This window comes from Ruegeria sp. H7 (genome assembly GCF_056532945.1).
Genome location: NZ_JBQFNZ010000004.1, coordinates 230687 through 288357, shown reverse-complemented (window position 1 = coordinate 288357; position 57671 = coordinate 230687). Strand labels below are relative to the sequence as shown.

51 protein-coding genes (2 of these 51 running past the window's edge) are annotated in these 57671 nt (G+C 60.1%); 32 read left to right on the top strand and 19 right to left on the bottom strand.

Annotated elements, in window-relative coordinates:
* The 13 genes from ACR0AC_RS11830 to ACR0AC_RS11770 all read left to right on the top strand — a co-directional run.
* Positions 1 to 437, top strand: partial view of an aminopeptidase P family protein gene (locus ACR0AC_RS11830; RefSeq protein ID WP_480873553.1) — the end only. 784 nt of this gene lie to the left of the window's left edge; 437 of the gene's 1221 nt are visible here — the last part of the coding sequence; its start codon lies off the left edge, out of view; the stop codon is at positions 435 to 437.
* Between the two features lie 165 nt (positions 438 to 602).
* Complete coding sequence (locus ACR0AC_RS11825; RefSeq protein ID WP_480873551.1) at positions 603 to 2000, top strand: circularly permuted type 2 ATP-grasp protein; 1398 nt, start codon at positions 603 to 605, stop codon at positions 1998 to 2000.
* A 3-nt stretch (positions 2001 to 2003) separates the two neighbouring features.
* Complete coding sequence (locus ACR0AC_RS11820; RefSeq protein WP_170622435.1) at positions 2004 to 2945, top strand: alpha-E domain-containing protein; 942 nt, start codon at positions 2004 to 2006, stop codon at positions 2943 to 2945.
* Between the two features lie 3 nt (positions 2946 to 2948).
* Positions 2949 to 3746 (top strand): transglutaminase family protein, encoded by a 798-nt coding sequence (locus tag ACR0AC_RS11815; protein WP_480873549.1) that lies wholly within the window; start codon positions 2949 to 2951, stop codon positions 3744 to 3746.
* An 11-nt stretch (positions 3747 to 3757) separates the two neighbouring features.
* Positions 3758 to 4492, top strand: coding sequence for a proteasome-type protease (locus ACR0AC_RS11810; protein WP_170622437.1), 735 nt, complete (start codon positions 3758 to 3760; stop codon positions 4490 to 4492).
* Between the two features lie 257 nt (positions 4493 to 4749).
* On the top strand, positions 4750 to 5940 hold the full coding sequence (gene bhcA, locus ACR0AC_RS11805) for an L-aspartate--glyoxylate aminotransferase BhcA (protein WP_480873547.1): 1191 nt from the start codon (positions 4750 to 4752) through the stop codon (positions 5938 to 5940).
* A gap of 10 nt (positions 5941 to 5950) precedes the next feature.
* On the top strand, positions 5951 to 6925 hold the full coding sequence (bhcB, locus tag ACR0AC_RS11800) for a beta-hydroxyaspartate dehydratase BhcB (protein WP_480873545.1): 975 nt from the start codon (positions 5951 to 5953) through the stop codon (positions 6923 to 6925).
* Between the two features lie 10 nt (positions 6926 to 6935).
* On the top strand, positions 6936 to 8099 hold the full coding sequence (gene bhcC / locus ACR0AC_RS11795; protein WP_480873543.1) for a 3-hydroxy-D-aspartate aldolase BhcC: 1164 nt from the start codon (positions 6936 to 6938) through the stop codon (positions 8097 to 8099).
* Between the two features lie 24 nt (positions 8100 to 8123).
* Positions 8124 to 9104 carry an iminosuccinate reductase BhcD gene (bhcD, locus tag ACR0AC_RS11790; protein ID WP_480873618.1) on the top strand — a complete coding sequence of 327 codons (981 nt, stop codon included), beginning with the start codon at positions 8124 to 8126 and terminating at the stop codon, positions 9102 to 9104.
* Positions 9105 to 9255: 151 nt separating this feature from the next.
* Positions 9256 to 10098 (top strand): fumarylacetoacetate hydrolase family protein, encoded by an 843-nt coding sequence (locus ACR0AC_RS11785; protein WP_480873541.1) that lies wholly within the window; start codon positions 9256 to 9258, stop codon positions 10096 to 10098.
* A gap of 100 nt (positions 10099 to 10198) precedes the next feature.
* A complete protein-coding gene (locus tag ACR0AC_RS11780) occupies positions 10199 to 11095 on the top strand; it encodes a LysR family transcriptional regulator (protein ID WP_480873539.1) in 897 nt (298 codons plus the stop codon).
* A complete protein-coding gene (locus ACR0AC_RS11775) occupies positions 11085 to 11828 on the top strand; it encodes a sulfite exporter TauE/SafE family protein (protein ID WP_170622443.1) in 744 nt (247 codons plus the stop codon). Before ACR0AC_RS11780 ends, ACR0AC_RS11775 begins: the two co-directional genes overlap by 11 nt.
* Positions 11829 to 11863: 35 nt before the next feature.
* Positions 11864 to 12484, top strand: a complete 621-nt coding sequence (locus ACR0AC_RS11770; RefSeq protein ID WP_480873538.1) for a glutathione S-transferase family protein — start codon at positions 11864 to 11866, stop codon at positions 12482 to 12484.
* Positions 12485 to 12491: 7 nt separating this feature from the next.
* Here the strand turns inward: ACR0AC_RS11770 and ACR0AC_RS11765 are convergent, their stop codons facing one another.
* The 7 genes from ACR0AC_RS11765 to ACR0AC_RS11735 are packed head-to-tail and all read right to left on the bottom strand — an operon-like array spanning position 12492 to position 17891.
* The gene (locus tag ACR0AC_RS11765) at positions 12492 to 13157 is read right to left on the bottom strand and encodes a fumarate hydratase C-terminal domain-containing protein (protein WP_480873537.1); all 666 of its coding nucleotides are present in this window, start codon (positions 13155 to 13157) and stop codon (positions 12492 to 12494) included.
* The gene (locus tag ACR0AC_RS11760) at positions 13154 to 14110 is read right to left on the bottom strand and encodes a fumarate hydratase (RefSeq protein ID WP_480707827.1); all 957 of its coding nucleotides are present in this window, start codon (positions 14108 to 14110) and stop codon (positions 13154 to 13156) included. Before ACR0AC_RS11760 ends, ACR0AC_RS11765 begins: the two co-directional genes overlap by 4 nt.
* Positions 14111 to 14668, bottom strand: a complete 558-nt coding sequence (locus ACR0AC_RS11755) for a hypothetical protein (RefSeq protein ID WP_480707828.1) — start codon at positions 14666 to 14668, stop codon at positions 14111 to 14113.
* Between the two features lie 49 nt (positions 14669 to 14717).
* Positions 14718 to 16475: an L-aspartate oxidase gene (locus ACR0AC_RS11750; protein WP_480873535.1), complete on the bottom strand. Its 1758-nt coding sequence runs from the start codon at positions 16473 to 16475 to the stop codon at positions 14718 to 14720.
* 2 nt (positions 16476 to 16477) lie between these two features.
* Positions 16478 to 16831: a succinate dehydrogenase, cytochrome b556 subunit gene (sdhC, locus tag ACR0AC_RS11745; protein ID WP_480873533.1), complete on the bottom strand. Its 354-nt coding sequence runs from the start codon at positions 16829 to 16831 to the stop codon at positions 16478 to 16480.
* Entirely contained in the window at positions 16828 to 17175 is a 348-nt protein-coding gene (locus tag ACR0AC_RS11740) for a succinate dehydrogenase/fumarate reductase transmembrane subunit (RefSeq protein WP_170622450.1), read from the bottom strand. The genes sdhC and ACR0AC_RS11740 overlap by 4 nt, the downstream gene beginning before the upstream one ends.
* A complete protein-coding gene (locus ACR0AC_RS11735) occupies positions 17175 to 17891 on the bottom strand; it encodes a succinate dehydrogenase/fumarate reductase iron-sulfur subunit (RefSeq protein ID WP_170622451.1) in 717 nt (238 codons plus the stop codon). The genes ACR0AC_RS11740 and ACR0AC_RS11735 overlap by 1 nt, the downstream gene beginning before the upstream one ends.
* Positions 17892 to 18008: 117 nt before the next feature.
* Here ACR0AC_RS11735 and ACR0AC_RS11730 point away from each other — a divergent pair, with 117 nt between their 5' ends.
* Both ACR0AC_RS11730 and ACR0AC_RS11725 read left to right on the top strand, forming a co-directional pair.
* Positions 18009 to 18845: a nitroreductase family protein gene (locus ACR0AC_RS11730; RefSeq protein WP_480873530.1), complete on the top strand. Its 837-nt coding sequence runs from the start codon at positions 18009 to 18011 to the stop codon at positions 18843 to 18845.
* 130 nt (positions 18846 to 18975) lie between these two features.
* The gene (locus tag ACR0AC_RS11725; RefSeq protein WP_480873528.1) at positions 18976 to 21300 is read left to right on the top strand and encodes a fatty acid cis/trans isomerase; all 2325 of its coding nucleotides are present in this window, start codon (positions 18976 to 18978) and stop codon (positions 21298 to 21300) included.
* Positions 21301 to 21363: 63 nt separating this feature from the next.
* Here the strand turns inward: ACR0AC_RS11725 and ACR0AC_RS11720 are convergent, their stop codons facing one another.
* Positions 21364 to 24567, bottom strand: a complete 3204-nt coding sequence (locus ACR0AC_RS11720; protein ID WP_480873526.1) for a hypothetical protein — start codon at positions 24565 to 24567, stop codon at positions 21364 to 21366.
* Positions 24568 to 24608: 41 nt separating this feature from the next.
* The gene (locus ACR0AC_RS11715; RefSeq protein ID WP_170630761.1) at positions 24609 to 27275 is read right to left on the bottom strand and encodes a DUF2408 domain-containing protein; all 2667 of its coding nucleotides are present in this window, start codon (positions 27273 to 27275) and stop codon (positions 24609 to 24611) included.
* 576 nt (positions 27276 to 27851) lie between these two features.
* Here ACR0AC_RS11715 and ACR0AC_RS11710 point away from each other — a divergent pair.
* Entirely contained in the window at positions 27852 to 28871 is a 1020-nt protein-coding gene (locus ACR0AC_RS11710) for a hypothetical protein (protein WP_480873524.1), read from the top strand.
* 88 nt (positions 28872 to 28959) lie between these two features.
* Here ACR0AC_RS11710 and ACR0AC_RS11705 read toward each other — a convergent pair whose 3' ends face one another.
* Together ACR0AC_RS11705 and ACR0AC_RS11700 are read right to left on the bottom strand one after the other, a co-directional pair.
* Positions 28960 to 32586 carry a two-partner secretion domain-containing protein gene (locus tag ACR0AC_RS11705; RefSeq protein ID WP_480873523.1) on the bottom strand — a complete coding sequence of 1209 codons (3627 nt, stop codon included), beginning with the start codon at positions 32584 to 32586 and terminating at the stop codon, positions 28960 to 28962.
* Between the two features lie 7 nt (positions 32587 to 32593).
* On the bottom strand, positions 32594 to 34348 hold the full coding sequence (locus tag ACR0AC_RS11700) for a ShlB/FhaC/HecB family hemolysin secretion/activation protein (RefSeq protein ID WP_480873521.1): 1755 nt from the start codon (positions 34346 to 34348) through the stop codon (positions 32594 to 32596).
* Positions 34349 to 34576: 228 nt separating this feature from the next.
* Here ACR0AC_RS11700 and ACR0AC_RS11695 point away from each other — a divergent pair, with 228 nt between their 5' ends.
* Positions 34577 to 35404, top strand: coding sequence for an ion transporter (locus tag ACR0AC_RS11695; RefSeq protein ID WP_480873616.1), 828 nt, complete (start codon positions 34577 to 34579; stop codon positions 35402 to 35404).
* 47 nt (positions 35405 to 35451) lie between these two features.
* On the opposite strand, the gene ACR0AC_RS11690 is transcribed toward ACR0AC_RS11695, so the two are convergent.
* Positions 35452 to 36153: a Crp/Fnr family transcriptional regulator gene (locus tag ACR0AC_RS11690; protein ID WP_170622458.1), complete on the bottom strand. Its 702-nt coding sequence runs from the start codon at positions 36151 to 36153 to the stop codon at positions 35452 to 35454.
* A gap of 183 nt (positions 36154 to 36336) precedes the next feature.
* Between ACR0AC_RS11690 and hemA the strand changes: the two genes are divergently transcribed.
* Entirely contained in the window at positions 36337 to 37560 is a 1224-nt protein-coding gene (hemA, locus tag ACR0AC_RS11685; protein WP_480584356.1) for a 5-aminolevulinate synthase, read from the top strand.
* A gap of 53 nt (positions 37561 to 37613) precedes the next feature.
* On the opposite strand, the gene ACR0AC_RS11680 is transcribed toward hemA, so the two are convergent.
* The 7 genes from ACR0AC_RS11680 to ACR0AC_RS11650 form a co-directional block, all read right to left on the bottom strand.
* Positions 37614 to 37898: a cytochrome C oxidase subunit IV family protein gene (locus ACR0AC_RS11680; RefSeq protein ID WP_480873518.1), complete on the bottom strand. Its 285-nt coding sequence runs from the start codon at positions 37896 to 37898 to the stop codon at positions 37614 to 37616.
* 5 nt (positions 37899 to 37903) lie between these two features.
* The gene (locus tag ACR0AC_RS11675; RefSeq protein ID WP_170622461.1) at positions 37904 to 38452 is read right to left on the bottom strand and encodes a cytochrome c oxidase subunit 3; all 549 of its coding nucleotides are present in this window, start codon (positions 38450 to 38452) and stop codon (positions 37904 to 37906) included.
* Positions 38449 to 40371: a nitric oxide reductase activation protein NorD gene (locus tag ACR0AC_RS11670; RefSeq protein WP_480873515.1), complete on the bottom strand. Its 1923-nt coding sequence runs from the start codon at positions 40369 to 40371 to the stop codon at positions 38449 to 38451. Before ACR0AC_RS11670 ends, ACR0AC_RS11675 begins: the two co-directional genes overlap by 4 nt.
* A gap of 9 nt (positions 40372 to 40380) precedes the next feature.
* Positions 40381 to 41190 carry an AAA family ATPase gene (locus ACR0AC_RS11665; RefSeq protein WP_480873513.1) on the bottom strand — a complete coding sequence of 270 codons (810 nt, stop codon included), beginning with the start codon at positions 41188 to 41190 and terminating at the stop codon, positions 40381 to 40383.
* A 5-nt stretch (positions 41191 to 41195) separates the two neighbouring features.
* Positions 41196 to 42563 carry a cbb3-type cytochrome c oxidase subunit I gene (locus tag ACR0AC_RS11660; protein WP_170630743.1) on the bottom strand — a complete coding sequence of 456 codons (1368 nt, stop codon included), beginning with the start codon at positions 42561 to 42563 and terminating at the stop codon, positions 41196 to 41198.
* Between the two features lie 16 nt (positions 42564 to 42579).
* The gene (locus ACR0AC_RS11655) at positions 42580 to 43029 is read right to left on the bottom strand and encodes a c-type cytochrome (protein WP_480873511.1); all 450 of its coding nucleotides are present in this window, start codon (positions 43027 to 43029) and stop codon (positions 42580 to 42582) included.
* A gap of 98 nt (positions 43030 to 43127) precedes the next feature.
* Positions 43128 to 44309 carry an NnrS family protein gene (locus ACR0AC_RS11650; RefSeq protein WP_480873509.1) on the bottom strand — a complete coding sequence of 394 codons (1182 nt, stop codon included), beginning with the start codon at positions 44307 to 44309 and terminating at the stop codon, positions 43128 to 43130.
* A 235-nt stretch (positions 44310 to 44544) separates the two neighbouring features.
* Here ACR0AC_RS11650 and ACR0AC_RS11645 point away from each other — a divergent pair, with 235 nt between their 5' ends.
* The 14 genes from ACR0AC_RS11645 to ACR0AC_RS11580 form a co-directional block, all read left to right on the top strand.
* The gene (locus tag ACR0AC_RS11645) at positions 44545 to 46221 is read left to right on the top strand and encodes a cytochrome D1 domain-containing protein (RefSeq protein ID WP_480873507.1); all 1677 of its coding nucleotides are present in this window, start codon (positions 44545 to 44547) and stop codon (positions 46219 to 46221) included.
* A 122-nt stretch (positions 46222 to 46343) separates the two neighbouring features.
* Positions 46344 to 48128, top strand: coding sequence for a NapC/NirT family cytochrome c (locus ACR0AC_RS11640; RefSeq protein ID WP_480873505.1), 1785 nt, complete (start codon positions 46344 to 46346; stop codon positions 48126 to 48128).
* A gap of 54 nt (positions 48129 to 48182) precedes the next feature.
* Positions 48183 to 48584: a cupredoxin domain-containing protein gene (locus ACR0AC_RS11635; protein WP_480873503.1), complete on the top strand. Its 402-nt coding sequence runs from the start codon at positions 48183 to 48185 to the stop codon at positions 48582 to 48584.
* Positions 48585 to 48769: 185 nt separating this feature from the next.
* A complete protein-coding gene (gene cobA, locus ACR0AC_RS11630; RefSeq protein WP_170622470.1) occupies positions 48770 to 49531 on the top strand; it encodes a uroporphyrinogen-III C-methyltransferase in 762 nt (253 codons plus the stop codon).
* Complete coding sequence (locus tag ACR0AC_RS11625) at positions 49524 to 49931, top strand: c-type cytochrome (RefSeq protein WP_480707836.1); 408 nt, start codon at positions 49524 to 49526, stop codon at positions 49929 to 49931. The genes cobA and ACR0AC_RS11625 overlap by 8 nt, the downstream gene beginning before the upstream one ends.
* A complete protein-coding gene (locus ACR0AC_RS11620; protein ID WP_170622471.1) occupies positions 49931 to 51076 on the top strand; it encodes a cytochrome D1 domain-containing protein in 1146 nt (381 codons plus the stop codon). Before ACR0AC_RS11625 ends, ACR0AC_RS11620 begins: the two co-directional genes overlap by 1 nt.
* A 3-nt stretch (positions 51077 to 51079) precedes the next feature.
* Positions 51080 to 52069, top strand: a complete 990-nt coding sequence (gene ahbB / locus ACR0AC_RS11615) for a siroheme decarboxylase subunit beta (RefSeq protein WP_480873500.1) — start codon at positions 51080 to 51082, stop codon at positions 52067 to 52069.
* Positions 52066 to 52515, top strand: a complete 450-nt coding sequence (locus ACR0AC_RS11610; RefSeq protein ID WP_480873499.1) for an Lrp/AsnC family transcriptional regulator — start codon at positions 52066 to 52068, stop codon at positions 52513 to 52515. Before ahbB (ACR0AC_RS11615) ends, ACR0AC_RS11610 begins: the two co-directional genes overlap by 4 nt.
* The gene (ahbB, locus tag ACR0AC_RS11605; protein WP_170622474.1) at positions 52512 to 52994 is read left to right on the top strand and encodes a siroheme decarboxylase subunit beta; all 483 of its coding nucleotides are present in this window, start codon (positions 52512 to 52514) and stop codon (positions 52992 to 52994) included. Before ACR0AC_RS11610 ends, ahbB (ACR0AC_RS11605) begins: the two co-directional genes overlap by 4 nt.
* 3 nt (positions 52995 to 52997) lie before the next feature.
* Complete coding sequence (gene nirJ / locus ACR0AC_RS11600) at positions 52998 to 54212, top strand: heme d1 biosynthesis radical SAM protein NirJ (protein WP_480873497.1); 1215 nt, start codon at positions 52998 to 53000, stop codon at positions 54210 to 54212.
* Between the two features lie 76 nt (positions 54213 to 54288).
* Positions 54289 to 55812 (top strand): cytochrome D1 domain-containing protein, encoded by a 1524-nt coding sequence (locus tag ACR0AC_RS11595; RefSeq protein WP_480873495.1) that lies wholly within the window; start codon positions 54289 to 54291, stop codon positions 55810 to 55812.
* Positions 55769 to 56032 (top strand): hypothetical protein, encoded by a 264-nt coding sequence (locus tag ACR0AC_RS11590; protein ID WP_170630722.1) that lies wholly within the window; start codon positions 55769 to 55771, stop codon positions 56030 to 56032. The genes ACR0AC_RS11595 and ACR0AC_RS11590 overlap by 44 nt, the downstream gene beginning before the upstream one ends.
* A gap of 90 nt (positions 56033 to 56122) precedes the next feature.
* Positions 56123 to 56584 (top strand): DUF2946 family protein, encoded by a 462-nt coding sequence (locus ACR0AC_RS11585; RefSeq protein ID WP_480584326.1) that lies wholly within the window; start codon positions 56123 to 56125, stop codon positions 56582 to 56584.
* Positions 56585 to 56628: 44 nt separating this feature from the next.
* Positions 56629 to 57671 carry the start of a 4Fe-4S binding protein gene (locus ACR0AC_RS11580; protein ID WP_480873615.1) on the top strand. 1081 nt of this gene lie beyond the right edge of the window, so the window shows 1043 of its 2124 coding nt (coding positions 1–1043); it begins with the start codon at positions 56629 to 56631; the stop codon falls past the right edge of the window.

The following is a 57671-nucleotide window of genomic DNA, read 5'->3' as shown; positions in this document are numbered from 1 at the left end:
CCGCGCTGGAACGCACCCTGTTCCTGGGCGAGCCCGACGCCGACAGCCTGCGCCTGTGGAAGGCCAACGTGGCCGCGCATGAACTGGGCCTGAGCCTGATCAAGCCCGGCGCGACCTGCTCGGGCATCACCGCCGAGATCAACCGGCTCTTCGCGGATGAGGGCCTGCTGCAGTATCGCTCGTTCGGCTATGGCCACTCGTTCGGGATCCTCAGCCACTATTACGGGCGTGAGGCCGGTCTGGAACTGCGCGAAGATATCGACACCGTTCTAGAGCCCGGCATGGTCGTCTCGATCGAGCCGATGCTGTGGATTCCCGAAGGCCAGCCCGGCGCGGGTGGCTATCGCGAGCATGATATTCTGGTCGTGGGCGAAGACGGGGCCGAGAACATCACCGGCTTCCCCTATGGGCCGGGCCACAACATCATCGGTGCCTGACCGATCCGGGGTGGGGCCTGTGCCCCACCCCATTTTCCTGCGGCTGCGCGCTGAAAGCCCTATAAATAGTCAGCAATACAACCGTTTCGGGGCCATTTCGGCCGTTCCCCTTGCAAACTCGGATATGTTCGTCAAACTTCCTGCATGGGAGAATTCTTTGACGAAATGTACAATGGCGACGGATCTCTGCGCGGTCCTTACGAAGAAATCGGTCGCTGGTTCAATCATGAAGATGTCGCCAGATTACGGGCAAAACAGCGCGAAGCCGAAGAGGTCTTTCGCCTGACAGGCATCACCTTCAACGTCTACGGCAAGGCCGAAGCGGAAGAGCGGCTGATCCCCTTCGACATCATTCCCCGCATCATCTCGGGACGCGAATGGCAACGGCTGGAACGCGGGATCGAACAACGCGTACGCGCGATCAACGCCTTTCTTTACGACATCTATCACCGGCAGGAAATCGTCCGCGCCGGTCGCCTACCGCCCGAGATGATTGCCGCGAATGAGGCGTTCCTGCCCCAGATGATCGGTGTCGCCCCTCCGGGCAAGATCTACACTCATATCGTCGGCATCGATCTGGTCCGCACCGGGCCGGATGAGTTCTACGTGCTGGAAGACAATGCGCGCACGCCCTCGGGCGTCAGCTATATGCTGGAAAACCGCGAGACGATGCTGAAGATGTTCCCGGAACTGTTCAGCGCCAACAATGTGCGCAACGTCTCGGACTATCCGCGCAATCTGCGGCGGTCGCTGGCCGCCTGCGCGCCCGATTGTGCCGAAGGTGAGCCGACCGTGGCTGTTCTGACGCCCGGCATCTACAACTCGGCCTATTACGAGCATGCGTTTCTGGCCGATCAGATGGCGGTGGAACTGGTCGAAGGCCACGATCTGCGCGTGGTCGACGGGCGCGTCTGTATGCGCACCACGCGCGGGTATCGGCCCATCGATGTGCTCTATCGCCGGGTCGATGACGATTTTCTGGACCCGCTGAACTTCAACCCCGACAGCGCACTTGGCGTTCCGGGCATTCTGGACGTCTACCGCGCAGGCGGCATCACCATCGCCAATGCGCCGGGCACGGGCATCTCGGACGACAAGGCAATCTATTCCTACATGCCCGAAATCGTCGAGTTCTACACCGGCGAAAAGCCGATCCTGCAAAACGTCCCGACCTGGCGTTGCGCCGATCCGAAATCCCTGTCCTACGTCCTCGACAACCTGTCCGATCTGGTGGTGAAAGAGGTTCACGGTTCGGGCGGCTACGGGATGCTGATCGGCCCGACCGCCAGCAAGAAAGAGATCGCAGCCTTCAAAGCAAAGCTAAAGGCGCGCCCGGCCAACTATATCGCGCAACCTACGTTGTCGCTGTCCACGGTTCCGATCTTTGCCCGCTCGGGGCTGGCCCCCCGCCATGTGGACTTGCGCCCCTTCGTGCTGGTCTCACCCGACGGGATCAAGATCACGCCCGGCGGGTTGACGCGGGTTGCACTGAAAAAGGGATCGCTGGTGGTGAATTCCAGCCAGGGTGGCGGGACCAAAGACACCTGGGTGCTGGAGGACTAAGCCATGCTGGGAAAAACTGCAGGTGGATTGTTCTGGATGTCCCGCTACCTGGAACGCGCGGAAAGCACGGCCAGATTGCTGGAGACCGGTCAACGCATGGCGCTGACCCGCACCCAGAACTCGGTCGAGGAATGGAGTTCCGTCCTGCGCACGGCGGGCGTTCTGGGCACCTATCAGGAGAAATATGACGAGGTCACCCGCGACAATGCGGTCGACTGGGTGCTGCGCGATGGGGATAACCCGTCATCGGTCTGGTCCGTTGTCAAACAGGCGCGCGAGAATGCAAAACTGGTGCGCACGGCGCTGACCCATGATGTCTGGAGCGCGGTGAACGCCACCTGGATGCAACTGGACGAGGCCCTTCGGCGCAAGGTGAACGAACGCGACTTGCCCGGGCTACTGGAACTGATCCGCCATCAATCGGCGCTTGTGCGCGGCGCCATACTTGGCACCATGTTGCGCAACGACATGTTCGACTTCACCCGCATCGGCACCTTCATCGAACGCGCCGACAACACCGGGCGCATTCTGGACGTCAAATATTATGTGCTGTTGCCAACAGCCTTTTCGGTGGGATCGTCGCTGGACAATATCCAATGGGAAAGCATCCTGCGATCCGTCGGCGCTGGCGGGGGCTATCGGATGACGCATGGCCAAAAAACCTCGCCTTCGGACATCGCGCAATTCCTCATACTGGACCAGCGCATGCCGCGCAGCCTGCATTTCTGTTGCCGCAAGATTCAGGAAAACCTGTCATATCTGAAAAAGGACTATGGCTTCGCCGGTCCATCCTGCGAGGCGTCCAATGCGCTGTATGACAAATATCTGGATCGCGACATCGCAGATATCTTCGAGTTTGGCCTGCATGAGTACATTCAGGAATTCCAGAACGATCTCGCCGGGCTGAGCCGACAGATCGAAATCGATTATCGTTTCTATGAGTAAGCCATGAAACTGCACATCCGACACGAAACCCGATACGATTTCGACGCCCCGGTGCCCTTTGGCCTGCAACAGCTGAGGAAAACGCCCAAGTCGTTCCGCAACCAGAAAATCGACAGCTGGACCACGCAAGTCCTTGGTGGCCGCAAAGAGCTGAGCTTTGAGGATTACCACCGCAATACGGTGGAACTGATCAGTTTCGAGCCTAACACGCAAAGCGTCTCGCTGATCTCGGAAGGCGTGGTCGATATCTCGGACACCCACGGCGTTCTGGGACCTCATGAAGGGTCGATCCCGCTTTGGCTGTTTCAGCGCGACACGGATCAGACCAAGCCCGGCAAAGGCGTGGCCGCGCTGATCAAATCCCTGCCCGATGGCGAACCGCTGGACCGGTTGCACGCGCTGTCTGCCGCGATCCGCGATCATGTGACCTACAAGATCGGATGCTCGGAGCCCGACTGGACAGCCGAAGACGCGTTGGAGGCTGGCTGCGGCGTCTGTCAGGACCATAGCCACATCTTTATCACCTGCGCCCGGGCGCTTGGCATTCCGGCCCGCTATGTCTCGGGCTATCTGATGATGAGCGATACCGAGGTTCAGGACGCCACCCACGCCTGGGCCGAAGCGCATCTGGACGGGCTGGGATGGGTCGGATTTGACATATCGAACGGAATATCCCCCGACAGCCGTTACGTCCGTGTTGCAACCGGTCTGGACTATGCGCAGGCTGCCCCGGTAAGAGGAAGCAGAATTGGGGCAGCGGGCGAGCAATTGACAGTGCAATTGCAGGTCGCACAGCAGTAACGGAGACCAAGATGACCTATGCTGTGGGGATGCGGCTGAACCGTGGGCTGGTGTTCATGTCCGATACCCGCACCAATGCCGGGGTCGACAATGTCTCGACCTTCAACAAGATGTTCAACTGGACGATCGAGGGCGACCGTTCGATCACCATTCTGACCGCTGGCAATCTGGCCACGACGCAGGCGACGATCAGCCTGCTGGAAGAACGCACCAAGGTGCCCGCAGACCGATCCCCTTCGATCCTCGAAGCACCGACGATGTTTCAGGTCGCGCAACTGGTTGCCGATACGCTGAACGACGTCATCGAACAGCACGCCCGCTCGGGCCAACAGGCCGACAGCGCCTTTCACGCCACGCTGATCCTGGGCGGCCAGATCAAGGGCGGACCATCGCGCCTGTTTCTGATCTACCCCGAGGGCAATTTCATCGAGGCGGGCGACGAAACGCCGTTCTTCCAGATTGGCGAAACCAAATACGGACGCCCCATTCTGGTGCGTGCCTATGATCCCGACATGAGCTTTGCCGAAACGGTGAAACTGCTGCTTGTCAGCTTTGATTCGACCATCAAGGCCAACCTGTCCGTCGGCGCACCGCTCGACCTGTTTCTTTATGACGAAGACAGTTTCGAACCCGGTCAGCGCACCCGGTTCGAAGGGGACGATCCCTATTTCCGAACCATCTCGGATGGGTGGGGGGACGCGCTGAAATCTGCGCTGTCGAAACTGCCGGAATATGCACCTGATTAACGGGGGGTGTTCGGACCTTTGGGTCTGACAGACGGCAAGCCGAATCTCTTCCTTTTCGAAGGTGAAAACCGCAGTCGGAGATGATGACTGCGGTTACTTTTTCATTTTCGGTAATTTCAGCCACATTTTTGAAAAAATACGCAGGCCCTGATTTTCAACGCGTTAAGGCATTTTTTCACTCAACAAAAAACATTTTCGAGAAAATTGCAGTTTCCCCCGCCCGATAAGACAATTTCGTCAAAGCGGAGGAAGCAAAAATGTCCAACCAGAACCCGGTCTTTATTCCCGGTCCAACGAACATCCCCGACAGGTTGCGGCTGGCGATGCAGGTGCAGACTCAGGACCACCGCGCCCCCGATTTTGTACAGACCTTCGCGCCGGTGCTGGAAGACACCAAGAAGGTTTTTGGCACAACCGAAGGTCAAATCATCACCTTCCCCGCCAGCGGAACCGGCGGGTGGGAGGCGTCGATCACCAACACGCTCAGCCCCGGCGATACCGTCCTGGTCGCGCGGTATGGCATGTTCAGCCATCGCTGGATCGACCTGTGTCAGCGCCACGGTCTGGATGTGCGGATCATCGAATGCCCCTGGGGCAGTGGCGCACCGGCGGATAAATTCGCCGAGACTCTGGCTGCGGATAAGAGCCATGAGATCAAGGCGGTTCTGGTCACGCATAACGAGACGGCCACCGGCGTGCGCTCGGATATTGCGGCGGTGCGCAAGGCGATGGATGCCAGTGACCACCCAGCGATGCTGTTTGTGGATTGCGTCAGTTCGCTGGCCTCAATGCCTTTTGCCTTTGATGACTGGGGCGTCGATATTGCGGTTTCGGGCTCGCAAAAGGGGTTCATGCTGGCGACCGGAATGGCGATCCTGTGCGTCAGCCCCAAGGCGCTGGCAGCGATGGAAACGGCCCAACTGCCGCGCACCTTCTTTGATTTTCGCGACATGATGAACGCCAACGCATCCGGTGGTTTTCCCTATACCCCGCCGCTGCAATTGATCTATGGCATGCGCGAAAGCCTGAAGATGCTGTTCGAGGAAGGCTTGGACAACGTCTATGCCCGTCATTTCCGTCTCGCCGAGGGCGTGCGCAAAGCCACCGCCGCTTGGGGGCTGGAACTGGTGGCGCAGTCCCCCGATCTTTACTCGGATACGGTCAGCGCGATCTATGTGCCCGAAGGCTTCGACAGCAATGCCCTGACCGACCATGCCTTCAACGCCTATGGCGTCAGCTTTGGCATCGGCTTGGGCGAGATGAACGGCAAGGCCTTCCGCATTGGCCATCTGGGCAGTCTGACGGATGTGATGGTGCTGTCTGGCCTCGCGACGATTGAGATGGCGATGGCCGACCTGAATTACCCGATCGAGTTGGGCAGCGGTGTTGCAGCGGCACAGGAATACTTCCGTCTGGGCCACGCCAATCCCATGCAATCCGCAGCGTAAGGACCCAAGGATGCTAGATTCAATGACCACAGCCGATTGCCTGACCCTTGCCGATATGCGCGAAGCGCATGAGCGGATCAGACCACATATCAACCGCACCCCGGTGCTGCGCTCGGCCTATCTGGACGATCTGACGGGCGCGCAACTGTTTTTCAAATGCGAGAACTTTCAAGAGGCCGGTGCCTTCAAGGTGCGCGGCGCGTGTAACGCGGTCTTTGGCCTGAATGATGAAGTCGCCAAGCGCGGCGTCTGCACGCATTCCAGCGGCAACCACGCGCTCAGCCTGTCTTATGCCGCCGGTCGCCAGGGCATCCCCTGCAATGTGGTGATGCCGCGCACAGCGCCACAAGCCAAGAAAGACGCGGTGCGTCGCTATGGCGGGATCATCACCGAATGCGAGCCCTCGACCACCTCGCGCGAGGCGGTGTTTACCGAGGTGCAGGCGCGTACGGGTGGCGAGTTCGTGCACCCCTATAACGACCCGCGCGTGATTGCGGGGCAAGCGACCTGTTCGGCGGAACTGCTGGAGCAGACCGACGGTCTGGACGCGATGGTCGCGCCGATTGGCGGCGGCGGCATGATCTCGGGCACCTGCCTGACAATGTCGAACCTCGCGCCCGAGGTGAAGATCTATGCCGCGGAACCGGAACAGGCCGATGACGCCTATCGCAGTTTCAAGGCCGGTCACATCATCGCTGATGACGCGCCGGTGACCATCGCCGACGGGCTGAAAGTGCCGCTGAAGGAAAACACCTGGCACTTTGTCTCGAACTTCCTGAGCGACATCCACACCGCCAGCGAAGACGAGATCATCGCCGCAATGAAGATCACCTGGAAATACCTGCGCATCGTGATGGAACCCAGTAGCGCGGTGCCTTTGGCGACCATTCTGAAAAACCCCGACGCCTTCAAGGCCAAACGCGTCGGCGTGATCATTACCGGCGGCAATGTGGATCTGGACAAACTACCCTGGACCCAGGGCTGAGGAGGACAACATGAACAAACCCGTAAACATCGAGCAACTCGAAGTCGGCTACGACATCCCCGCTGCCATCGGCATGGACGCATCCGAGATCCAGACCCCGGCCCTTGTGTTGGATCTGGACGCACTGGAGCGCAATATCCAGAAAATGGGCGATTACGCCAAAGCCCACGGCATGCGCCACCGGGTGCATGGCAAGATGCACAAATCCGTCGATGTGGCGCGGCTACAGGTCGAGCTGGGCGGGGCCTGCGGTATCTGCTGCCAGAAGGTCTCGGAGGCTGAGGTCTTTGCCCGTGGCGGGATCAACGATGTGCTGGTGTCCAATCAGGTGCGTGACCCGGCCAAGATCGACCGTCTGGCGCGGATGCCCAAGTTGGGCGCGCGGACGATCTGTTGCGTCGACGATATCGACAACGTTGCCGACCTGTCCGAGGCCGCGCAGCGTCATGGCACCCAGATCGAATGTCTGGTCGAGATCGACTGCGGCGCAGGCCGCTGCGGTGTCACCACCACGCCCGAGGTCATCGCCATCGCCAAAGCCATCGACGCGGCCCCTGGCCTCAAGTTCGCCGGCATTCAGGCCTATCAGGGCGCGATGCAGCACATGGACCTGTACGAGGATCGCAAAGCCAAGATCGACATCGCCGTGGCGCAGGTGAAAGACGCCGTGGATGGGTTGAAGGCCGAAGGGCTGGACTGCGACATCGTCGGCGGTGGCGGCACCGGGTCATACTACTTCGAGAGCGCGTCGGGCGTGTATAACGAACTGCAATGCGGCTCTTACGCCTTCATGGATGCCGATTATGGCCGCATCCTTGACGAAAACGGCAACCGCATCGACCGGGGAGAGTGGGAAAACGCCTTCTTCATCCTCACCAGCGTTATGAGCCATGCCAAGGCAGACAAAGCCATCGTGGATGCGGGGCTCAAGGCCCAGTCCGTCGACAGCGGCCTGCCGGTGATCTTTGGTCGCTCGGATGTGGAATACATCAAATGCTCGGACGAACATGGGGTCGTGTCGGACCCGGACGGGGTTCTGAAGGTCAATGACAAGCTGCATCTGGTGCCCGGTCACTGTGATCCGACAGCCAATGTCCACGACTGGTATGTGGGCGTGCGGGGCGGCAAGGTCGAAACCCTCTGGCCCGTGTCCGCGCGCGGCAAGGCGTACTGAGGCGAGGGAAGGATCATGAAAGACATGACAGACACACCCTTGTTGATCGTCGGAGAAGACCTTTGCCGGCAACTGGTTGGCCGCGCCGAGGCATTCGATGCAGTTCGGGACGTCTTCGCCGCCATGGCGCGGGGCGACGCCTATAACTTCCCGGTCATCCGTGAGGCCATTGGCTATGCCGACGCGCTTTACGGCTTCAAATCCGGTTTCGACCGGGACGGTCAGGTGCTGGGCGTGAAATCCGGTGGCTACTGGCCCGGCAATATGGATAAGGGGCTGACCAACCATCAATCCACCGTCTTTCTGTTCGACCCCGATACCGGACGCCTGTCGGCGCTGGTCGGTGGCAACTACCTGACCGCCGTGCGCACAGCTGCGTCCTCGGCTGTGTCCATCGCCCATCTGGCCCGGAAAGATGCCAAGGTTCTGGGCATGGTCGGCGCGGGTCATCAATCCACCTTCCAGCTGCGCGCCGCCGCCGAACAGCGCGACTTTGAAAAAGTCGTCGCCTGGAACCCCCACCCCGAAATGCTGCCCCGTCTGGGCGCGGTCGCGACCGAGCTCGGGTTGGAATTTGAGGCCGTCTCGCAACAGGATCTTGGCGCGCAGGCGGATGTCATCATCACCATCACTTCGGCTTTCGAGCCGCTGTTGATGAAAGACTGGATCAAACCCGGCACGCATCTGGCCTGCATGGGCACAGACACCAAAGGCAAGCAAGAGGTCGATGCGGCCCTTGTCACCGAAGCCACGGTTTTCACCGATGAGGTCGCCCAATCCGTCTCGATCGGCGAGGCGCAGCACGCCGTTGAAGCAGGTACCCTGACCGAGGATCAGATCACGCCCATCGGCGCCGTAATTAACGGAACCCATCCGGGTCGCAGCAGCGATGACCAGATCACCCTGTTCGACGGCACCGGCGTCGGCCTGCAAGATCTGGCCGTGGCCTCTGTAGCAGCCCGGCTGGCGCAAGAGGCGGGGTTGGCAGACCAAGCCACGTTGTAACGCCCCGCCGACGCGTCACTCGGCACTGATTTCTCCCGTCGGTGCCGGGTGCTTGCTGATCTGCCTTCCGGTGAAAACCAGCCGCTATACAAAACGCGAAACCTGCGCCACTAATAGCCTCCGGACGACCTGAGCCAAGAAGGAGCGCAGCATGAAGCTTTTACGTCACGGGCCAAAAGGCGCTGAAAAACCCGGTCTTCTGGATGCCAATGGCACAATCCGCGACCTCAGCGGTCATATCGATGACATTGCCGGGGCAACGCTTGGCGACGCGGAACTGGACCGGGTGCGCGCAATCGATCCGACCAGTTTGCCAGCGGTGGACGCGGGCACACGTATCGGCCCCTGCGTCGGGCAGGTTGGCAAGTTTATCTGTATCGGCCTCAACTACGCCGACCACGCCGCCGAAGCCGGAATGGACCTGCCTGCCGAGCCCGCGATTTTCTTCAAGGCAACCTCGGCCATTGCAGGGCCGAATGACGACATCGAAATCCCCCGCGGATCAGAGAAATCGGATTGGGAGGTCGAACTGGGCGTCGTGATCGGCAAGGAAGCGAAATACATCTCCGAAGCCGACGCCTTGAACCACGTGGCGGGTTATTGCGTGGTGAACGACCTGTCCGAGCGCGACTTTCAACTGCATCGCTCGGGCCAGTGGGTCAAAGGCAAGTCGGCGGATACGTTTGGCCCCATCGGCCCCTGGCTGGTGACACGGGATGAGGTGCCGGACCCTCAGAACCTGCCGATGTATCTTGAGGTCAACGGCCATCGCTATCAGGACGGCTCGACCCGGACGATGCATTTCGGTGTGGCCACGGTGATCGCACACCTGTCGCAATTCATGTCCCTGCAACCCGGTGATATTGTTTCAACCGGCACGCCTCCGGGTGTGGGCATGGGTCAGACGCCACCGACCTACCTGAAACCCGGCGATCGTTTGGAGGCCGGGATTGTCGGGCTGGGTGTGCAACGACAAGTCACCGTTGCGGGATAAGGGCTGCGATAGCAGTTAGGCATCGTGAAGTCAGGCCAAACAGAGTACGCTGCCAACACGCCTTGATCTCAGCTTGCAGGGACCGACCGTGACAATCCGAATGCTGCGCACCCTTGTGGCGATTGCAGACACAAAAACCTTCAGCGCGGCGGCGGACGTTGTGCATGTCACCCATGCCGCTGTCAGCCAACAGATGCAGACGCTTGAGGCGGATCTGGGCGTGGCACTGTTTGATCGCAGTACAAGAACGCCGGAACTGACCCCTGTTGCCCATCAGATCGTCGAAAAAGCCCGCAAGATCATCGCGGATTACGACAATCTGGTGCCTTCGGTGATGCAGGAAGGCGAATTGAACAGCGTGATCCGGCTGGGCGTTCTGCGTACAACGCTGACCGGGTTGGCGCCGCAGGCCATGGCGCAGCTGAAAGCGCATCATCCCGGCATGGGATTACACCTGAAACCCGGATTGACCGGCGCTTTGCTGGCAGACCTGGCCCGCGGAAATCTGGATGCGGCTTTGGTGACCAAGCCCGCCGTCATGCCACCGGGCGTTATCTTCCGGAAGCTGGTCGAAGAACCGATGCAACTGATCGCCTCGCTGGAGGAACCCGAACTAGACCCGATCACCCTGTTGAAGATCCGACCCTTTATCCGCTTCAACCGCAGCGCCGTGGTCGGGGCGCTGATCGACAACTGGATCCTGTCGAAACGCATCCGGGTCAATGAGGCGATGGAGCTGGACGGGCTTGAGGCCATAGCCAGCATGGTTCACGCCAATTTGGGCGTCTCGATCGTGCCGGACCTTGCCGTTCCGCCGATGGATCCGCTGCCACTCAACCGGCTAAACCTTGGTCCCGATGCGCCCCGCCGGACGCTGGGCCTGATCTATCCCGAGACCCAAAGCAAGATGCGGGCCATGGATGCGCTTTTCAATGCGCTGGCCGGTGTGATAGCTGCATCCAAAAGCACCGGACACACGCCTGCGCATGACATTTGAAACGGTTTTCTATCTGATCCTCGGCGCGGCGGCGGGTGGCTTTATCAACGGGCTTGCGGGCACCGGAACCGCGTTGTTTGCGCTTGGGTTCTACCTCGTCGTGCTGCCACCGGTAACAGCCGTGGCGATTGTCGCCCTCATGTCGGTTCTGGCGGGGCTGCAGGGGCTGTGGATCGTTCGGGCCGACATTCTGGCGCAGCCCCACAGGTTGCTGCGCTTTCTCGTTCCCGGCCTGCTTGGGGTGCCCATTGGCCTTGCGCTGCTGAACCAGATCGACGCCAGCACGTTGCGGATCGGTGTTGCGGGTTTTCTGATCCTCTATGGCGGCTATTTCGGTTTTCGCGCGACCCTTCCCGCGTTCGAGCGTCGAACGCCCTGGCTGGATACCGGGGTTGGCCTGACCGGAGGCATTCTGGGCGGGGCCGCCGCCGTCTCGGGCGCGATCCCGGCCATGTGGCTGTCGCTGCGGCCCTGGACCAAATCCGAGACGCGCGCGGTTTTGCAGCCGTTCAACGTGACCATTCTCAGCACCACGATCTTCCTGCTGTTCTTGAAGGGCGCCTATGACAGCGCGGCCGTGAAAGCGCTGCTGGTGACTGTCCCTTGCGGTCTGATCGCAGCGCAAATCGGCATCATGGTGTTTCGCCGCCTCAGCGACACAGGCTTCCGACGCCTTTTGATCTTGTTGACGCTGCTGGTGGGGCTGGGCGTAATGGCAAGCGAGGTTCTATAGTCCACCCGCAAGAACAACAGGAAGGGCCGACCGGGATGCTTGTATTCTACTATTCCAAAGGCTCATCCGCGCTTGCCGCACATATCCTTTTGATTGAGGCTGGGGCAGAGTTCACGGCGGTCGAAATCTCAATTCCCGACGGGGCGCATCGCAGCCCGGATTTCTTGCGTAAAACCCCAAAAGGGCGCATCCCGGTTCTGGAAACGCCTGAGGGGCTTCTGACCGAAAACCCAGCCATTCTGGAATACATTGCAGCCACCCATCCCCAAGCTGGTCTGCTGCCCGATGGCGACTATGCGCAGGCACAGGCGCGGTCACTCTGCGCCTATCTCTGTTCGACCGTACATGTCGGATTTGCCCATCTCAAACGCGGCAGCCGGTGGGCTGATCAGGACGCCTCGCTGCAGGATATGCGCGGTGTCGCGCCACGCAATCTTGCGGCCTCAGCGAAACTGTTGGAACAGCAACTGGAGATGACCCCTTGGGCGATGGGCGCACAGTTCAGCTTTTGCGACCCTTATCTGTTCCTGTTGCAGCACTGGATGGCCGCAGCCGATCTGTCACTGGACCCTTATCCCAAACTGGCCGCACATAACGAAGCCATGCGCGCCCGACCGGCAACGCAAACTGTTCTGGCCCTGTACGGGTCACTGTAGAGCGGCCTCAGATCACTTCATCCCGTCGATCATCGCTTTCACCGTAGCGCTTCATGACAGCAGGTTTCGTGCCCTCATAAACCTGTTCGATAGTCTCGGCGATCTTGGCGTTTTCGCGTTCGAACAGACAGTCTCCGTTCATGTCCGAGGCCACGATGAATGGCCCCATCCGCTTGCACCGGATCACCCACATCGCCTGCGCCAGACCGAGTTCTTCGCTCCAATGCACCGCCTCGACATTCTCGACGCCGCGCCCCAGCAGTGCTCCGGTACCGTAGCCCACGGTGGACAGGTATACGGCACCGTTCGGCACGAAATACTCTTTGTAATCCTTCGAGGACATCCCGCCCTTGCCAACGATCAGTCGCGCCCCGGTCTTGGCGATCCATTCCGGCAACCATTTGGCAAAGCGAAACGACGCGGTCGCCGTCACTGCCCCCATGTCAAACGATCCATCCGCATTGATCCGCGCCGCGGGTGAGCAATGAAAATTGGCGGCACTGTCCGAAGGTAATTCCATCGGGATATTCGCCTTATCCTCCAGCGCGCGCATATAGACACCTTCGCGGGCGGTATACATCAGCCCGGTCAGATACACGATGTCGCCAAGCCGCAGATCGGCGATGTCTTCGGCATTTGGCGTCGTGGACAGCTCAATCTCGCGCAAACTCATTCCGCGGCCTCCTGCACCGGGTTCCAGTCCACTGTTTCGCGGCGCTGATACGGCGTGAACCAATCCGGGTCGGTGCGATGCTCGACCCGACCATCGGCGTGGATGCGCGCGACGGCCCGGCGCGACGACAGGCAGAAGGCGTGGACCGACATGGGCATGCCCCCCGTGTGGCAATAGCCGACCTCGATATTGCAATCGATCACCATGTTCTTGCCCACAAACCCCATGGCGCCCATACCGATAGAGTTGCCCAGTTCCTTGAACTCATCCTCCATCTCGGCAATGCGCGGGTCCGAATTGCGGCTGCCCACCACACGCAGGGTCGAGGCGCGTTTGCCCAGCGTCATGCAGATATCCTTGGACCCACCCAGTCCGATTCCGATGATCGCGGGCTGACAGGCCAGACCGCGCTTGCCAAAGGCCATCAGGCTGTCGAGGTAGAAGCGTTTGATCCCCTGTATCCCGTCCGAGGGGAACAGCATCCGGTAATCGGTACCGAACAGCCCGCCTTTATGCACGGTGATCAGATCGATCCACGCGCCTTCGGGCTCGAACCCGTATTCGATCTCAGGCGCGCCGATGCCGACATTGTTGTCGTGATCCGTGCGCCACAAAGGATGCACCCTATTGGGGCGCAAAGGCACGCCATTTGTGGCATTTGCCGTTGCCCGCCTGAGAGCCGCTTCCAATGCAACCATGCCGCCTTCGATCTGCGCCTCGTTGCCCAGTTTGACAAACCAGCGCGGCACGCCGGTGTCGCCGCACATGGCCCGGCGGTCCTCTTTCGCGGCTTCGTAGTTCTCAAGCATAGCTTTCAGAACAAATGACGACAGATCGCCATCCTCGGTCTTTGCCGCCGCTTTCAGCCCATCGAGGTAATCTTGCGGGATCTCAATCGCCGCCTTGTCCATCAGCGTTTCGGCCGTGGATTGGATGAGCTTGATCGGTATCATCTAGCCGATACCAGAAGTCGCAATCTTTTTCAAAACCGCCATCAAAACTTGCCCCGTTGCATCTATGGCCATAGCCAGAAATCTTTGACTTCTGTGTGTTCTCAGTTCTTGTTTCAGCGCGTTGAAGCCATGGGTCGTTCTACCATTTTTGTCTGTCACGATGTGTTTCTTGCAACCATCGATCACTGGTATCAAAGTACGTCCTGCATCTAACTCGTCCAAACCGGGTTTCAATTTGTAAGAGAAGAAATTTTCACTCTCCGGGCCCTCAGCAAACAATAGGCATGGAGCATCCGAAAAAGGGACTCCCAACTTTTCAGCGATTTTGACAGATTTTCTCATTTCCGCGTCGGTCATTTCTTCCGCGTCATTTACGAATGAAACGAGAACCCAAAGCGAACTTCCTGACGCTTCGTCAAAAAAAGCCCAATTTCTTTTTAGGGCATTAATGTAGCCAACATCCAAAGGCGAGCAAATCAAGAAACACACGAAGCCCTCCTCTTTCCAAACATTGACACTGGAGTTTTCGACGTCGTGAATTGTGTATAGGCCACGCATTTTGTGCTCCGACTAAAACTAAACAATGCAATTCCGATACCACGGCATATCACTTCTCGGCCACCAAAGTCTCGGGCTCGCCCTTTGGCAGGATCGTTTCTCCGGGCTTCACAATTGTGAATTGAACAGGCTCCTGCGAAACTTCCACAGCCCCATCGACCTGTTTGGCAACCGTGAATGCGCTGTCTTCCATCGCGCCCGGCTCGGGGAAATCTTCGCGGTAATGCGCCCCGCGAGAGTTTTCGCGCGCCAGCCCGGCCCGGGTGATGACCTCGGATATATCACAAAGCGAGCGCAGGTTCAGCCAGTCATGCCAGGTCAGGTTGAAGGCCAGATTGCTGCCCTCGACCCCCACATCCATCAGCGCGTCGGACACCTGCGCAATCCCTTGCAGGCCACGTGTCAGGCCCGGTTTGGTGCGCATCACGCCCACATCCTCCCACATCAGGTCCTGCAATCGTTTGCGCAGCGGTAGAACAAGGTCGGGTTTGCGTGACAGAGGATGGGTGGCGCGGTCAAGCTCGGCGGTCAGGGCTGCCTCATCGGGCTCACGCAGGGACATGGCCCTTACATCCGCGCCCATCACATCCCCTGCAATACCGCCATAAACCGTTGAATTGGCCACGCCATTGCCGCCCAATCGGTTCGACCCATGCGCGCCCCCGGCGTCCTCACCCGCAACATACAATCCTTCCATTGCCGTGCGCGTGTCTACATCGACAACCACACCGCCCATGAAATAATGCGCGGTGGGCACAACCTCGACCTTGCCAGCCGCCAGATCGAAGCCGCTGTCAGCACAGCGTTTCACCATGCCTTTGAACTTCTGGCGCACGGTCTCGGGGCCCAGATGGGACATCGAGATAAACACCCCCTCCTGTCCCGGATCGTTATTCTTGCGCATCTCGGCATAGATGCCGCGGCTGACCACATCCCGCGTGGCCCGCTCACCCTTAGGGTCATAGTCGAACATGAACCGCTGACCCGCGTGGTTCAGCAATTGCCCACCCGCACCTCGCAAGCCTTCCTCAAGCACCGTTCCGGTCATCCGTGTGTGATCGCCCGCCAGCAGGCCGGTCGGATGGAATTGCACCATCTCCATATCGCGCAGCGGCAAGCCTGCACGCAGCGCCATGGCCAACCCATCCATTGTTTTGTCCCCAGATGGGGTGTGATAGCGGTACATGGTCGGCCCGCCGCCGGTGGCCATCAACACACATTTGGCGCGGACAAAACGGAAGCGACCCGTGCGCATGTCGATCATCAGAACACCCGACAAGGCGCCGCCGTCCTTGCTGGGGACCAATCCAATCGCGCGATGTTCCTGCAGTTTTTCGACGCCGCTTGCCAGCACTTTCTCCATCAGCCGGTTGATGATCTCGATCCCGGTCAGATCGCCCTTATGCACCGTTCGGTCCGCAGTCTGACCGGCGAAGGCTTTCTGGTGCAGCGAGCCGTCGGGATTGCGGTCAAAGAAACACCCGACCTCGTTTTCCAATTCCCGAATGCGCACGATGGCCTGTTCGCACAAACGCCAGGCCATGTCTTGGTTGGGCAACCATTTGCCCCCGTGAATGGTGTCCATGAAATGCCGCTCGACCGTATCGCCACCACCCAAGGCGACATTGTAGCCACCCTGCACCATCCGCGTGCAGCCGCATTTCCCGATCAAGCCTTTGACGGCGATGGTGATCCTGGTGCCCTCGGGCGCGGTTTGCTGGGCATGCAGCGCGGCAAACAGCCCCGCGCCCCCGCTGCCGAGGATCAGAATGTCGGTATCTTGCCGGTCGATCTCGAAGTGCCGCATCGCTAAATCGCCCGCATGAAAAACAGCCCGGCCACGAGGAACGACATCGCCGCCGCCCCCGCCGCCAGCGTCTTCTGCGATGGGCGCCAAGGCAGCCATTCCAACGCCATCAGGCGCAGGCCGCCGAACATATGCACGGCCAGCAGGAATACGAGGCCGAATTCGACCAGCTTCACCGCGCCGGACTCGGTCATTGCCAGGGCCGCATCCAACCGCGCGGGACCTGTCAAAGCCATGGCCAGAACCCAGAAATGGATCGGCAGAAACAGCGCCAGAGCAATCCCGGACAAACGATGCAGAATATAGGCCAGCCACAGCGGATGGGCCCGAGACTGGATACCGCGCACCGCCCTCATGACGCGGCCCCAACCGCAAACGTGACCGCCCATACCGCGCGTGCACCCAAAGCAAATAGCGCCAGCCCGGTCGCCCACATAAAGACGTCCAGTGCCCCACCCGTCAGGCCACCCCATTCAAAGGCAATCACCCGTAGACCAATGGCCCCGTGAATGGATACCGCAACAGCAAAAAGCCCGTAGAACAGGAACCAGATCAGTGAACCCTGCGTTCGCCCCAAAATCTCGACAGCGGTCAGCCCGCCCTGAATGGCGTAGATCATCACCGCAAGATGCCCCAGCACAAGCGGGGCCATCACCAGCGCCGTCACCCGTTGCAGCATGTAAAGGCGCAAATCCAGCATCAGCGCCCCTTCCGCAATATGGATTTCAGCGTCTCGCGTTTCAGACCGGCGATTGCTGACATCGGGTCCAGCTCGTTCGGGCAGTAGGCCGTGCAGGATCCCATCGAGTGGCAATTGTGGCAACCGCCCTGCCCCGACACCGCCTGCAGTATCTCGGCACGCCCGGCATCCCGGCTGTCATTCACAAGGGTCCAGGCCCGTTGCAGCGCGGCGGGTCCCAGATAATCCGGATGCGCCGCAACCGTATCGCAGGCCGCATAGCAGACCGCGCAGTTGATACACTCGATCCCGGCATTGGCCGTGACCCGTTCGGGGGTGGTTTCGTCGACCGGAGCAATCGGATCGTCTCGCGTCGATACGCCATGGTGAACGCCTTCGGCCGCGACCCATTTGTCGAAAAACGGATCCATGTCCACGACCAGATCCTTGATGACCGGAAGGTTGCGCAGCGGGCCGATGGTCACGCTCTCCCCATCCAGCACCTTTGAGATATGGGTTCGGCACGTCCAGCGCGGCACCCCGTTGACCATCATGGCACAGGACCCGCACATCCCCACGCGGCAGGCAAAGCGATAGCTGAGCGTTGGGTCGGCATTCTGCTGAATCCACGAGACAACGTCCAGCACGGTCTGATTGTCCTGGGCCGGGACCTCGAACGCCTCAACGCGATCCGCGCCCCGTTCGATCCGAATGTTTAGCTGCGCCGCTGAATTCATACTCAAGCGTGTCCAGATGCTGTATGGCTGGAACAAAGCTTAACCGACAGTTTGCCTTAATGAACGCGAAAAAATCTTAAGCTTTGTGTAAGAGATAGTTTCGAAAGAGGTGCCGCCGTGGCCGATCTCCCAACTTCCGATCTGCAAGCCGCCCTGCGCGCCCGGTTCTCGGATGCGCCTGAAACGGTGCCCGACGCGGCTGCGCCGTTATACACCATGGCGGCCCGAGGGTCGTGCCGCAGTTTCCGCGACCAGGACATTCACGCTGACCTGCTGGAAACACTATGCGCCGTTGCCTTGGCCGCGCCGACCAAAAGCGATCTGCAACAGCGGGATATCATCCTGCTGCGCTCACCCTCACAGCGCCGGAAACTGGCCGAACTGATCCCCGGTCAGGATTGGATTGCAAAGGCTCCGATGATCCTGATCTTCTGCGGCAACAATCGACGTCAGAGGCTGCTGCATGATTGGACAGAGACCCCTTTTGCCAATGATCATCTGGATGCCTTCTTCAACGCCATCACGGACGCCGCCGTCGCGCTTGGGGCCTTTGTCACAGCGGCTGAGGCGACAGGGCTGGGCTGCTGCCCGATCAGCGCGGTGCGCAATCAGGCCCGGATGGTCAGCGACCAGCTGAACCTGCCGCAGCATGTGTTCCCGCTGGCCGGTCTGGCACTGGGCTATCCGGTATCCCCTGCCCCCATTTCCAAGCGACTACCCTTGCGCGTGACATGTCACGAGGATGAATACCGCGAAACCAACCTGCGGGAGGCGATTGAAACCTATGCGCAGGAACGCGCGGTTGCGCAGCCCTACGCCAGCCAAAGGGACTCAGACTACGAAGATACGAAACCGGGCTATACGTGGATCGACGACAAGACCCGGCAGTACAGCAAGCCGGAACGCGAAGAATTTGGCGACTATGTCCGCGTGCAGGGGTTTCGACTGACCTAGGTGCAATCCGTTTTCCCGTGTTTGTGGGCCATTTGGCCACAGGGGATTCAACACCTCATCCAAACATCGACAAACCGTTCAGGGCGGGCCAAGCTTGGGCACAGCGTTCGGGCCGAAGCAGGGGGAAGGGATGATCCAATATCGCCAGACATGCAGGATCACGGCACTTTGCGCCTTTGTGTTCGTGCTGCTCAGCCTGCCTTTGCACGCCCAAACTGCCCCGAACCCGCAAGAGGTGAAACGTATCGTCGATCACCGCTGCGTTGTCTGCCATAGCTGCTATGACGCCCCCTGCCAGTTGAAACTCACCTCGCCCGAGGGGTTGGCACGCGGTGGCAGCAAGCTGGCGGTTTATCACACCGAACGGCTGAAAGATGCGCAACCCACACGCCTTGGCATCGATGCCCAGACGGTGCCCGAATGGCGTGCGCTGGGGTTTCACCCGGTCATCGATGACCCCTCAGGACCAGCAGATGGTCCAAGCCTGTTAGAGCGGTATCTCGAACTCGGTCGCCAGAACCCGCTGCCTGCCGATGGGCCGGTGCCCGAGGTTCTGGGCCTCGCGCTGGATCGCGCTTTGGCCTGTCCGACGCCCGGTGAATTCACCCAATTCCGGGACACAAACCCGCTTGCTGGTATGCCTTACGCCGCCGCAGCGCTGAACGACGCCGAATATGAAACGCTGATCACCTGGGCGCGCAGCGGTGATGCCCTGCCAGCCGCAGCCACCGAAATCCCTGACGCTGTTGCCGACCAGATTACCGCGTGGGAGGCGTTTCTGAACTCCGACGATCTGCGCCACCAGTTGATGAGCCGGTATCTCTATGAACATCTCTTTCTGGCGCGGCTGCATTTCAGCGACGGGCCGGACAGGCTGTTCTTCCAGATGGTGCGATCCACCACGCCTTCGGGGCAAGAGATCGACGTAATCGCCACCCGACGTCCTTTCGACGATCCGGGCAGCGACCGGTTTTATTACCGCCTCCAGCAAATCTCCGAAACTATCGTGCACAAAGAGCATCTGGTCTACGCGTTAAGCCCCGCACGGATGGAGCGGTACAGCCAGCTCTTTCTGACACCGGATTGGACGCTGGACAGCCTGCCCCCGTTCGGAGATGTCGAAGGCGGCGACCCGTTCAGCACATTCGCCCGGATCCCCGCCCGCAGCCGCTATCAGTTTCTGCTGGATGAGGCGTTGTTCTTCGTCCGTAGTTTCATTCGCGGCTCGGTCTGTCACGGCGAAACCGCTGTGGATGTGATCGAAGACCGGTTCTGGGTCAGCTTTCTGGACCCCGACGCCGATCTGTCGATTACCGACCCCAGCTACTTGCAAGACGGTGCCGCCGCGCTCGATCTGCCGGTGTCAAAGGTGGACGATGGCGCGCTTGGCGATCTGCAAGGTTTCTCGCACCAAAACCAAATCAGATATCTTGAGTTCCGAGACGCCCGATACCGCAACAGCCCGGCGCATCAGACCGGGTTCGGGTACGACGCCATCTGGGACGGGGACGGGACCAACCCCAATGCGTTGATCACGGTGTTTCGTCACTTCGACAATGCCTCGGCCATGACGGGCCTGCATGGTGACATACCGGAAACGGCCTGGGTGATCGACTACCCCATTTTTGAACGTATCTATTATGACCTCGTTGCAGGCTATGACGTGTTTGGCCGGGTCGAACACCAACTCGCCACCCGGCTGTATATGGATGAATTGCGGATGGAGGGTGAAGATACGTTTCTGGCCTTCATACCCAAAGACGACCGGCGGCAGATGCACGACACCTGGTACCGGGGTGCGTTGGCCAAGGTGCACACCTATTGGCACCAGCGCCGGGTCGATGACAGCTTTCCAACGGGTATCGCGTATAAGACCGACACCCCGAAGCAGGAGTTCTTCGACACCTTATTGACCCGCGGCAACGGGTTATGGCCCCTGCAGGATCCGATCAACCGGTGCACCAATGACACCTGCGCGCAGGGAACAGACGGCGCCCTGCGTGCGCTGGCAAGTCAGCGCGGCGACTGGGTCCGCTACCTGCCCGACCTGTCCGTGCTTGCGGTGGAAGGCCCGGATGACAAGGTCGCGTATTTCACCCTCGCCCATGACAAGGCCCATTACAACGTGGCCTTCCTGTTTCACGAGGCCGCCCGGCGCGACCCTGCCGCCGATGTACTGACGATCATTCCGGGGTTCTTCGGCAGCTATCCGAACTTCTTTTTCCGCGTCAAATCAGACAACCTGTCTGCATTCATCGACGGCATGACCGACATCCGGTCCCAGTCGGATTACATCGCGTTTGTCACCCAATTCGGCATCCGCAGAACCAGCCCCGAGTTCTGGGCACTCAGCGACGGGATGACCGCCGAGTTTCTGGGGCAGGCTCCGATTCAGGCCGGACTCTTCGACCTTAATCGTTACAAGGATCCCCGGTCTGATCAGGACCCGACCTGACCCCTGAAATGCAAAGACCCGGTGATCTGCCTCACCGGGTCTTTTTTAGCGTGACGTTTGAATTCAGGCAGCCTCGGTTTCCGGCTGACCCGCGTGAATATTCACTTCGCGCAGGATCAGCGACACCTGCGCTTTCAGCGCATCTGCGACATCCTCCATCGCGTAATGCCGGGCACCTTCTTCCCACCGCTGGTCCTCGGGCTTTTCCGGCTTCGATGTTTTGGGCCGGTAAGCCGACAGCCCGCCATGCAGGTCTTGCAGATGCTTTTGCACGTCCTTGGCAAATTGCGGCTTCTCCTGTTCGGGCAGGGTGTCAATGATCTCTTCAAACTTGAATGGATCGGATTTGCACAGGCCGTGCAACGCCTTCATCGGGGTATCGATGTCCGGTGTCAGGCAACTGTCCTTGGACAGGCGCGGATAGGCCTTGGTTGCGGCGGCGCGTTTGAACTTCAGCCACGATGTCAGCGTCAGATCCGGGGTCCCGGGATGCCAGTCCGACACTTTGGGCACGCTGCGCAGAACCACGGGGTCTTCGCTGTAAAGCGTCTCGAAATATTTCACCACCTTCAGACACACATCCTTGTCCGAGGCCAGGATTTCCGGCGTCAGGCCACAGTTCCGCCCGACCTGAGCGGCCACGGGATCCCCGACAATGGCGATGCCATAGGCCAGAACACATTTGGCCAGGGTCGAGTTCCACGCAATCGCGGTTCTGGCCGCCTTGCGGTTTCCGGGGTTGTTGCGGGCATCGACATACAGCTTCCAGCCGCGCAGGATTTTTGCCTGATCATACATCTTGTAGCCATAATCCGTCAGCGCCTTGGCCATCGAGGTTCCCGCCGCAATGCCTGTTGCCGCGCCCGTTACATCCCCAAGACGCGTGCCCTGAGACACCACACCCAGAACCGAGAAGAACGCATTGAAGGATTTCTGGCTGAGTTGAACGCTGGAGTTTTCCAGCCGTTCCTTCACCGCAGCCTCGTAGACTGATCCGCTGGCCGAGGCTAGGGCCGCGTTCTTGCGCCATGTGTTCAGCTCATCGCCTTTCCGCAACAGGGCAACAGCATCGACGCTGAGTTGGCGCAGTGAATCCGCCAGACCAGTTACCGGGAACAGCCGGGTCAGGACCTTGGTGCCACCGGCCGCAATGGTCTCGATCAGCTTGATCTTCATCTCCGACGCCTTGATTTCGGCGATCAGCGCATCCACCGACTTCTTCGATTTTTCAACTGCCGCCTCATCCTTCGGGTCTGCAGGTGGGGTGGCGGCGGCAATGACGTCTTTCAAATGCTGAAATTCGGCATCGGCCTCTTCTTCGATGCTGGCCAGAAACTCTTCACGGCTGCCCTTGTCGGCCAGTTTCGCTTTCAGCGCATCCAGTTCCTTGCCGGTCTTTTCCGCTTCAAGCTTCTCGGTGGCCTCTTTGGTCTTGCGGGCGATGGCTTCATTGGCCCCCGGTTTGGCATGGTTTTCATTCAGCGCCTCAACCATCGATTTGATCGACGAATTGACGTCGGCGAAATAGCTGGCATAGCTGAAGGGCGCAAAGCCCGCCTCGCCCGGCGAAAGCTGGAAGGCCGAGCCGGACACATCCAGCCGCTGTTGCAAAAGTTTCTCGATTGACTTGTCCTGCAAATCCTCGGCTTCCGAGTCCGACAGCAAGGCCTTTTCCGGGTAAAGCGCCATCTCGCCATTCACAGTTGCGGACGAGGCCCCGATATGCGCCAGACCGGCGGTCAGATGACCTGCGAGCATTTTGAAATCCGGGTTCGGCTTGGCCAGTTCCTTGCACGCGCCGCCGACATTTGCGGTCATGATGAAAAAGGCGCGGATGCTTTCGGAAACAACCCCGGACAGATAGGGGCGTTCGTCAAATTCCTTGTCTACTTCATGGCTGCCGATGCTTTCGTCGCGGTGCTTGGTCAGATCTGAATCCGCCAGTCCCGAATTTACCTCGCCGCCCACCTGGTTCGTGGCGGCGGCGGCCTCGGCCAGAGTGTCACCCAGCGACGACAGGATGCTCATGACCGCCTTTTCGCGCGCCTCGGGCGTCTTGGCCTGTGCGGCCAGAAGGATTTTATCCGCCAGCTTGTTTCCATTGATCAGTGCGGCCAATGCACCCTGACCGGCGCTGAACCCCTGACGGTGATCATGAGTATTGCCGCCGTCTTCGTTCTGCGACCGGTCCGCAGTGGCCGCCGCGCTGAGTGCGGCGGTGACGACACCGCTCAGCACGTCATTTGCGGCGTCGGATGCGAAATGCAGGGTTTTGCCCACGTCCTTCTCGGGCTTTTCGGCAAAGCGAACGCCCTTTTCGGCAACGGTCAGACTGGTCGTTGCAAGGCTGGTGGCGGCCACGCGCAGCAACTGTTTCCCGGCGACCCAGCGCGGATCGGAAAATTGCTCTGCGGACAGGGCGGCGCGGGCGGCGTCAATGTCGTTGAACTCGGTCACGACGCTGGCAAGTTCGGGGTTTTCCTTTGCCTTTGCCAACACGGTCAACGTGCCAGCGTCGTCCGGCAGTTCCAGCTTGGTGCGTGTTTCGTCGATCAGCGCGTTTTGCTTTGCGCCCAGAACGGCGTTCTTGGCTTCCAACTCACGCCCGTCCGCCCGGCTTCGGCCGGTGATATCGAAATCGGCAAATGTCATTGAGGACGCGGCAATGGTCGAGGCCATCGTGATCGTGTCCTTGGCAATGCCCATGACCCTGAAAACGTCCTCGAATTTCGAGGCAGTGTCGGAATATTCATCCAGCTTGGCATCGTAAATTTCCGAGGCACCGTCGAACATCTTTTTGAATTCGCTGTAGGCGTCGGGCACGATGTTCGACGGGATGATGCCCTCGCGCACCAGGGGGGCCCATAATTCGCGGGCGATGTCTTCGTCGCTGAACAGGCCGCTGTCCTGCATCTCGTGCTGGCGGTCCAGAATCTTGGCCAGCGATTCACTTGCCGCCTTCATCACCTCGGGGGTGACACCGGTTGCGTCGGGCAGGTCGGCATAGCTGTCCACCTCGGACATCATCTTGCCGTTCAGCCAATCCATCTTGCCCTTGCCCGGCAGTTTGAACACGCCCGCATGACGTGCCATCGAGACCTTGAAATCCTGTGCCTCTTTGATGCCCTGTTTGTCCGCATCCAGTTTCGTCAGGATATCGGTCAAGACCGCCGCTTTCTGGGCCGTCGCCTCGGCGCTTTTTTCAAAGTCTTCGGCCTTGCCCTGTGCGGTTTCCAGCCATTTGATCTGAGTGTCTGTAAAAGCCATGTCTATTCCTTGTTCCGGTCTTTACGCCGGTCTCATCAAATTCAGGACGCCAGTTGCAGCAGCCGGACTTCCAGTTGGGTCAGTTCGTCAACGGCGATGTGAAGTTTGTTCTGAACGCTGGTGAACGGGTGGTTGAGGTAATGCTGGATGCCCGCATTGCCCCGGATCTGAGCCAGCAGCGGGCGCACCTGCCGCAGGGCTTGTTCGCGCGCCTGTTTCCGGGCGGCAAGATCCTGATCCCGATCCGCGATGATGTCCGTGTGGGTCTTCAGACCCTGCAGAACCAGTTGCGAGGAGATGTTGTTCGCAAACCGCTGCAAGGCCGCCTGATCCACCACATTCTGTCCGTCGCCTTTCAGCGCATCGACCTGAGTGACAAAATCGTTCCGCACGAAATCGGCGGCATCCTGAAGGGTTCCGATGCACCGTTCGGCATAGGTGGTCAGCCCCTGCGCCAGATCGTCCCGGAAACCGGTGATCTCGCTGCGGATGAAGTCCATGCTTTGTTGCAGGTCGTTGAAACGCTCTTTGTTCTTGGCGAACTCATCCTTGGTGATCGAACGCTTTTCCAGAACCGTCAACTCATCCCGAAGATCCCGCAGCCGGGACAGATCAAAGGTTTCGGGATCGACACGGGAATGGCCTTTGAACTTGTCCAGAATGCGCTTGAGGCTGACCTTGTCGCGCAGCATCGCGTCCAGTTCGTCTTTCAGCGGTTTGGCCATGGCCGCGAATTCCTTGGCCCTGTCCTTGTTGTTCCGCCGGTCTTCCTGATCCTTGAGATAATCAGATGTGATCTGGTCCAGCTTCTGCTGATCGTGGTGGTTCAAATCAGACGTCTGCTTCAACTTCGCAAGATCATAGAGGATTTCAGCCTGCCGGGCGGTCTTCTTCTTAAGGTCGCCCATCTTTGAAAGGGCGTCGGACATATCCTCTTTGGTCAGCGCATTTTTTGCCAGTTCAAGCAGGTCTTCATGCTCGATCTTCAGCGGTCCGGCCCCTTTGGACTTTGCGAGCCGTTCGAAGAACGGGATCTTGTCATGCGGCAGAACTGCCCGGATCTTTGAAACCAGATCATCATTCACAAGCGCTGCGACCCTGTCCAAATCCTTGATCACCGCCGCGCTTTTGGTTTCAAAGTCCTTCCCGGTCTTCTCAGCCTCTTTGGCGTTTGTGTGCAGCTCTTCGAAATCGGTGCGCAGCAATTGCGAAAACTCGGTTTTCGCAGTTTCGATTGGCATCGTGGTGTAGCCCGCGCTCAGCTTGCTGACCTTTTCGGCCAGGCGCAGCCTTTCCTCGATGTAGAACCCGGCGGTCCGGCCCGAGGCCAGTTTGTCGATCTTATCCGACAGATCGGCCAGCTTTTTCTTCAGCTTGGCATAGTCACCGGCGTTATTTGCAATCCCATCCAGAATGCCCTTGGCCTTTTCCAACTCTTGCTTGGCGATGCTGTCCACGCCCTTGACACCCGAGGCGTGCAATTCGTCCAGAAACTCGAGCGAGTCCAAAACGGCCTGCACGGTTTCCCGCGGGACCTTCTTGTTGCCCCGGCGCGGGATCTGGACGTAGACATCGTGGTCCAGATCCTTGTACGTGCCGGCCTTGCGCTCGACATGAGTCTTGTCGTCTTTTGTTTCGATCCGGCCAAGGTCGTCGCGTTTGATCAGCTTGTCGAACTGCTCGCGGACTTCGGTCGTCAGCGCCTCAAGCTCCGCATCATCCCATTCCTTGCCTTTGGCTTGCTCTTCATATCTCTCGGCGCTGGATTTGAGCAGGTTGAGGTCGCTGACAGTGCCCAGAACAGTGCGACCTTCGCGCGCCTGAATGGATGCCAGTTCGGTTTCGATATTATGCGCCCACTGATCGAACCCTTCCTTGTCCAGGCTGTTGCGAATGACGCCGATCCGGTCGCTGGTCTTGGTCAGAACGCCGATGGCCTTGCCGGTTTTCTGAACCTCGTCTTCCAGCATTCCCCAATAGGCGTGTTCTTCGGGCGCGACCTCCTGCGACAGATCTTTCAGCTTGGCCTCAAGGGACTTTGCCAACCCGACAAATTCGATCTGACGCAAGCTGCGCGCGGCCTCTTGTGTTTTGGCGGACAGGGCTTTCAGCGCTGCCGAAGGTTCCGGCGCGGGCTGCGAAACCTGCGCCGCCAAACGAGCCGTGCGAATGTCGGACAGATCATGTTGCACATCGGTCAAGGTGGACTGCGCTTCGTCGAAACCGCCCAGTTTCGCCTGTGCCTCGGCAATCTCCAGCTTCCGGTCGCACAGGGCCAGCATCTCTGCAAGGATGCCTTGAGTCCTGTCATCAAGACCGGATGTCGGGATCAGCTTCCCTTCGGCCTCGCGCTGCTTTTTGATCAACTTCACCTGCGACTGGATAAGATCGACCTGAGATTTGTTCTGCGGCGCAGCCTGCGCGTTGCTGTCCTGCGCGCGCAATTCCTCTTGCAATTCGGCCAGTTCTTCATGGGTGGACTCGGCGTGCTCAAGCTCGCTGGCGATCAGTTGAACCGTGAACTCGGCCTGCACCTGATCCACGATTTCGCGAACCGGCTGTTCGGCTTGCGTATCGGTTTCACTGGAAGTTTCCACCGACGCAGCGGGTCCGGCGTCCGGAAACGCCCATCCGCGCAATTTGTAATAATTCTGAACCCAGTCCAATTGCTTTGGGTCCATTGTCGGGAATTCCATTGTTTCCGGCATTTAGGCTCTTACCCTTTACATATCCAGATCTTTAATTTGGAGCGCAATGTGAAATAGATTACACAACCTCAGAGAGTATAACCTTTTTCACCACTTTCCTTTTCAAGACCCATACGCAGTCATCAATACGTGCCTGCCCCGATTCCAAATGCGGATCGGTTTCGGCTAAATAACCCGTAGACTGTATTCCGAGGGGGATTCAACTAAAGCAATTCAAAGTTTTCGTGTGGTTTGTTACCAAGGCAGCGAAGGCTTGAACCGCATGCCACGCAGGGGTTTACGTAACCTCGAAAAAGGTAAAACAATCCCGATCAAAACGGCAGATTTGCTGTCCGTTTGGTCAAATACAAACCCAAACTTTATCAATTTTTCCGAAGCCAGCCCCGTTTCAGACCTGTTGATCAAAAAACCTGTAACCAAATACACGCAAATGTATATCAGGTTTAATTGTGCAGCATCGCCTCATATGCTCTTAGATCGAACTGTATGAGTCTCGGCACCCGAAAGTGCCGTAATTTCGTCCGGTGTGGAGTGATCACTGTGGATAAAGCGCAGATAAAAGAATTAAAGGCCAAATTGGCAATCGCGAAAACGAAACCGCTCAATTTCGCGTTTGCCCCGGCCAAGGCGGTCGCCGACAGTGCGTGTGAACTGCACGCAACAACCAAGGCAGAAAAGCTTCGCAAGACGGTCAAGGCCGACGCGGGGGTTTCAGACAATAAGGCGGTTGTGTGGGGCGTTGCCAAACTGGAAGACAAGTTTCTTGTCATCACCTGCGAGGATGAACCCAAGCGCCCGTCCGTCAAGGCGTTGCGGCAGTTTCTGAAAGCCGCCAAGCTAAGCTTCAAGGTTCGCATTCTGGATTCCAGCGGCAAGGTGCTGGATGACGAACTTGAGGATGAAGATCAGGACATCGCCGATCAAGGCGCTGTGGCTGACGCTCCAGCTGATGAGGCCGACGACACCCCGGCTTCCGATGACCTGGGCGAGTTGCAGAAGAAATTCGAAACGCTCAGCCGCATGACCAGGGCCGTTGCCGAGCAGAACCCTGATCGGTCGCAGGCCTTGCTGTCGGCGCTGCAAACCATCGGCGGTCTGGTCGAGGCCGGGGATCAGGACAAGGCCCGCGCGGGGATGGCCCGTCTGGCGGCGGCGCTGAAAAAGCAGGGTTCGGCTGACCAGCCAAAAACGGATGCCAAGGCGGTCAGTGCAACCTTCAAAAAACTTGTGCAGCTTCGATCTGACACCAACGCGAATTTCGACAAGCTGATGACCACCCTTGCCCAGCAGCCGGACCCAAGGATCAGCCGCATCGCAAATGACGATTACAAAAGCGTCTTTGGCGGGGCGACCGGCCTGCTGGACAGCATCGAAACGGATCTGTTTGCAGCGGCGGGCGTCTGGAACCAGACCCAGGGCGCAGAACGAAAAGCTGCCGAGGCGGAAATCCGTCACTGCATCCAACGTTTGCGCAGCCATTTGGACGGCAATGCGCTGATCGCGCTTCTGGAGGACAACCCGTTTGTGTCCAGCTTGAAGATCAAGGCCCCTTTGCTGGCCGTTCTGAATGAGCTTGACGGCCAACTTGCCGCCTGATTGCTTTGGCCAGACAAAAGCCCGCCCGATCAGGGCGGGCTTTTTTTGTGCCTGAAACTCGGGTCAGCCCGATCGCTGACCCTTCGGTTTACAGACCAATCGCGCGGGACAGGCTGATTTCAGCAGATCCAACGGCTGCAACCAACATGTCGATCTGTTGCCGCTCGACCCCCGCCAGTTCCGGATCGCTGGCCCGGATCAAAGTGATGGCCTTTCGGATTTCCGTCTGCGCAGTTTGAATGGCAGCGCGCGCCTGATTGACGGCATCGCGGCGAATGGCGTCCCGCTGGGCCGCTGTGGTGGCAAGCGCCAGACGGCGGTTCGCCTCATCCCCGGCGGCGCGGATACCTGCGCTGGCGTCGCGAATGATGTCGCCGACCTCTTCCAATCCGACCGGAAGATCATTGGCAATCGAATCCAGTTCACCGGCAAAATCGTCCAGAGCTTCGGCCAGACAGTCCAGATATTGGGTCAGGCCCTGATCCGCTGCCTCGCAGCTTGCAATCGCGTCCTCAAAATCGGCCGAGACATCTTCGACAATATCGGTTGTCCCTGTGGGGCCAACACCGGGGTTTACGGCAGTTCCCCCGCCGCCGGTGTCATCGGTGATATCCGTATCGACGGTTGGTGTGACATCCACGGTGGGAACCGGCGGCAATTGCGGTGGAACAACGCTGCCGGGGCCGCCCGGAATGCCGATTGCGGGCGTAATCGTGGCGCTACCGCCAAGGGCGACAACACGAAACGCCTGTCCGTTGGCGCTGTTCAGATTGCTGGTATCAACGGTGAATGTCGTGGTGCCCACGTTCTGGCTGGCAAATGTCAGCGACTGAAAGATCGGAGAAGTATTCAGCGTATCCGGGTCAGGTCCAAAGCGAAACTGCGACGGCCCGCCAGAAACTGTCCCGGTTGTGGTCGCTGCCGCCGTCTGACCCGCAATCGCTGTGGTCGGATCAGGAATGGCAAACACCACCGGCGAGGTTGAATAGTTGGCAGGCAAGAACCCGGCTGATCCCGGTGCCCAGACATTGTCGAAATCCCACCCCTGAGCGGATGCCAGGTCAAAGAATCCCTGCGTGTCCTGAAACTGCGCCGTCGTCAGGGCCGTTCCGCCATCGCTTGTCGTCAGACCCGAGCTGTTGACGTCCCAGAAGGATGCAGTCACGGTTCCAAAGACCGGTGTATCGATGCCGGCTAGACGTGAGTTGTTGCCGATCAACCCCCCAACTTCGTCACTTGTAGAACCCGTTGTCGTCACGACACCGGTTGAGTAGGATCGCTCGACCGAGCCTCCGGTATTTGATCCTGCCAACCCACCGACTGAAGTCAAACCGGACCCAGCCAAGGCTACGACCGCCCCTTGAGCGTAGGAATCTTGCGTCAACCCAAAGTTGGAACCGACAAGGCCCCCACCTACCAATTCGCCAAATCCAGTTTCGTCCTCAACCGTTACATTTCCAAGGCTATGAGACCGCTCGACATCCCCGAAGTTCAAACCTACTAACCCGCCAGCGGTAATGAAGTTTGCACTGGCATCAATCGGCAGGAAGGCGTTGACGGACGCGGTCGAGAAACTGTCGACAACGGTGCCGGTGTTGTTGCCAACCAAACCGCCGACAATCGCGCCACCAAGGTTGTCGTTTGCCGTTATGCTGCCGGATACAGCGACGCCGGAAATCTCTCCGGTGTTGGAACTGGCGACAATGCCGCCGGTGCCCACTGTCACGTTTGCGTTGGTCAACTGGAACTCGGTCAGCACGCCGTCGTTTGTATCTACAAAACCGCCGGATCCTGTTCCCTGATCGATCACCAGCCCGTCGATGATATTGCGGTTGCCATCAAGCGTGCCCGAGAAGTTGCCGATGGGATCAAACCCGCCCGTCCATCCGGCGGTGACCGAAGCGTCGATGTTGTTGGCCAGCTCATAGTTCTGGGATCCGCGTCCCGCGCTGCCGATGCCCTGCAATCCGTAGACATCCGTCAACTGGAACGGGTTGGCCGCAGTGCCGTCCCCGGCCAGCGCCCGCAGAAAGCTTGCGCCACTGCTGATCGAAAAATCCGCCGCAGCAAAGGACGGAAGTGTGCCCGAGACCTGTTCCCACGACCCCGCCAGCAGCGAGAATGCGCCCACGTCGATGGTGCCCCCTGCCCCGGTCGAGATCAGCCCGATCCCGTCCACGGCCCCAAGGGCGTTCAGGGTCAGGCTGCCGTTGGGTGCATTGATCGCGCCGTTGAATGTTATGGCGTTGTCCGCATTCAGCCTCAGGTCCGAGGTCGAAACCCAATCGATATCGGCGTTGATCGTGATGTTGCCGTCATCCGTGCCAACCACGTCCGAGGTATCCAGAATGACATTGCCCAGATCCAGCTGCGCCTCAAGCCCGGCTTCGGTCAGCGTGCCGGGTATGGTGATGTTCTGCGGGTCCAGCAAAAGCGTCCCCACCTCACCCTTCGGCGCGCGCAGGTCGGCAAGTCCGCGATAACGCAGATCAACAAGGCCGGACACCTCGGCAAATCCACCGTCACCACCATTTGCCCCACCCCGGGCCGAGATGGAGCCGTTGAAATTGGTGAATTCGTCCGACCAGACGATGACCCGACCGCCATCGCTCCGATCGCCTGCATCCGCCGACAGGGTGGTGCCTGCGTCAACAAAGGTGGTTTGCGCGGTCTGCAAATCGCCGCCGCCCTGATAATCGCCCCCTACCCGGATGGTGCCGCCGTCGCCAGCGCCAAGCCCGTCGGCCCTGAGCGTCGCGCCGGTCAGGGCAATCGCTTCACCCGTGATCGTGATGCTGCCACCCGAACCGGGCCGCGCAACAGGTCTGGGAGAGCTGGCCACCTGCGCCACCGATGCCGATGTGTCAATCGTTCCACTGACCTGCACGCCACCACCGCTGCCGCCCAGCACCACCGCGCCGGACCGGCCCGAGACCGAGCGCGCCTCGATCACGCCGGACATATTGATGACCTGACGCGCCGCGTTTCTGGCGCTGGCGGCCTGAAGATGCACGCTGCCGACATTGGCCTCGATCCGGCCCGAGTTCGACACCAGCGCCTCCATCAAGGCGTCATCCGTGTCCGAAGGCACTGCGACCTGCAAGAACCCGTCGCCGGAGACGTCCAGCGTCACCTGCTCGCCAGCGCCCAGACCGACCTTGCCCAATGGCACCCGGATCAGGCCCGAATTGCTGACCCGCCCACCGATCAGGGCCGCATAGCCCCCCGGCACGATCGAGATCGTCCCCGCATTCTCGACCGCTGCCGAGTTGCCGTTGCCCGTGTAGCGATAGGTGCCGTTCAGAAAATCCTCGTTCGAGATGTTCAGCGAGGATGCCACAAAACCGGCCGTGCTGACACTGCCGTTCGGGCCGATGAAAATGCCGTTCGGATTGACCAGATGCACCTGCCCGTTGGCGTTCAGTTGCCCGTGGATCTGGCTGGTGGTGTCACCGGTCACACGCCCCAGAAACACGCTGGCAGCGCCGGGTTGGTTGATGTCGACCCGCGCGCCTTCACCGATTGAGAAGCTGTTGAAATTGACAATGGCCGCGTTCGAATTCTGATTGATGTTCAGCTGGGTATTGCTGGGCTGGCTTAGGGTCGCGGACCCCGCAACCACCGATCCACCTGTGGGCAATGCCTGCGCCAAGGCGGTTGTCGCCCATAGCAGGGCGGTTGCCGAACACCAGAAACCTGTCGTGATCTGTTTCATGACGGTGCTAGAACCTGCGATTGAAAGTGATGTTGAACCGGTTGCCGTCTTCGCCAAAGTCATCGCGTTCACCTCTTCCATATTCCACTCGTACCGATGCCGACCGATAGGCCGAATTCTCAATTGTAAAAACGTCCAGACCGACGCCATAGGACGACGCGCGGGTCGTGCCCTGCTCAAGAACCGTGGGCTGTTCAACACCCAAAACGCCACGCGCTCCGAAAACGTAGGGTTTGATGACCAGCGGCAGGCCTGCCACCGCCGTCTGCTGGCTGCGCCCCAACTCGGCCCGCAGAACCCAGCCGTCATCCCCACGCAACTCACCCGCATCGAAGGTGGACAATTCGCTGGGCCCGGCGATGCTGAATTGTTCCGATGTCACCAGCGGATCGCCAAAGCTGGTCTGAATCCGCCCGTTCACCGAGAGAGACCAGTTGCGGTCCAGCGGACGGTCGTAGCGCGCGCCCAGAACCAGCTTGGTAAAGACCGCGCTTGCGCCCTGACGCGACAGCGGCGTGTCATCCGGCCCGACCGAGGCGCTGGCCCCGAAGGCGTCCAGGCCCCGCGACAAGGTGGCGTTGCCCGTCAGGGATGACCCGTTCTCGAACTGCCACGTGCCGTCCAGCGAGGCGCGCAGAATGCTCAGATCATCTTCAAAGATCGGCAGGGACGCCGCACCGATGACCAGATCCTGCGAATCGCTTACCCGGTCCAGAACAAGCTGCGACGACAGGTTGACCCGGCGCGAGCGTATCCACGGATAGAAAAGCCGCAGCGACAGGCGGTCAAAATTGCTGCTGCTGGGCAGAAGATCCGCGTCCGGAAGGGTGTCGCTTGTCGTCACCTCGGCGTTGAAGGTCAGACCATTGATCCCGATTGGGATAACCGCCCCGGCGGCCAGAATCCGATATTGCGAGTCGGTCGAGAAAAACCGATCCGGCGCGCCGCCCGCGCGGAAATAGAAGGTCTCACCCAGACCCAGCAGGCCGTTGGCCTCGATCCCTGCATTCAGATTGACGGGTCCCAGCGTGTCCGACAGGGAATTGTCGAACCCGAAAGACCCGGTGAAGGTGCGAAACTCACCATCCAGCGTCAGTACGGTGCCGCCCCGGCTGTCGCCTTGTGACAAGGTCGAAGACAAACGGATGCCAAACGTATCCCCGGCCAGCAACAAGGCGCGTTCGATGTCGTTCAGCAGGATACCGCGTTGTCCGATCAGCGGGTTTGTCACCGCCTGAACCCGCGCCCGGGCGGGCTCGGGAACGCGGGATGCATCGATACGCTCGACAAAACCGTCGATCACCACGATCCGCAACGTTCCCCCATCCAGCAGGGTTTGCTGCGGCAGGACCACGCGGCTAAGCGCATAACCTGCGGTTGTATAGGCGTTTTCCAAACGTCGGGTGGCCCCGAATATCTCGGATACGGCAACACGCTTCCCGCGCAGGTTTTCGACGAAGGCCTGATTCGCGCCGGATAGCTGAGGCAGCGCCCCTTCGATCTCAACCTGCCCAATTGTGACAAACAACTGATCCACACCCGCCGGTGCCGGGGCTCCGGGATCGCGGGCAACGGTGACCGGCCCTGTGCTGCGCTGATTCTGCGGCTGAAAGGTGGATGGGGCAAGGTTGGATGCGGTCTGCGCCAGCGCGGCACCGCCCACCCAAGTCACCATCAAACCCAGGGCCGCAGCCCCCAAAACCGAGGACCGCCACCTGATCACCCAAAGGCGCAACGCCTGTATACTTGTTAAAAACATCATCATGAATGACCCAATCGCGCGGATCGCACACCGGTTGCAACCCTCGCAAGATCAACACGCCGAGAGCGAGTCGTCACAATTGACCCTTGCTGAAATCCAAAGACGGTAACCGCCAATCACGACCACGTCAGGCGTCTTTCATCTGATCGACAATCGACCCAAAGCTTTGGATATACGCATCCCGGTACAAGTTTCAGGAGTCCTGGTAAGGTGGAAGCTACATCGACAATGAGCCTGCGCGACAAAGCTCGTATCTTTGTCGAATTGCCGGTGGTCACGAATGTCATTCTCGGCCTGATCATTTTCAACGCGATCACGCTAGGGTTGTCCACGTCTGACTGGGTCAAGGACAGTGTCGGCCCGGCGCTGGCGCTGCTGGACAAGATCGTCCTGTTCATATTCGTGGCCGAATTGTTGCTGAAACTCTTTGCCTATCGGCTGGAATTTTTCCGAAACGCCTGGAACATCTTTGACCTGGTTGTGGTCTGCGTCGGACTGCTGCCGGAACGCGAAGGCCTGTCCGCCCTGCGGGGGCTGCGCGTCATCCGGGCAATGCGTCTGCTGTCAGTCATTCCGCAGATGCGGGCCGTGGTGAAAGCCCTTTTGGACGCGTTGCCGGGTATGGGCGCGGTAATCATCATGATCTCGATTGTGTTCTATGTCTTCGCGGTCATGGCAACACTGATGTATGGACCGGATTTCCCGGAATGGTTCGGCACGTTGGGGCGGTCTCTTTACACGCTGTTCCAGATCATGACGCTGGAAAGCTGGTCCATGGGCATCGTGCGACCGGTGATGGAAGAACACCCGATCGCCTGGATTTTCTTTGTGCCCTTCATCGTCATCACCGCGTTTTCGGTTCTGAACCTGTTCATCGGTCTGCTGGTCAACACCATGCAGTCGGCGGTTGAAGACGAAGCAGGCCAGGAATTCTCGCGCCTGCGCGAGCTGGTCCGCAGTGAAACCGACATCGTCGACAGGAACGTGATCGAGCTGCTGGCTGAGGTGAAGAAACTGCGCACAGAGGTCGCGGCACTGAAAGATGACGGCAATTAGATTGGGTGACTCAGTTCGGTAATCCCGATCCCGCGAGGGAAATCCGCTTACCAGGACTTCCCGCTGTAAGGCTCGTCTTCAACATATTTTCGCAAAGCGTCGATGTCCGAGATCTCGGCGTGGTTGCGATTGATTTTTACGCCCACTGTCTTGAGCCGCGAAAAGGCGCGGCTCAGGCTTTCGGGCTTCATTCCCAGACGGCCCGCGATCAGCATTTTGTCATAGGGCAAGGACACATCACATTCGCTGGCATCGCAATCACACAGGTTCAGCAGAAATTCGGCCACGCGCTGCGCGCCGGTCTGCGCCTTCAGTTGTTCAAGCTGGGCCACCAGTGAATGCAGATGCGTAAAGGTTGACGCCAGAATCGAGATTCCGATTTCGGGATCCTCTTTCATCAATGAGATCAGGATCGGGCTGGGAATATGCATCACCTCGCAGGTCGAAACAGCCTCGGCCGAGACCGGGTACGGCACGTTGCGCAGGGCGACGGCCTCGCCAAAACTGTCGCCGCGTTTGAAGACGCTCACAACCGCCTCGGCGCCGGTTGGGGTCATGCGGAACAGTTTGACCCATCCGGCCAGTACCACGTGAACGGCCTGCGCGGTCTCTTCCTGCAAAAATATTGTCTCACCCCGATCATACTGACGCCAGATCGCGTGGCTCAGCAGTGTTTCCACATGCTGATCCGGTAAACTGCGCAGCAGCAGCGACTGGCGCGCGATTGCCTTTTGTGGCTCATGCGACATGAATATACCCCGTGTCTTTCCCGCCGCCCTTCAAGCACGGCCAGATCACCCTGTCCTTAAGCTATATCAAACTGGACGCAGCTCTGCTCTGTTAAAGCCTGCGCCACTTGACAATTGTCATGTTGCGGTACGCGACGCTGCCTTACGCTTGATCCAAAGCCAGTAATCCGGGGAGCCCGCAACATGGACTACGAGCGATTTTTTACCCAGAGCCTTGATGACCTTCGGGACGAAGGCAACTATCGCGTCTTCATCGATTTGCAACGCCGCTGCGGGTCTTTCCCGAATGCGCGCCAAACCGATGGGCCGGTCCAGCGGGACGTTCGGATCTGGTGTTCGAACGACTATCTTGGAATGGGCCAGCACCCGGCGGTGATTTCGGCAATGCACGATGCCCTGGACCGCTGCGGCGCGGGCGCGGGTGGGACACGGAACATATCCGGCACCACCCATGATCATGTGCTGCTTGAGGCCGAACTGGCCGATCTGCACGGCAAGGAAGCCGCGTTACTATTTACCTCGGGCTATGTGTCAAACTGGGCCGCGCTGGGGACTCTGGCCGCGAAAATCCCCGGACTGATCGTGTTTTCGGACGCGCTGAACCACGCTTCGATGATAGAAGGCATCCGCCATTCACGGGCGCAAAAGGTGATCTGGAAACATAACGATCTGGAGGATCTCGAGGCGAAACTGGCCGCCGCTGACCCGGATGCGCCAAAGATGATTGCCTTTGAGTCGGTGTATTCGATGGATGGCGACATCGCCCCGATCAAAGAGATTTGCGATCTGGCCGACAAATACGGCGCGATGACCTATCTGGACGAGGTGCACGCCGTTGGTTTGTACGGTCCGCGCGGCGGCGGAATAGCTGAACGCGAAGGCCTGATGGATCGCCTGACCGTGATCGAAGGGACGCTGGGCAAAGCCTTTGGTGTGGTCGGCGGATACATTGCGGCCTCAGCCGCGCTGTGCGATTTCGTGCGCAGTTTTGCCAGCGGGTTCATCTTTACAACCGCTTTGCCCCCGTCGATTGCCGCCGGGGCTGCCGCCTCGATCCGGCATTTGAAACAGTCGAATGCCGAACGTGACCTGCAAAAGGCCCGCGTGGCGCAGGTCCGCGCGCGGCTGGATGCCGAGGGCATTCCACATCTTCCCAACCCCAGCCACATCATCCCGGTGATGGTGGGCGACCCTGTGAAGTGCAAGTTCATCTCGGACACGCTGCTGGAGGAGTTTGGCATCTATATCCAACCGATCAACTATCCCACAGTCCCGAAAGGAACCGAACGTCTGCGGATCACGCCGTCACCGGTTCATACCGATGAAGATATCGACCATCTGGTGGGGGCGTTGTCGGCCCTGTGGCAACGCTGTCAGATCGCGAGGATGCCGATGGCAGCCCAATAAACAAAGCCTCCCTTTGCTTTGCAGACTGCCGTCCCTGTCGGGGGCGGCTTTTTTCAGATCAGGTAGAGGCCGAAGATCAGTACCGAGAAGATGGTCAGAACCATGGTGAACCCCCGCAACCAGTTTGGGCTGTGGGCCAGGTCCAGGTATCGCGCCAGAATCACGCGCGCCTTGATCAGGGCAAGGGTCAGAACAGCGGCGGCCAACACCTTTGGGCTGTGCAGCAGGGTCAGCAGCGCCGACGCAAGGCTGAGCGCCAGCAGGACAAGCCAGGCGCGTGTGAGCGGGTCAGGACGCCTCCGGCGGGAGTATTTGGGAAAAGATGAAGGGGCGAGCATGGCGATTATCCCAGCAGGTAGATCACGGGGAACAGCATGATCCAGACCAGATCGACCATGTGCCAGAACTGTGCCCCCGCCTCGATGTTGTTTGGATCATCGCGCCAGGCGACCAGCAGCAGAATTGCGACCCCCGCCAGGACATGGGCGGCGTGAAAGCCGGTCAGCAGATAGTAGAACAGGAAGAACGGGTGGGTTTCATAGGTGATACCCTGCGCGGCCTTGCCGGTGTATTCCACGCCTTTGATGATCAGGAACACGATCCCCAGCGCCGCGGCCCCGGTCAGGGCAAGCCGGGATTTGAGGCGGCGTTCGGCGCGGCGCCAGCGCAACGCTAGCGCGGCAAGATAGCCTGAGGTCACAAGGACCACGGTATTGAAGGCCGCGCCAGTGCGATAGAGATGCGATTGCGCCTCGGCAAAGCCTGCCGGGTCGGTCAGGCGCACGCCCATGAAGGCAATCAGGCCCGCGCCGAAGACCAGCAGTTCCGAGATAATCAGCACCCACATCAGCAACTCGCCCGGAAGCTCGTCGATCAGAGAGGCGTCGCTCATGCGCCGACCAGTTGGCGGTAGATCTGCGGCAGCGCCATGGTCAGGCGGTGCGGATCGGGGATCACAGCGAAACCACCCTGTCCGAACATGCGTGGGAACCAGCTTTTGCCGGTTTTGTCGATGGTGACGCCAAAGACCGAATGCCCGGCCCGGCGCGCCTCGCGCACGGCCATACAGGTGTCTTCGATCCCGTGGCGGCCTTCGTAATGGTCCAGATCGTTGGGTTTTCCATCGGTGATGACCAGCAGCAGGCGGCGTTTGCGCGACTGCGCCGCCAGATCGGCAGAGCAATGGCGGATCGCAGCGCCCAGCCTGGTGTAGTGGCCCGGGCGCAGAGACGCGATGCGCTGTTCGACCTTGGTGCCCATCGGCTCATCAAATCGTTTGCAGCGCTGGACGTAGACTCGCTGGCGTTTCAGCGAACTGAAGGCGTGGATGGCGAAATCGTCGCCGCAGGCATTCAGGCCCCAGGCGAGCGCGGCCAGTGCTTCACGCTCGATGTCGATCACGGCGCGGCCAGTGACGGCGCTTTCAGTGGATCGGCTGACATCCAGCAGGATGGACACTGCCAGATCGCGTGCCTCGGGGCGGGATTGCATCCAGACACGTTCGTTGCCTTCGCCACTGGCGTGGCGGTCCGCTTGCGCGCGCACGGCGGCTTCGATGTCCAGCTGATCGCCGTCCAGATGGCCGCGCGTCATCACGCGACCGGGGCGCAGCGCCTCGAACTGGCGTTTGACGGCGCGGATGCGGTGGGCGGTGGCGGGGTCTTTGCCAAACTCGGCGGCATCCTCGCGAATATCGGCATCCGAGAGCAGGACGTTAACGTGATCCGGCAGATACTGGCCGGTGCGTACATCCCATTCAGGGTACAGGATACGGCCCGACAGACGCTCGCGATTCACATCCTCCGGAGCCAAATCCAGATGCAGTTTCAACCGCGTTGGCGGTGCTTTGGAGATCTGACCCAGCCCGATCTCTTCCTGATCGTCGGCGGCCTTTTTGGCGTTGTCGGGGTCGTCATCGTCGATGCGCCGGTTGATGTTCAGGAACTCGGCCCAGCTGAGGATGGCCTCGAACTTGTGCAGGATGAAGCTGTCGCTACGGCTCGCCTGATCGGATTTGCGGCGGCGGGCGCGGTGGGTCTTTTCGCCCGATTCCTCGGGCGGGCCTTCGGTTTCGGGGTTTTCGACTTCGTTATGTTCGGAAAAACCTACGGCGCGCAGTTCCGGCCATAGGGGCACCGGGCGGAACGACTGGTAACCGCGCGGGGCGGTCAGATCGGCGTCCAGCGCCAGCAATTCCTTGGCCCTGTCGGACAGGGGCGCGGGATCGCCCAGCATGTTGCGGATCAGGTCTTCGACTGCGGCTTCAACAGGCGGCAGGTCGGGGACGTCGCGGTGATGCAGCAGACCTTTGCAAAGCTCGACGTATAGCGGGCGCAGGCCCGGCGCGTCCTCCAGTGTCGCGTCAATCATCTGTTGTGCAGCGGTCAATGCGCGCAGATCGGCGCGCAGGGGATCTTCCTCGTCAATGCGGGTTCCGGCATGGGCCGCCGCAGCGGCCAGCCAGACATAGAGCGCGCCATTGGCCTCGCGCGCGGGGAAAACCGACAGGCTGTCGGGCAGGCGCAGAACTTCACCGTCGAATGAGGCGCGCGGCATCATCTCGGCCTCGGTCGCCAGACGGCGGCGCCAGTTCAGACGGTGGTGTGAAATTTCGGGTGAGACCGGGCGCAATTCAACGCCCGGGCTACCCCCAAGTCCCCGAAAGAGGACGGCCAGCCGCCCCGCGACCTCTGAGAGGTCGACCGCGGCTCCAACATGCACCTGGGGTGCATCGAGGCGGCTGGCAAGGGTGTGCCACAGTTTCCCGATCGTTTCTTCGGGTTCCCATGGCTCAAAATCGATCTTGACCATCGGCCGGCCTCACCCAAAGACAGCCGTGACAAGATCGAGGAGCCCGCGTTTGATGTCCTCGTCATCAGTCAGAGGTTCAATCATGGCGGCAAGGATGGCGCGGTCGGTGGACATGCCTTGCGCAATAAGCGTCGCGGCATAAACGACCAAACGGGTGGAGACGCCTTCCTCAAGATCCTGACCCTTGAGCCCGCGCAGCTTGCCGGCCAGTCGGACCAGCGGCTTGCAGCGTTCCAGCGGCAGGCCACTTTCCTGTGCGACGACCTCGGCCTCCATCTGAGGCGAGGGGAAGTCGAACTCCAGCGAAATGAACCGCTGCCGGGTCGAGGGTTTCAGGGTTTTCAGGATATTCTGATATCCCGGGTTGTATGAGGCCACCAGCATGAAGCCGGGGGCGGCTTCAAGCTCTTCGCCGGTGCGGTCGATCGGCAGGATGCGCCGGTCGTCGGTCAGCGGGTGCAACACAACGGTCACGTCCTTGCGGGCCTCGACCACTTCATCAAGGTAGCAGATCGCGCCCTCGCGCACCGCCCGGGTCAGGGGGCCATCGACCCAGACGGTCTCGCCACCTTTCAGCAGGTAGCGCCCGATCAGGTCGGCGGCGGCAAGGTCATCGTGGCAGGCCACGGTATAAAGCGGGCGGCCCAGACGAGCGGCCATATAGGCCACAAACCGGGTCTTGCCGCAACCTGTCGGACCTTTCAGCAAGACCGGCAGATCATTCTTGTAAGCAGCGCAGAACACATCGCATTCATCGCCTTGAGCGAGGTAGAAGGGGGCGTTTGCCACCCCCTCGTTCATTTTCATGGAGCCGTCCATATCCATCACTCCGCAGGGGTTTCGGCCGCGCCGGGTTCAATGATCTCTTTCCGGGGGACCCAGATCGAGTAGATGAACAGCAGCGCACCCAAGACGACCACCACACCAGAGCCAAAGCGCATCCAGTAGAAGATCGCGATCTGGTCTTGGACATCCATGAAGTAATCTCCGACCACGCGCTGCATATGGGTCTGCACGGTTCCGCCGAAGGTCAGGACAAAGGTCATGAAGACCATGCCGCTGGTCATCAGCCAGAACGAGCCCATGTTCAGCACCTGATTATACGGATCACGGTTCTTGAGGATCGGCATCGCATAGCTGAAGATCGCCAGGTTGAGGCAGACATAGGCACCATAGAAGGCCAGGTGACCGTGTGCGGCAGTGATCTGCGTGCCGTGGGTATAGTAGTTCACCCCGTGCAGCGTGTGCAGGAAGCCCCAGACACCGGCCCCAAAGAAGGCGAGCGTGGCACAGCCCAGCGACCACAGCAACGCGGCCTTGTTGGGGTGGTCCCGGCGGCCCTTCCAGACCATGACGAAGGCAAAGGCCATCATCGCGAAGAACGGGATCACTTCGAGGCTTGAGAAGATGGACCCGATCCACTGCCAGTACGCAGGCGTACCGATCCAGTAGTAGTGGTGGCCCGTCCCAAGGATGCCCGAGAACAGCGCGGCGGCGACGATGACGTATAGCCATTTTTCGACCACCTCACGGTCAACACCGGTCAGTTTCAGCATCAGGTAGGCCAGGATCGAGGCCATGATCAGCTCCCACACGCCTTCGACCCACAGGTGGACGACATACCACCAGTATTGCTTGTCCAGGGACAGGTTGCCGGGGTTGTAGAAGGCAAACAGGAACAGCAGCGCCAGACCCCACAGACCCAACAACAGGATGTTGGTAATTGCGGTTTTCTTGCCTTTCAGAACGGTCATCGACACGTTGTAAAGGAAGATCAGCGCCGCCACGACGATACCGGCCTTGACCCATTTGGGCTGTTCAAGGAACTCGCGCCCCTCTTTGCCCAGCAGCCAGTTGCCTTCGAACAGGTTGAACACATAGGTCACAACCACGCCCAGCGTACCGACCACAAGGATGATCAGCTGCAGATAGGCCAGCTTGGGCGAATGGATCTCGCGTTCGGCTTCTTCCGGGATCAGAAAGTAGGCCGCCCCGAAGAAGCCCAGGATCAACCAGACGATCAGAGAGTTGGTGTGCAGCATCCGCACGATGTTGAACGGCAGAAGCTCGCTCAGGAAGTTGGGCGACACATAGATCAGACCGGCCAGAAGGCCGCCCAGAACCTGTATCGCGAACAGGGCCATGGCTACTGCAAAGTAGGCATAGGCGATTTTTTGGGTTTCGTATTTCATTGCTCCGTTCCCTTTCTCAGCCCGCCTCGTTGGGCGGCCAGCCCTGAGCGTCGATATCGTCCGTCCAGATCAGGAAGTTGGTCAGGTCACGAAGCTCTTCGTCGCTGAGGTTGAAATTGGGCATCTGCCGACGACCGGGAATGCCGGTCGGCTGCGCCTCCATCCAGCCCTTGAGCGCCTCAAAGGCTGATTCCGGGTCGTCCAGCACGCCCCATCGGGTCATCACATTCGCAACTTCGGGCGCAAAGTAAGCGCCTTCACCCAGAATCGTGTGACAGTTGATACAGGCGTGTTTTTCCCAGACGTGCTTGCCCCGCACCACGCTTTCATCAAGCTTCGCCGCGTTTTCGGATCGCACGATATACAGGTGGGAATGGGCCGACAGGGCCAGAAAGATGAGGATGAAGAACAGGGACCCGCCATAGAAAATATTGCGGGCCATGCTCTTTGTCATGACTTCTCGCATCGCGCTCTCCTTTGCGCAGATTAGCTAGTCTGGTCACAATGGCGGTAAGGGCGCGGTGGCTCCTTAACGAAAGTCAAGACTATGGAAAGGAAGTCGGATCAGCCTGTTTTGGCGGCCTTCGGGCCGGTTAAAGCGGGCCACATGGCGACAAGATACAGCGCAAAAGCCGCGACCCAGAGACCGTCGGACAAAAGCATCGCCACCAGATACCCGGCGTTCAGTTCGGCCCCGACCCAGCGCGACAAAGCAGCCACCGCCATAAGCCCATAGGCCACAACCATCGGCGCAGGCGCAACCAGCGCCCGCCCGCTATGCCCCAGCGCGGCGCGGCTCATGACCGCAAGGGTCATGCCACCGACGCAGCCGATGCCCAGAACATGCAGGGCTGCGACCTCGTTCCCAAGACCCAGAACCGCCAGCCCCCAAAGGATCAGACCCAGCGCCAGCATGGCAAGCCCCAGATGCAGCGCCAGCAGAATCGGTTGCCGGGCCGCCCAGATCGCGCGCCAGCGGGCCATGCGCAGAATCTGCACAACGCCCAAAACCAGCGCCAACCCGCCCGCCACCGGCCCGACCCCCAGGACCAAGGCACAGAGCGGCACCAGCAAGGCAAAGGCCATTCCTGCCTTGTCGAATGCCGGGGCCGAGACCGGCCAGTTGACCTCGGGCACGCCTGCGCGCTTCATCGCGTTGCGCGTGAAGGCCGGCGTGATACGCCCGCCCAATATGGCGATCATCGCACACAGGGTCAGAAGCCCGGCCCGAAGCCCAGTTTGCAGCGTGTCGTTGGTGATCCCCATCCATTCCAGATGAGTCATCAGATCGGCCACCCAGATCAGGCTGAGCAAAACCAGAAAGACCATGTTCTGCGGTTTCGGACGTTTGATCAGCTGCGTCAGGATCTTGGCGGCCAGAATCGGTACAAAGGCCAGATCAACCACAGCCACCAGCGCCGCAGGCAGAGCCCCCGAAAACCACATCGCCATCCGACCGGCCAGCCACAGACCTGCAGCCAGGGTTATGAACCGCGCGCGCGCGTCCGGCGCGCCGGTCCAGTTCGGGACGGCGGTCAGGAAAAACCCGCCAAGCGCCGCCGTTGCATAGCCAAAGATCATCTCATGCGCGTGCCACATGGGCGGCGTCATGCCGTATTCCGGCGCCAGATAGGGCACTGTCAGCCACAGGCCCCAGACCAGACCGACAAACAGGCCATAAAGACCGGCCGACAGAAAAAATACACGGAACCCTTCACCAAAAACGCGTGTGATGATTGCGGGCATTGCTGCTCTCCTTGGTGTTTTCCAAGCCCTAGCAATGCGCTCCTGACCGCGACTTAACCAAAATCAAAAGCTGCGGAAAATATGACCCTCAGACACAGGTTTTTTAAAGTGCCTGAGGGGCCCCTTTTTCCGCTTTTGTTTACGAAATGCCGGGGCAGCGTTGACTTTCGTCAAGGATGACAAACGCGTGATGTCCCACCCTTGGACCTGCCTCACCAGCAAATGGAGAGTGATCATGTCACTTGGAATCAGCTACAACAAAACTGGCCGCGCCTTCGGGGTCGGTTTGGCGATGCTGCTGGGCAGCGTCGCCGCGCCAACCTTCGCTGAAGGCCCGACACTTAGCGACGAAGCCTTCGAGTCTTCCAAGCAACTTTACTTTGAACGCTGCGCCGGTTGCCACGGCGTGTTGCGCAAGGGTGCCACCGGTAAAAGCCTTGAACCGTTGGTGAAAACAAAGAATGCCGATGGTACCGTGACCGAATCCGGGACCCTGAAACTGGGTCAAGACCGGCTTGAAAAGATCATCGCATGGGGCACCGAGGGCGGGATGAACAACTTCTCGGACGTGATGTCCGAGGATGAGATCCGCGATATGGCGACCTATATCCAGATGGAGCCGCCCAAGCCGCCCGAGATGTCGCTTGAACAGATGATGGCGACCCGCAAGGTCTATGTCGAACCCGAAGATTACCCGACCGAGCCGCTGCATGGCCGCAACTGGGAAAACTTCTTCGTGGTCATCGAACGTGACGTGGGCAAGGTGGCCGTGATCGACGGCGACACCAAGGAAGTGCTGGCGCATATTCCGACCGGTTACGCGGTGCACGTGCTGAAAGCGTCCGAGCACCACAAACTGGAAGAGCCGGAGAACCCGGGCCGCTTCTGGTACACCATGGGCCGCGACGGCAAGATGACCAAGATCGACCTGTGGCAGAACCCGGAAAACATGCTGGTGGCCGAAGTGACCATTGGCTATGACGCCCGCGACGTGGCCGTGTCGGGTGACGGTAGATACGTGATCGGTGGGGCCTATTGGCCGCCGCATTTCGCCATCGTCGACGCCCACACGATGGAGCCGAAAAAGGTCGTCTCGACCCGTGGTTACAACGTGGACGGGGATTACGTGGAAGAGGCCCGCGTGGCCGCAATCTACACCACCCCGAACGAGCCCACATGGATCGTGGCGGTCAAGGAACTCGGTCAGTTGTGGCAGGTGGACTATACCGACCTGGACAACCTGCGGATCGACAAGATCGACAGCGCCAAGTTCCTGCATGACGGGTTCTTCGATCCAACCGGCCGTTACTTCCAGATCGCCGCAAACGCGTCGAACAAGATGGTTGTGGTCGACACCGAGACCCACAAGCTGGAAGCTCTGATCGACACCGCGCCGCTGCCGCACCCCGGCCCGGGCGCCAACTGGGATGACCCGAACTGCGGTCCTGTTGCCGGGACAACCCACCTGGGCGAAGGCACGGTCACCGTTTGGGGCAACGACCCCGAAGGCCACCCGGATCAGGCATGGCAGACCTGCTATGAGGTCGAAACCGACGGACCCGGTCTGTTCATCCGGACGCACCCGGAATCAGATTACATCTGGGCGGATCAGACCAAGCACCCCGAGCCTGAGATCCAGCAATCGGTGCAGGTCATCGACAAGGCAACCGGTGAGATCGTGAAAACGATCCAGATCACCGAAGAGGAAGGCAACGTCGCCGTCCACTTCGAGTTCAACCAGGACGGATCCGAGGTTTGGGTTTCCAAGTGGAACCGCTCGACCTCGAAAGAACCGAACGGTGAGATCGTGATCTACGACGCCAAGACGCTGGAAGAGATCGGCCGCGTGAAGGGGCTGTTTGCTCCGACCGGGAAGTTCAACGTCTACAACCGTTCGAACCACGTCACCTGACGGGTTCGTAGCCCAAATCGGAAAGGGCGGGCCCCTCGCCCGCCCTTTCTTCGTTTTCCCCATCAGCTAAACGCGCCGGCCTGACACGCCGGGCCAGTTAGAACAGCCAACGGAGCCCGGATATGACCTCCGAACCTGACAAAAAACCACCGATCTGGCGCCGGTATTTCCTGTGGGGGATGCCCGTGGCCGGTATCGCTGCGGCCTTTGCCGCTGGCATTATCTTCTGGGGCGGATTCAACACCGCCATGGAAGCGACCAACACCAAGGAATTCTGTGTCTCGTGCCACGAGATGCGCGATTTCGTCTATGAGGAATACACCGGCACGATTCACGACGTGAACCGATCCGGCGTCGGCGCGGTCTGTTCCGACTGCCACGTGCCCAAGGACTGGACCCACAAGATCATCCGCAAGATCAAGGCCTCGAAAGAGCTGTATGGCAAGATGGTCGGCACCATCAACACACGCGAAAAGTTCGAAGCCAAGCGCGTGCATCTGGCGATGAACGAATGGGAACGGATGAAGGCCACCGACTCGCGCGAGTGTCGCAACTGTCACGATTTCGAATCGATGATGCCCGAGTTCCAGAAACCCCGCGCTCGTCAGCAGCACCTGAACGCCATGACCGTTGGCCAGACCTGTATCGACTGTCACAAGGGGATCGCACATTCGGACGCCCGCGACCGGGCCGACGAAGAGTATCTGGAAGAACTCGAAGCCCCGAACCCCGCATTCATTCGCGAAATTCCGGCCGAATACCTGGCCAGCCTCGAGCGGATCGAAGCCAAGGAAGCCGCCGAAGCCGAGGCCGAAAAAGCCGCGCGTGTGGCTCAGCAAGAGGCGGTACAGGCTCAGATCGCGGCAGCGGTTGACGCGGCGGTTGCGGAAGAACGGGCCAAAGCTTCGGGCGAAGAAGCGGCTGCACCGGCCGGTGGCGGTAGCGATGTCGGCACGAATGTCGATTGGGCTGCGGTTCCAACTGCGGATATGAAGCTGTTCTATCCCGGTCAGGCCTCGTTCGAATGGGTCCAGAACGGCAGATCTCACGGCGGCGCACGGCCTCTGACCAAAGGTGGGGACAAATGCACCACCTGTCACGCCGCCGAACTGGATGCGATCGGCAACAAGATCGTGGCTGGTGGCGAGCTTGAACCAACGCCGATCGCCGGTAAACGCGGTGTGATCGACGCAACCGTTCAGGCAGCGCATGATGATGAAAACCTCTACATCCGCCTGCAATGGCCGGATGCAGGTCACAACCCGGCGCCGTTTGTCGACGGTGGCAAGATGGACCCCGACAACCAGATCAAGGTTGCCATGATGATCACCGGCACCGGGATCGAGTTGGGTGATCAGGTGGGTTGCTGGGCCTCGTGCCACGCCGACAACAGCTATATGCCCTTTGATCCGGGTGCCGAGGCGATTGCCGCCAACGGGGATGTCTCGGGTCGTCTGACCGCACAGGACACGGTAACCAAATACATCAGCGAAAGCCGGACCGAGGTCGAAATCAAAGGCCGTCGCGGCAAGGCGCTGGGTGGTTGGGACAAACTGCAAGCGGCTGAGCAGATCGAGCAATATCTGGCAGACGGCACCTATCTGGACCTGATGCGGGTTTATGCGGACGGCAGCGCCACCAACGGCTACCTGCTGGAACAGCGCGTGGTCAATGACGGTGACATCGCCGCCTCGGCCAGCCTCGACGCTGGTATGTGGACCGTGGTCTTCACCCGTCCGCTGAACTCGGGCGCAGCCGGTGATGTGCCGCTTGAGGCCGGGCAGACCTATACCGTCGGCTTTGCCATCCATGATGACTTTGCCGCCGCACGGTTCCACCACGTGACGCTGGATACCAGCCTGGCGCTGGACGACGACAGCGCCTTCATCAACGTGGTCAAACAATAATGGACAGGGGCCGGATAATCCGGCCCCTTCCGCTTAGAAGAGGAGATTTGGACGATGAAACCCCAACACCTTCTTCCCGCGCTGCTGCTTCTGGCTGCGCCCGCCTGGGCCGATGACACTGCCGAACTGTGTGCCGAGGCCGAAAACCGCTATGTCGAACTGTTCGGTCAACCCTCTTCCGCTGTCGAGGATGCCGAGGTGGTGCTGATGTATAAATACACGTTCTGCCCGGTCGAGTTGACGGTCAAGGCAGGCACAACGGTGCGCTGGGTGAATGTGGACAAAAGGACCAGCCACTCCGTTTTGCTCAAAGACGGCAGCGCGCCCGAAAGCGACCGGTTGTTCCCTGAGGAATCGGTTGATCTGACCTTCCTCACCCCCGGTCCGCAGGACTATCTGTGCGGCCCGCATTGGGAGACGCAGAACATGATCGGAATGATCACCGTCGAACCCTAAGGCAGGACTACAGGCAAGAGAAAGGAGCGCGGGCGCAAATCCCGCGCTCCTTAACTTTAGTCAAGGAGGTTCTTTTTTGGTTGCGGCAGTCTTGGCGCATGACACGCCCGGCTGACCCAGCAACGTCACCAGATCGCGCAGGAAAACCTGGGTTCCGAAGACATTCAGACCAAGCGAGTTTGCACATGAGCGGTAAGGTTTTTCTGATTGGCGCAGGCCCCGGCGACCCCGAACTGATGACCCTGCGTGCGCTGCGGATGCTGCAAGAGGCAGATGTGGTGGTTTATGACCGTCTGGTCTCGGCCGATATCCTCGATTTGCACGCTTTTGGTGCGCGGCTGATCCCGGTCGGCAAAGCGCCCAAATGCCATACGGTGCCGCAGGACCGTATCAATGAAATCCTGGTTCACGAAGCCCGCGCGGGCCACACGGTTGCACGGCTGAAAGGCGGCGACCCGATGATTTTCGGGCGCGGCTCGGAAGAGGCCGCCTATCTGATGGCCCATGGCATCGCGGTGGAATACGCGCCCGGCATCACGGCGGCACAGGGGGCGTCCTGTTCCACCGGTGTGCCGCTGACCCATCGCGGGCTGGCGACCTCGGTGCAATATGTCACCGGGCACCGGCAGGCCGACAAGGTGCTGGATCTGGATTGGAAACGTCTGGCCGACCCCGAGACAACGCTGGTTGTCTATATGGGCGTGGCCAATATCGGCCAGATCGCCATGGGGCTGATGACCGAGAATCTGCCCGGATCAACCCCGGTTCTGGCCGTTGGCAAAGCGACCCTGCCCGATGAACGCCGCCTTGTATCCCGGCTGGATCGGCTGGCCGCAGATGTGCGCGAGGCCGGGCTGCAAGCCCCCACGCTGTTCATCATCGGCAAGGTGGTCTCGCTTTACGCCGAACGCCCCGTGGCCGAATTACTGGAGCAGGCCCATGGCTAAGCTTGGACGCAGAAACGTTGCGCCCGGTGGCACCGCAGGGCAGCGCCCGAGCGCCCCCCCGGGCGGGCGCTTCTCGCCCACCCGCGGCAGGTCGCTGCCTTCAGTTCTACTTACATCTGCCGTGCTTGTGGCCACCACAGCATTCGCTGCTGACACGCTCGACCCGAACGCTCTGAAACGCCTTGTCCATCAGGATTGCGGTTCCTGCCACGGGCTGTCGCTGAAGGGCGGCCTTGGCCCGGATCTGCGTTCGGAAACGCTGGACCACTACGACCCTGAGGTCCTGACCGGTGTGATCCTCGACGGCATCCCCGACACTGCGATGCCCCCCTGGCGGCCCCTGATCAGCGAAGAAGAGGCCGAATGGATCGCCCGCTATCTGCTGGAACAGGAGGAATAATGAGACATTTGATCCTGACCCTCGCCGCCACCCTCATGATGACCACCGCGCAGGCGGAACCCACCGCAACCGGAGATCTAGGGTTGGTGATCGAACGCGCCAAAGGCTCGGTCCTGTTGGTGGATCAGTCCGACCGCGCGGCGCTGGCGCGGATCGAAGGGCTGGGCGATCTGTCCCATGCCTCTCTGGTTTATTCGCCCGATGAACGGTTTGCCTATGTGTTCGGGCGCGACGGCGGATTGACCAAAGTCGATATCGTCACTCGCCAGATTGCAAACCGTGTCGTGCAGGCCGGAAATGCCATTGGCGGCGCGATCTCGGACGATGGTAAGCTGGTCGCCGTGTCGAATTATGAACCCGGCGGCGTGCGCGTGTTCGATGCCGAGACGCTTGAGATGGTCGCCGACATTCCCACGGGCGGCAAAACCATCGGTCTGGTCGATGCGCCGGGCCGCCGGTTCGTGTTCACCATGTGGGACACGGGCGAAACCTGGATTGCCGATTTTGCCAAGGGCAACCCCGCGATCACCAAAATCCCCGAGATGGGCAAGAACCCCTATGACGCGCTGATCACCGCCAATGGCCGCACCTATATCACCGGCCTGTTTGGCGAGGACGGCCTGACCGCGCTGGATCTGTGGGCCGATAGCCCCGAGCCAATTCGCGTGCTGCCCGACTATGGGCGCGGGCAAGAGGAAATGCCGGTTTACAAAATGCCCCATCTGGAAGGCTGGGCCCTGACCGGGCGCGAGTTCGTTTTGCCTGCGGTCGGCCATCACGAGGTTCTGTGGATCGACGCCGACACCCTGACCGAAACCGGGCGCACCAAAACCCACGGCCAGCCGGTCTTTGCCATGGCGCGGCCTGACGGGCGGCAGGTTTGGGTGAACTTCGCCCACCCGCTGAACGACACCATTCAGGTGATCGATTCCGTGACCAAAGAGATCGTCCACGAATTCAAACCCGGCCCGGCGGTGCTGCATATGGAGTTCACACCGCGCGGGCACGAAGTCTGGCTTAGCGTGCGCGATGCGGGCAAGGTCATGGTCTATGACACGCAAACGTTTGAAAAACTGCGGGAAATCGAGGCCGACAGTCCATCCGGCATCTTCTTCACCGCCCGCGCGCACAGAACGGGGCTGTAAGCGATGCAACATATCACCGATCCGATTGATTGCCGCCTGCTGGACGATTTCCAGCGCGATTTTCCCATCACCGAACGCCCGTTTCAGGTTCTGGCCGACGCTCTGGGGCTCGACGAGGCCGAAGTGCTCGACCGTCTGGCGCGGATGCGCAAGACCGGGCGCATCACGCGGGTTGGCGCAACCATTGCGCCGGGCGCGGTTTCGGCCAGCACCCTGGCCGCCGTAGCCGCGCCCGAGGAACGTCTGGAAGACATTGCCGCCCTGATCGACGCGGAACCCGGCGTGAACCACAATTACCAGCGCGAGGATGACTGGAACCTGTGGTTCGTGGCCACCGGCCCGGACCGGGCGCATGTCAACGACACTCTGGCCCGGATCAGCAACCAAACCGGATTGCGGGTTCTGGACCTGCGTCTGGTGCGGCCCTTCAACGTCGATCTTGGGTTCCGCATGTCCGGCAAAACCCGCAATGTTCCCGGCCCGCGAAAAGTGGATCGCGCGGCCATGCGCGACGGGGACCGCCCCTTGTTGCAGGCGCTTAGCTCTGGCCTGTCGCTGGTCGCGGAACCCTACGCCGCGCTGGCCCGGAGCCTGAACCGCGATATGGGCGAGGTGATGGACCGGATTGAGGCCCTGCACGGCGCCGGAATTATCTCGCGCCTTGGGGTCATCGTGCGGCATAGGGCGCTGGGATGGTCCGCCAACGCGATGGTGGTCTGGGATATGCCGGCCGAGCAGGTCAGCACCGCAGGCCCGGCGCTGGCAGCGCATCCCGGTGTCACGCTGTGTTACGAGCGTAACCCGGTCGAGGATGTCTGGCCCTATCGCCTCTATTCCATGATCCACGCGCGCTCGCGCCCAGAAGCAATGGAGGTCTTGGCAGGGGCCGCCGCCCTGCCGGAACTATTTGGTGCGCAACGCAAAGTGCTGTTCTCGACCCGCTGCTTCAAACAGACCGGCGCATTGATCCAACCGAAAGAGGCCGCCGCATGACGCTGGACGAAACAGACCGCGCAATCCTGAACAGGATGCAGGACGACCTGCCGTTGACCTCGCACCCCTATGCCACCGTCGCCGACGAATTGGGGATTGCAGAAAGCGATCTGCTGTCCCGCCTGTCGCGGATGAAAGAAGACCGCATCATCACCCGCTTTGGCCCCTTCTTCGACGCGGCTGCCATGGGTGGCGCGTTCTGCCTGTGCGCGATGGCGGTCCCGCCCAAGGATTTCGAAACCGTCCTGACCAAAGTCAATGCACACCCTGAGGTGGCGCATAATTATGAACGCACGCACCGGCTGAACATGTGGTTCGTGCTGGCCACCGAAACGCCCGAGGGGATTGGGGCCGTCGCCGAAGCGATTGAACGGGAAACCGGGATCGAAGTTCTCCGTTTCCCCAAATTGCAGGAATTCTTCATCGGCTTCCGGGTGGCGGCATGATCGACGCATCAGACAGAGAGATTATCGAAGCGCTGCAAGGCGGGTTGCCTCTTGTGTCCGCGCCTTATGCGCAGGTCGCGGCAGATCTTGGCATCGACGAGAACGCCTTGTTGGCCCGCCTTGCCGACATGAAATCGCGCGGTGTGATCCGCCGTATCGCTGCCGCTCCGAACCACTACAAGCTGGGAATGACATCGAACGGCATGACCGTCTGGGATGTTGACGACGGCTGTATCGCTGAACTGGGCGCTCATATCGGCGCGTTGCCCTTTGTCACCCATTGCTACGAACGCCCGCGCGCCCTGCCGGGCTGGCCTTATAACCTGTTTGCCATGGTCCACGGCGCCGACCGGGACGAGGTCGAGGAAAAGCGCGCGCAGATCGCCGCGATTCTGGGTGATGCCTGCCGGGCCAAAGACATACTCTATTCCACGCGCATCCTGAAAAAAACCGGACTGCGCCTGAAAAAGAAAGGCTGAGACATGTTCCGCCTGACCGAATACATGCACCAACTTGTGAAACCGACCCCGGTGCGCAAACGCCGCCCCGGCCCGGTGAAACCGGTGGTGATCTGGAACCTGACGCGGCGCTGTAATCTGAAATGCCGCCATTGCTATACCGTCTCGGCGGATGTGGCCTTTCCGGGCGAGCTGAGCCATGAGCAAGCCATGGTCACGCTTGAGGATCTGGGCCAGTTTCGCGTTCTGGCCCTGATCCTGTCGGGTGGAGAACCGCTGGACCGGTTCGATTTCTTCGACATCGCCAGACGCGCGCGCGAATTGGTACCGATGCTGGCGCTGTCAACCAACGGCACGCGGATTTACGACGAAACCGCCGACATGATCGCCGATGTGGGCTTCAACTATGTCGGCATTTCGCTGGACGGGATCGGGGCCACGAATGACTGGTTCCGCGGGGTTGAAGGCGCCTTTGCCGACGCCCTGCGCGGCGTGCGCGAATGCAAGAAACGCGGCATCAAGGTGGGGCTGCGGTTCTGTCTGACTGAAGGCACCCAGCATCACCTGCCCGACCTGTTGCATCTGTGCGATGACGAAGGTGTGGACAAGTTCTATCTGTCCCATCTGGTCTATGCCGGGCGCGGTGACAAGAACCGGGGTGAAGATGCCGAACATCTGCGCACCCGCAAGGGGCTGGACCTGTTGCTGGCACGCGCTTGGGAAGCGGCCTCGGGCGGGCGTCCGCTGGACATCGTGACCGGCAACAATGACGCTGATGCAGGGTATTTTCTGAACTGGGTTCGGGCGCATTTCGACGACGCCAAGGCCGCCCATGTGCGCGAACATCTGGCCGCCTGGGGTGGGAATTCCAGCGGGTTGGGTGTGGCCAATATCGACAATCTGGGGCGGGTGCATCCCGATACCTACTGGTCCGATTACACGGTCGGCAATGTGAAGACCCAGCCATTTTCCGAGCTTTGGACCAGCGATGACCCGATGCTGGCGATGCTGCGCACCCGCCCGCGCCCGCTGAAAGGGCGATGCGGGGCGTGTCAGTTGAAGGATGTCTGCGGCGGCAACACCCGTATCCGCGCCCTGCAACTGACCGGCGATCCCTGGGCCGAAGATCCGGCCTGCTATCTGTCAAATCAAGAAATCGGTGTGGATGATGCAGGTGAACGCCTGCAGGTCACGCCGTTCCGGGGGAAACGTCATGATCCGGCGCATCAGTTCTTTTGATACCGTTTTCTCTGCTCGCCCGGCCCCTGCGCGGGTGGTGCGTGCAGGAGCCTCCGGCGGGAGTATTTTTGAAAAGATGAAGATCGGGGTTTTGTGTTCGATCTTGAGCGTGGGCGCGGCCTGGGCTGATGCGCCTGCGGATTATGCGGAACATTGTGCCTCGTGCCATGGGGAAAACAGGCTGGGCGGGGTTGGGCCTGCGCTGATCCCTGAAACGTTGAAGCGGATGCGGGGCCCACGGGTAGCGGCGGTGATCGCCGAAGGGCGCGCGGCCACGCAGATGCCGGGGTTCTCGCATGAGTTGGACGCCTTGCAGATTGAGGAACTGGCGGGCTGGTTGAAATCTCCGCTGGAAACCGACCCGGAATGGGGCGAGGCCGACATCATGGCCAGCCGGTCTCTGGACGAGGATTATGTGCCGGTGGAAGCGCCCGTCTGGGACAGCGACCCGATGAACATCACTCTGGCGGTCGAGACCGGGGATCATCACGTCAGCGTATTGGACGGCGATACGTTCGAGGTTTTGGACCGGTTCGAGACCCCGTTTGCCGTGCATGGCGGGCCGAAATTCAGCCCCGATGGGCGTTTTGTGTTCATCATGTCCCGCGATGGCTGGGTGCAGAAATACGACATCTGGGCGCTGCATCAGGTGGGCCGCGTGCGTGCGGGCCTGAACAGCCGCAACATCGCCATGTCGGGGGATGGCAAATGGGTGGCGGTGGCGAATTACCTGCCAAACAGCCTGACCCTGCTGTCGACCGAAGACCTCTCGGTCGCCAAGGTCATCGAGGTCAAAAGCAAGAAGGGCCAGCCCAGCCGCGTCTCGGCCGTGTATCAGGCACCTCCGCGCGAAAGCTTTGTGCTGGCCCTGAAGGACGTGCCCGAGATTTGGGAGGTCTTTTACGGGGCCAATCCGCCGCAATTCGGTTTGGGTCATGACTTTCGCATCGAAGGTCAGTTCAAGAACCCCGACCCCTTCCCGGTGCGCAAGATCACCACGCTCGACTATCTGGACGATTTCTTTTTCGACCAGAGCTATGAATACGTGATGGGCGCATCCCGCGACGGCAAGGGCGGGCAGGTGATTGATCTGGTTATCGGGCACAAGGTGGCAGATCTGGACCTGCCGGGGATGCCGCATCTGGGCTCGGGCATCACGTGGAAACATGGTGATACGACCGTGATGGCAACACCGCATCTGACCGATGGCACCGTGTCGGTGATCGATATGGAAAGCTGGGAAACTGTTAAACGGATCAAGACCGAAGGGCCGGGTTTCTTCATGCGTAGCCATGAGAATTCGCCTTATGTCTGGGCCGATGTGTTCTTTGGCCCCAACAAGGACGCGATGCATGTGATCGACAAGCAAAGCCTTGAGATCGTAAGGACTCTGCGCCCCGCCCCCGGCAAGACCGTGGCCCATGTGGAGTTCACCAAAGATGGCAGTCACGCGCTGGTGTCGATCTGGGAAGATGACGGCGCGGTGATCGTTTATGACGCGCAGACGCTGGAAGAGGTTCGCCGCCTGCCGATGCGCAAACCGTCTGGGAAATACAATGTCTGGAACAAAATCACCTTCTCGGAAGGCACCAGCCACTGACGGGCGATGGCCGGTCTGGAAACTGGCCATTCTGCTCTATCCTGCCACGATGCTGACCGTGGCCATCAACCTGTTTCTGTTGGGCCTGATCCTGCACAGCGCGGGCTTCAGCGCAATCGAACCGGTGCCTGCGATCCTGTGGTCGATTCCGCTCGGTATTCCGGCAACTTGGCTGGCCGGGCGCTGGGTGCGCGGGTTGATGGATGAGGCGGATGGGTAGGTCAGAATTTTTCAGACACCTGACCTAAGTCAAGTGTCGGCCTGAGAGAATCTCATAGGTTTTGGGAACGAACGCCGAGTTGGATTCTCAATGCTCATCTGCCGCCCCCCGCATACCTTTCTTGATCGCGTGTCCCGTGCGGCGTGCGGTGTGGTGGGCATTTTCCTGTTGCTTTTGCAAATGCTTGGCCCGGCGCTGGCGAGCGCCGGGGACAGCACATGGATCGAAATCTGCTCGGAGGGCGGCGCGGTTTGGGTTGAGGTGGATCTTGAAGAAACCGATGACCCGACCGCGCCCTGCCCGAAATGCGCTGACTGCGCCCTGTGCGCCGTCACCTCGGGGGCTCCTGTGCCCGAACTGCCTGCCGTGACACGGTTCGGGATTGTTCAAACCGCGCGCTGCGAAAACCCCGATCAGGTCTTTGTATACGATGTGAAACGATTGTGGCCCGAAACCCGCGGCCCCCCGTTGGCGCCCCAAGACACAACTGAACGCGCCCTGCGCGCGCCCATGGCGTTCACCCAAGTTACCGGAGGTGCGCCGTGGTCGTAAGTCGCGCAATCCATGCCCTGCTGGCCTTTTCCCTGTCCTGCCTGATGGCGATCAGCGCCCATGCCGACAGCCTTGCCAGTTTCCTGCCCGATGTCACGCCTGCCGATCTGGTTCCCGGTGCCGATGCCTTTGGCCCGGTCCGCGATGACGTGCCCGTTGCCCCGGTTCTGAAGGGCGGTGAGACCGTTGCCTGGGCTTTCCTGACATCCGATTTCGTGGGCACAACCGGCTATTCCGGCAAGCCCATCCACGTGGTCGCCGCCATCGACACTGACGCGGTTCTGAACGGTGTGAAACTTGTCAAACACTCGGAACCCATCGTTCTGATCGGCATCCCAAATTCGCGCATGGTTGAGCTGACCGAAGGCTATGCCGGTCTGGACCTCAAGGTTGAGGCCGAGACCGGGGGTGAGGGGCATGACCTCGACATCATCTCGGGCGCGACCGTCACGATCATGGTGATCGACGACAGCCTTGTGCGCGGCGGGATCAAAGTGGCCCGTGCGTTGGGTCTGGGTGGATTGTCCCCCGTGCTGGCCGATGGGCCGAAGCGCGAAGTCGATATGGCGCAGGATGCGGTTTACGACTGGACCACGCTGTCCGGCGACGGCTCGGTTCGGCGGCTGACGCTGGATATCGGGCAAGTCAACGCGGCGTTTGAGGCCACGGGCGATCAGCGCGCCATCAAACGCCCCGAACCGGGCGAACCGGATGACACTTTCATCGACATGCACATGGCGTTGGTCTCGGTCCCGTCCATCGGCAAATCGCTGCTGGGTGAGGCCGAATACCAGAACCTTGTGAACTGGCTGGACGAAGGCGAACAGGCCATTCTGGTGCTGGGGCGCGGAGCGTACAGTTTCAAAGGCTCGGGCTATGTTCGGGGCGGGATTTTCGACCGGATTCAACTGATCCAGGGCGACAGTTCGGTGCGGTTCTTCGACCGCCAGCAGCGCCGGTTGGGTGAAGTGGCCGCGCCAGATGCACCCAGCTTTACCGAACTCGACATCTTCAAAATCCCTGCGGATGCCGAATTTGACCCGGCTGAACCCTTCCGCCTGCAACTGCTGGTCCAGCGCGCCGTAGG

Excerpts from the sequence above, each read along its gene's own strand:
- nirJ (WP_480873497.1), top strand. The coding sequence starts at position 52,998 with ATGTTCCGCCTGACCGAATACATGCACCAACTTGTGAAACCGACCCCG.
- ACR0AC_RS11765 (WP_480873537.1), bottom strand. The coding sequence starts at position 13,157 with ATGAGTTTGCGCGAGATTGAGCTGTCCACGACGCCAAATGCCGAAGAC.
- ACR0AC_RS11725 (WP_480873528.1), top strand. The coding sequence starts at position 18,976 with ATGATCCAATATCGCCAGACATGCAGGATCACGGCACTTTGCGCCTTT.
- ACR0AC_RS11625 (WP_480707836.1), top strand. The coding sequence starts at position 49,524 with ATGGCTAAGCTTGGACGCAGAAACGTTGCGCCCGGTGGCACCGCAGGG.
- ACR0AC_RS11825 (WP_480873551.1), top strand. The coding sequence starts at position 603 with ATGTACAATGGCGACGGATCTCTGCGCGGTCCTTACGAAGAAATCGGT.
- ACR0AC_RS11595 (WP_480873495.1), top strand. The coding sequence starts at position 54,289 with ATGAAGATCGGGGTTTTGTGTTCGATCTTGAGCGTGGGCGCGGCCTGG.
- ACR0AC_RS11780 (WP_480873539.1), top strand. The coding sequence starts at position 10,199 with ATGCTGCGCACCCTTGTGGCGATTGCAGACACAAAAACCTTCAGCGCG.
- ACR0AC_RS11650 (WP_480873509.1), bottom strand. The coding sequence starts at position 44,309 with ATGCCCGCAATCATCACACGCGTTTTTGGTGAAGGGTTCCGTGTATTT.
- ACR0AC_RS11735 (WP_170622451.1), bottom strand. The coding sequence starts at position 17,891 with ATGAATTCAGCGGCGCAGCTAAACATTCGGATCGAACGGGGCGCGGAT.
- ACR0AC_RS11660 (WP_170630743.1), bottom strand. The coding sequence starts at position 42,563 with ATGAAATACGAAACCCAAAAAATCGCCTATGCCTACTTTGCAGTAGCC.
- ACR0AC_RS11740 (WP_170622450.1), bottom strand. The coding sequence starts at position 17,175 with ATGCTGGATTTGCGCCTTTACATGCTGCAACGGGTGACGGCGCTGGTG.
- ACR0AC_RS11700 (WP_480873521.1), bottom strand. The coding sequence starts at position 34,348 with ATGATGTTTTTAACAAGTATACAGGCGTTGCGCCTTTGGGTGATCAGG.
- ACR0AC_RS11670 (WP_480873515.1), bottom strand. The coding sequence starts at position 40,371 with ATGGTCAAGATCGATTTTGAGCCATGGGAACCCGAAGAAACGATCGGG.
- bhcA (WP_480873547.1), top strand. The coding sequence starts at position 4,750 with ATGTCCAACCAGAACCCGGTCTTTATTCCCGGTCCAACGAACATCCCC.
- ACR0AC_RS11755 (WP_480707828.1), bottom strand. The coding sequence starts at position 14,668 with ATGCGTGGCCTATACACAATTCACGACGTCGAAAACTCCAGTGTCAAT.
- ahbB (WP_170622474.1), top strand. The coding sequence starts at position 52,512 with ATGATCGACGCATCAGACAGAGAGATTATCGAAGCGCTGCAAGGCGGG.
- hemA (WP_480584356.1), top strand. The coding sequence starts at position 36,337 with ATGGACTACGAGCGATTTTTTACCCAGAGCCTTGATGACCTTCGGGAC.
- ACR0AC_RS11690 (WP_170622458.1), bottom strand. The coding sequence starts at position 36,153 with ATGTCGCATGAGCCACAAAAGGCAATCGCGCGCCAGTCGCTGCTGCTG.
- ACR0AC_RS11705 (WP_480873523.1), bottom strand. The coding sequence starts at position 32,586 with ATGAAACAGATCACGACAGGTTTCTGGTGTTCGGCAACCGCCCTGCTA.
- ACR0AC_RS11720 (WP_480873526.1), bottom strand. The coding sequence starts at position 24,567 with ATGGCTTTTACAGACACTCAGATCAAATGGCTGGAAACCGCACAGGGC.
- ACR0AC_RS11770 (WP_480873538.1), top strand. The coding sequence starts at position 11,864 with ATGCTTGTATTCTACTATTCCAAAGGCTCATCCGCGCTTGCCGCACAT.
- cobA (WP_170622470.1), top strand. The coding sequence starts at position 48,770 with ATGAGCGGTAAGGTTTTTCTGATTGGCGCAGGCCCCGGCGACCCCGAA.
- ACR0AC_RS11645 (WP_480873507.1), top strand. The coding sequence starts at position 44,545 with ATGTCACTTGGAATCAGCTACAACAAAACTGGCCGCGCCTTCGGGGTC.
- ACR0AC_RS11655 (WP_480873511.1), bottom strand. The coding sequence starts at position 43,029 with ATGCGAGAAGTCATGACAAAGAGCATGGCCCGCAATATTTTCTATGGC.
- ACR0AC_RS11785 (WP_480873541.1), top strand. The coding sequence starts at position 9,256 with ATGAAGCTTTTACGTCACGGGCCAAAAGGCGCTGAAAAACCCGGTCTT.
- ACR0AC_RS11750 (WP_480873535.1), bottom strand. The coding sequence starts at position 16,475 with ATGCGGCACTTCGAGATCGACCGGCAAGATACCGACATTCTGATCCTC.
- ACR0AC_RS11815 (WP_480873549.1), top strand. The coding sequence starts at position 2,949 with ATGAAACTGCACATCCGACACGAAACCCGATACGATTTCGACGCCCCG.
- ACR0AC_RS11695 (WP_480873616.1), top strand. The coding sequence starts at position 34,577 with ATGAGCCTGCGCGACAAAGCTCGTATCTTTGTCGAATTGCCGGTGGTC.
- sdhC (WP_480873533.1), bottom strand. The coding sequence starts at position 16,831 with ATGAGGGCGGTGCGCGGTATCCAGTCTCGGGCCCATCCGCTGTGGCTG.
- ACR0AC_RS11640 (WP_480873505.1), top strand. The coding sequence starts at position 46,344 with ATGACCTCCGAACCTGACAAAAAACCACCGATCTGGCGCCGGTATTTC.
- ACR0AC_RS11635 (WP_480873503.1), top strand. The coding sequence starts at position 48,183 with ATGAAACCCCAACACCTTCTTCCCGCGCTGCTGCTTCTGGCTGCGCCC.
- ACR0AC_RS11820 (WP_170622435.1), top strand. The coding sequence starts at position 2,004 with ATGCTGGGAAAAACTGCAGGTGGATTGTTCTGGATGTCCCGCTACCTG.
- bhcC (WP_480873543.1), top strand. The coding sequence starts at position 6,936 with ATGAACAAACCCGTAAACATCGAGCAACTCGAAGTCGGCTACGACATC.
- ACR0AC_RS11760 (WP_480707827.1), bottom strand. The coding sequence starts at position 14,110 with ATGATACCGATCAAGCTCATCCAATCCACGGCCGAAACGCTGATGGAC.
- ACR0AC_RS11585 (WP_480584326.1), top strand. The coding sequence starts at position 56,123 with ATGCTCATCTGCCGCCCCCCGCATACCTTTCTTGATCGCGTGTCCCGT.
- ACR0AC_RS11610 (WP_480873499.1), top strand. The coding sequence starts at position 52,066 with ATGACGCTGGACGAAACAGACCGCGCAATCCTGAACAGGATGCAGGAC.
- bhcD (WP_480873618.1), top strand. The coding sequence starts at position 8,124 with ATGACAGACACACCCTTGTTGATCGTCGGAGAAGACCTTTGCCGGCAA.
- ACR0AC_RS11620 (WP_170622471.1), top strand. The coding sequence starts at position 49,931 with ATGAGACATTTGATCCTGACCCTCGCCGCCACCCTCATGATGACCACC.
- ACR0AC_RS11810 (WP_170622437.1), top strand. The coding sequence starts at position 3,758 with ATGACCTATGCTGTGGGGATGCGGCTGAACCGTGGGCTGGTGTTCATG.
- ACR0AC_RS11665 (WP_480873513.1), bottom strand. The coding sequence starts at position 41,190 with ATGGACGGCTCCATGAAAATGAACGAGGGGGTGGCAAACGCCCCCTTC.
- ACR0AC_RS11775 (WP_170622443.1), top strand. The coding sequence starts at position 11,085 with ATGACATTTGAAACGGTTTTCTATCTGATCCTCGGCGCGGCGGCGGGT.
- ahbB (WP_480873500.1), top strand. The coding sequence starts at position 51,080 with ATGCAACATATCACCGATCCGATTGATTGCCGCCTGCTGGACGATTTC.
- bhcB (WP_480873545.1), top strand. The coding sequence starts at position 5,951 with ATGCTAGATTCAATGACCACAGCCGATTGCCTGACCCTTGCCGATATG.
- ACR0AC_RS11680 (WP_480873518.1), bottom strand. The coding sequence starts at position 37,898 with ATGCTCGCCCCTTCATCTTTTCCCAAATACTCCCGCCGGAGGCGTCCT.
- ACR0AC_RS11715 (WP_170630761.1), bottom strand. The coding sequence starts at position 27,275 with ATGCCGGAAACAATGGAATTCCCGACAATGGACCCAAAGCAATTGGAC.
- ACR0AC_RS11590 (WP_170630722.1), top strand. The coding sequence starts at position 55,769 with ATGTCTGGAACAAAATCACCTTCTCGGAAGGCACCAGCCACTGACGGG.
- ACR0AC_RS11675 (WP_170622461.1), bottom strand. The coding sequence starts at position 38,452 with ATGAGCGACGCCTCTCTGATCGACGAGCTTCCGGGCGAGTTGCTGATG.